This window comes from Persicirhabdus sediminis, assembly GCF_016595495.1.
Lineage (GTDB): Bacteria > Verrucomicrobiota > Verrucomicrobiia > Verrucomicrobiales > Akkermansiaceae > Persicirhabdus > Persicirhabdus sediminis.
In genome coordinates, this window is sequence record NZ_JAENIM010000041.1 from 1 (window position 1) to 57671 (window position 57671).

47 protein-coding genes (1 of these 47 running past the window's edge) are annotated in these 57671 nt (G+C 50.1%); 25 read left to right on the forward strand and 22 right to left on the reverse strand.

Annotated features, from left to right (window positions below):
• The first annotated feature begins 31 nt into the window (after positions 1–31).
• A complete protein-coding gene (locus tag JIN82_RS10795; RefSeq protein ID WP_200311657.1) occupies positions 32–1231 on the forward strand; it encodes a transposase in 1200 nt (399 codons plus the stop codon).
• Between the two features lie 40 nt (positions 1232–1271).
• On the opposite strand, the gene galK is transcribed toward JIN82_RS10795, so the two are convergent.
• Both galK and JIN82_RS10805 read right to left on the reverse strand, forming a co-directional pair.
• The gene (gene galK, locus JIN82_RS10800; protein WP_200311658.1) at positions 1272–2450 is read right to left on the reverse strand and encodes a galactokinase; all 1179 of its coding nucleotides are present in this window, start codon (positions 2448–2450) and stop codon (positions 1272–1274) included.
• A gap of 75 nt (positions 2451–2525) precedes the next feature.
• On the reverse strand, positions 2526–4265 hold the full coding sequence (locus tag JIN82_RS10805) for an ABC transporter ATP-binding protein (protein WP_200311659.1): 1740 nt from the start codon (positions 4263–4265) through the stop codon (positions 2526–2528).
• A 154-nt stretch (positions 4266–4419) separates the two neighbouring features.
• Here JIN82_RS10805 and JIN82_RS10810 point away from each other — a divergent pair, with 154 nt between their 5' ends.
• Both JIN82_RS10810 and JIN82_RS10815 read left to right on the forward strand, forming a co-directional pair.
• Positions 4420–5220: a hypothetical protein gene (locus JIN82_RS10810; protein WP_200311660.1), complete on the forward strand. Its 801-nt coding sequence runs from the start codon at positions 4420–4422 to the stop codon at positions 5218–5220.
• Between the two features lie 35 nt (positions 5221–5255).
• Positions 5256–6059, forward strand: a complete 804-nt coding sequence (locus tag JIN82_RS10815) for a hypothetical protein (protein WP_200311661.1) — start codon at positions 5256–5258, stop codon at positions 6057–6059.
• A gap of 141 nt (positions 6060–6200) precedes the next feature.
• Here JIN82_RS10815 and dnaG read toward each other — a convergent pair whose 3' ends face one another.
• Positions 6201–8039, reverse strand: coding sequence for a DNA primase (gene dnaG, locus JIN82_RS10820; protein WP_200311662.1), 1839 nt, complete (start codon positions 8037–8039; stop codon positions 6201–6203).
• 100 nt (positions 8040–8139) lie between these two features.
• Between dnaG and JIN82_RS10825 the strand changes: the two genes are divergently transcribed.
• Positions 8140–9156 (forward strand): chorismate-binding protein, encoded by a 1017-nt coding sequence (locus JIN82_RS10825; RefSeq protein ID WP_234041939.1) that lies wholly within the window; start codon positions 8140–8142, stop codon positions 9154–9156.
• 48 nt (positions 9157–9204) lie between these two features.
• Here JIN82_RS10825 and JIN82_RS10830 read toward each other — a convergent pair whose 3' ends face one another.
• Complete coding sequence (locus JIN82_RS10830; RefSeq protein WP_200311664.1) at positions 9205–10158, reverse strand: MBL fold metallo-hydrolase; 954 nt, start codon at positions 10156–10158, stop codon at positions 9205–9207.
• Between the two features lie 43 nt (positions 10159–10201).
• Between JIN82_RS10830 and JIN82_RS10835 the strand changes: the two genes are divergently transcribed.
• Together JIN82_RS10835 and JIN82_RS10840 are read left to right on the forward strand one after the other, a co-directional pair.
• A complete protein-coding gene (locus tag JIN82_RS10835) occupies positions 10202–10858 on the forward strand; it encodes a hypothetical protein (RefSeq protein ID WP_200311665.1) in 657 nt (218 codons plus the stop codon).
• Positions 10859–11246: 388 nt separating this feature from the next.
• Complete coding sequence (locus tag JIN82_RS10840; RefSeq protein WP_234041940.1) at positions 11247–11639, forward strand: hypothetical protein; 393 nt, start codon at positions 11247–11249, stop codon at positions 11637–11639.
• Here the strand turns inward: JIN82_RS10840 and JIN82_RS10845 are convergent.
• Positions 11636–12265: an arylesterase gene (locus JIN82_RS10845; protein ID WP_200311667.1), complete on the reverse strand. Its 630-nt coding sequence runs from the start codon at positions 12263–12265 to the stop codon at positions 11636–11638. The two genes, JIN82_RS10840 and JIN82_RS10845, sit on opposite strands and share 4 nt — an antisense overlap.
• Positions 12266–12375: 110 nt before the next feature.
• Here JIN82_RS10845 and JIN82_RS10850 point away from each other — a divergent pair, with 110 nt between their 5' ends.
• Both JIN82_RS10850 and JIN82_RS10855 read left to right on the forward strand, forming a co-directional pair.
• A complete protein-coding gene (locus tag JIN82_RS10850) occupies positions 12376–13071 on the forward strand; it encodes an ABC transporter ATP-binding protein (protein ID WP_234041941.1) in 696 nt (231 codons plus the stop codon).
• Positions 13068–15674, forward strand: coding sequence for an ABC transporter permease (locus JIN82_RS10855; protein ID WP_200311669.1), 2607 nt, complete (start codon positions 13068–13070; stop codon positions 15672–15674). Before JIN82_RS10850 ends, JIN82_RS10855 begins: the two co-directional genes overlap by 4 nt.
• 69 nt (positions 15675–15743) lie before the next feature.
• On the opposite strand, the gene JIN82_RS10860 is transcribed toward JIN82_RS10855, so the two are convergent.
• From JIN82_RS10860 to JIN82_RS10910, 11 genes are all read right to left on the reverse strand, one after another.
• Entirely contained in the window at positions 15744–16007 is a 264-nt protein-coding gene (locus JIN82_RS10860) for a hypothetical protein (protein WP_200311670.1), read from the reverse strand.
• Positions 16008–16173: 166 nt separating this feature from the next.
• On the reverse strand, positions 16174–16686 hold the full coding sequence (locus JIN82_RS10865) for an SRPBCC family protein (RefSeq protein WP_200311671.1): 513 nt from the start codon (positions 16684–16686) through the stop codon (positions 16174–16176).
• A gap of 61 nt (positions 16687–16747) precedes the next feature.
• Positions 16748–17911, reverse strand: coding sequence for an 8-amino-7-oxononanoate synthase (gene bioF, locus JIN82_RS10870; RefSeq protein ID WP_200311672.1), 1164 nt, complete (start codon positions 17909–17911; stop codon positions 16748–16750).
• Positions 17912–17916: 5 nt separating this feature from the next.
• A complete protein-coding gene (locus JIN82_RS10875) occupies positions 17917–18765 on the reverse strand; it encodes a D-alanyl-D-alanine carboxypeptidase family protein (RefSeq protein WP_200311673.1) in 849 nt (282 codons plus the stop codon).
• Between the two features lie 37 nt (positions 18766–18802).
• Positions 18803–19177 carry a hypothetical protein gene (locus JIN82_RS10880; protein WP_200311674.1) on the reverse strand — a complete coding sequence of 125 codons (375 nt, stop codon included), beginning with the start codon at positions 19175–19177 and terminating at the stop codon, positions 18803–18805.
• Positions 19178–19300: 123 nt separating this feature from the next.
• Entirely contained in the window at positions 19301–20881 is a 1581-nt protein-coding gene (locus tag JIN82_RS10885; RefSeq protein ID WP_200311675.1) for an Rne/Rng family ribonuclease, read from the reverse strand.
• Between the two features lie 136 nt (positions 20882–21017).
• Complete coding sequence (gene mrdA, locus JIN82_RS10890; protein WP_200311676.1) at positions 21018–23132, reverse strand: penicillin-binding protein 2; 2115 nt, start codon at positions 23130–23132, stop codon at positions 21018–21020.
• Positions 23129–23728, reverse strand: a complete 600-nt coding sequence (locus tag JIN82_RS10895) for a hypothetical protein (RefSeq protein ID WP_200311677.1) — start codon at positions 23726–23728, stop codon at positions 23129–23131. Before JIN82_RS10895 ends, mrdA begins: the two co-directional genes overlap by 4 nt.
• A 6-nt stretch (positions 23729–23734) precedes the next feature.
• Positions 23735–24538, reverse strand: a complete 804-nt coding sequence (mreC, locus tag JIN82_RS10900; protein ID WP_200311678.1) for a rod shape-determining protein MreC — start codon at positions 24536–24538, stop codon at positions 23735–23737.
• 33 nt (positions 24539–24571) lie between these two features.
• Entirely contained in the window at positions 24572–25597 is a 1026-nt protein-coding gene (locus tag JIN82_RS10905) for a rod shape-determining protein (protein ID WP_200311679.1), read from the reverse strand.
• Between the two features lie 227 nt (positions 25598–25824).
• Complete coding sequence (locus JIN82_RS10910; RefSeq protein ID WP_200311680.1) at positions 25825–26331, reverse strand: hypothetical protein; 507 nt, start codon at positions 26329–26331, stop codon at positions 25825–25827.
• Between the two features lie 346 nt (positions 26332–26677).
• Here JIN82_RS10910 and JIN82_RS10915 point away from each other — a divergent pair, with 346 nt between their 5' ends.
• The 3 genes from JIN82_RS10915 to JIN82_RS10925 all read left to right on the forward strand — a co-directional run bounded on the left by JIN82_RS10915 (position 26678) and on the right by JIN82_RS10925 (position 30424).
• The gene (locus tag JIN82_RS10915; RefSeq protein ID WP_200311681.1) at positions 26678–27427 is read left to right on the forward strand and encodes a hypothetical protein; all 750 of its coding nucleotides are present in this window, start codon (positions 26678–26680) and stop codon (positions 27425–27427) included.
• A gap of 271 nt (positions 27428–27698) precedes the next feature.
• Positions 27699–28622: a serine/threonine protein kinase gene (locus tag JIN82_RS10920; protein ID WP_200311682.1), complete on the forward strand. Its 924-nt coding sequence runs from the start codon at positions 27699–27701 to the stop codon at positions 28620–28622.
• 50 nt (positions 28623–28672) lie between these two features.
• The gene (locus tag JIN82_RS10925; protein WP_200311683.1) at positions 28673–30424 is read left to right on the forward strand and encodes a LamG-like jellyroll fold domain-containing protein; all 1752 of its coding nucleotides are present in this window, start codon (positions 28673–28675) and stop codon (positions 30422–30424) included.
• A gap of 15 nt (positions 30425–30439) precedes the next feature.
• Here the strand turns inward: JIN82_RS10925 and JIN82_RS10930 are convergent, their stop codons facing one another.
• Complete coding sequence (locus JIN82_RS10930; protein ID WP_234041942.1) at positions 30440–33118, reverse strand: tetratricopeptide repeat protein; 2679 nt, start codon at positions 33116–33118, stop codon at positions 30440–30442.
• An 87-nt stretch (positions 33119–33205) separates the two neighbouring features.
• On the opposite strand from JIN82_RS10930, the gene thiL reads away from it, so the two are divergent.
• On the forward strand, positions 33206–34102 hold the full coding sequence (gene thiL, locus JIN82_RS10935) for a thiamine-phosphate kinase (protein WP_200311685.1): 897 nt from the start codon (positions 33206–33208) through the stop codon (positions 34100–34102).
• A gap of 123 nt (positions 34103–34225) precedes the next feature.
• Positions 34226–35749 (forward strand): glycoside hydrolase family 75 protein, encoded by a 1524-nt coding sequence (locus JIN82_RS10940; protein ID WP_200311686.1) that lies wholly within the window; start codon positions 34226–34228, stop codon positions 35747–35749.
• A 116-nt stretch (positions 35750–35865) separates the two neighbouring features.
• On the opposite strand, the gene JIN82_RS10945 is transcribed toward JIN82_RS10940, so the two are convergent.
• Complete coding sequence (locus tag JIN82_RS10945) at positions 35866–38742, reverse strand: hypothetical protein (RefSeq protein ID WP_200311687.1); 2877 nt, start codon at positions 38740–38742, stop codon at positions 35866–35868.
• A 132-nt stretch (positions 38743–38874) separates the two neighbouring features.
• Here JIN82_RS10945 and JIN82_RS10950 point away from each other — a divergent pair, with 132 nt between their 5' ends.
• The 6 genes from JIN82_RS10950 (at position 38875) to ilvD (ending at position 45640) form a co-directional block, all read left to right on the forward strand.
• Complete coding sequence (locus JIN82_RS10950) at positions 38875–39696, forward strand: PPK2 family polyphosphate kinase (RefSeq protein WP_200311688.1); 822 nt, start codon at positions 38875–38877, stop codon at positions 39694–39696.
• Positions 39697–39774: 78 nt separating this feature from the next.
• The gene (locus JIN82_RS10955) at positions 39775–40245 is read left to right on the forward strand and encodes a hypothetical protein (RefSeq protein ID WP_234041943.1); all 471 of its coding nucleotides are present in this window, start codon (positions 39775–39777) and stop codon (positions 40243–40245) included.
• Positions 40246–40390: 145 nt separating this feature from the next.
• A complete protein-coding gene (locus JIN82_RS10960; protein ID WP_200311690.1) occupies positions 40391–40810 on the forward strand; it encodes a secondary thiamine-phosphate synthase enzyme YjbQ in 420 nt (139 codons plus the stop codon).
• 463 nt (positions 40811–41273) lie between these two features.
• Complete coding sequence (gene tnpA, locus JIN82_RS10965; protein ID WP_200311691.1) at positions 41274–41726, forward strand: IS200/IS605 family transposase; 453 nt, start codon at positions 41274–41276, stop codon at positions 41724–41726.
• A 1130-nt stretch (positions 41727–42856) separates the two neighbouring features.
• Positions 42857–43738, forward strand: coding sequence for a carboxylating nicotinate-nucleotide diphosphorylase (gene nadC, locus JIN82_RS10970; protein ID WP_234041944.1), 882 nt, complete (start codon positions 42857–42859; stop codon positions 43736–43738).
• Positions 43739–43936: 198 nt separating this feature from the next.
• Positions 43937–45640, forward strand: coding sequence for a dihydroxy-acid dehydratase (ilvD, locus tag JIN82_RS10975; protein ID WP_200311693.1), 1704 nt, complete (start codon positions 43937–43939; stop codon positions 45638–45640).
• Here ilvD and JIN82_RS17495 read toward each other — a convergent pair.
• Positions 45637–45762: a hypothetical protein gene (locus JIN82_RS17495; protein WP_267906530.1), complete on the reverse strand. Its 126-nt coding sequence runs from the start codon at positions 45760–45762 to the stop codon at positions 45637–45639. The two genes, ilvD and JIN82_RS17495, sit on opposite strands and share 4 nt — an antisense overlap.
• Positions 45763–45858: 96 nt before the next feature.
• Here JIN82_RS17495 and JIN82_RS10980 point away from each other — a divergent pair, with 96 nt between their 5' ends.
• Positions 45859–46773, forward strand: coding sequence for a cation diffusion facilitator family transporter (locus JIN82_RS10980; RefSeq protein WP_200311694.1), 915 nt, complete (start codon positions 45859–45861; stop codon positions 46771–46773).
• Between the two features lie 95 nt (positions 46774–46868).
• On the forward strand, positions 46869–49415 hold the full coding sequence (locus JIN82_RS10985; protein ID WP_200311695.1) for a DEAD/DEAH box helicase: 2547 nt from the start codon (positions 46869–46871) through the stop codon (positions 49413–49415).
• Between the two features lie 536 nt (positions 49416–49951).
• Here JIN82_RS10985 and mntR read toward each other — a convergent pair.
• Positions 49952–50395, reverse strand: coding sequence for a transcriptional regulator MntR (mntR, locus tag JIN82_RS10995; protein ID WP_200311697.1), 444 nt, complete (start codon positions 50393–50395; stop codon positions 49952–49954).
• Positions 50396–50661: 266 nt separating this feature from the next.
• On the opposite strand from mntR, the gene clpB reads away from it, so the two are divergent.
• A complete protein-coding gene (gene clpB, locus JIN82_RS11000) occupies positions 50662–53238 on the forward strand; it encodes an ATP-dependent chaperone ClpB (protein WP_200311698.1) in 2577 nt (858 codons plus the stop codon).
• 113 nt (positions 53239–53351) lie between these two features.
• Entirely contained in the window at positions 53352–54236 is an 885-nt protein-coding gene (locus JIN82_RS11005; protein ID WP_200311699.1) for a PIN domain-containing protein, read from the forward strand.
• Positions 54237–54240: 4 nt separating this feature from the next.
• Here JIN82_RS11005 and JIN82_RS11010 read toward each other — a convergent pair whose 3' ends face one another.
• The gene (locus JIN82_RS11010) at positions 54241–54441 is read right to left on the reverse strand and encodes a four helix bundle suffix domain-containing protein (RefSeq protein WP_234041945.1); all 201 of its coding nucleotides are present in this window, start codon (positions 54439–54441) and stop codon (positions 54241–54243) included.
• Complete coding sequence (locus JIN82_RS11015; RefSeq protein ID WP_200311701.1) at positions 54392–54799, reverse strand: four helix bundle protein; 408 nt, start codon at positions 54797–54799, stop codon at positions 54392–54394. The genes JIN82_RS11010 and JIN82_RS11015 overlap by 50 nt, the downstream gene beginning before the upstream one ends.
• A 134-nt stretch (positions 54800–54933) precedes the next feature.
• Here JIN82_RS11015 and JIN82_RS11020 point away from each other — a divergent pair, with 134 nt between their 5' ends.
• Together JIN82_RS11020 and hrpA are read left to right on the forward strand one after the other, a co-directional pair.
• Positions 54934–55713, forward strand: a complete 780-nt coding sequence (locus JIN82_RS11020) for an SIMPL domain-containing protein (protein ID WP_200311702.1) — start codon at positions 54934–54936, stop codon at positions 55711–55713.
• Positions 55714–55789: 76 nt separating this feature from the next.
• On the forward strand, positions 55790–57671 hold the start of the coding sequence (gene hrpA / locus JIN82_RS11025; RefSeq protein ID WP_200311703.1) for an ATP-dependent RNA helicase HrpA. It continues 1895 nt past the right edge of the window; only the first 1882 of its 3777 coding nucleotides appear in the window; the start codon lies at positions 55790–55792; the stop codon falls past the right edge of the window.

The window sequence follows — 57671 nt, forward strand, 5'->3', positions numbered from 1 at the left end:
AAGCCACTGATTCTGTGCGATATTGGTGATTATGAAATCTCCAGAACCATTGCAGAATCAACAAAAACCAGTGGCAAGTAAGCCGCTTACGCCGCTGCAGTTGGCGGATTGTAAAACGGGTTTTTCTGGTGGCGCGGCGGGCATGATTTGTGCGCCGCCATCGGGTGGGCATGTGCGCATTGTTGGCGATGATCGGCACTCGTATTGTTACCACGTGATGAGTCGCACGGCGGGTGGAGATTACCTGTTTGGCGACCAGGAAAAAGAAGCATTTTTGCGCATCATGTGGCGCATGGCGCGCTTCTCAGGCATAAAAATCCTGACTTATTGTTTGATGGATAACCATTTTCACTTGCTCATTCGCGTGCCTAGCAGGGTGAAATTTAACGCCAAGTTTGAAGCCTACGAGTCACAAGGTAGGCCAGACGAAAGACCGACGCAAACCAAGCAGCAAGGAGAAGAGCGGCTGATCGACCACCTGCGAACGCTGTATAGCAAAGCGTACATCAGCCAGCTGCGAGCCGAGTTGGCGCACATGCGCGCCAATGGCATGGAGCGCTATGCTGATGAGCAACTAACTAAATACAAAGAGCGTTTTTGTAACTTAGAAAAATTCGTTAAAGAACTTAAAGAGCGCTACAGCCGGTGGTATAACAAAACTCACGGAAGGCGCGGAGCGTTGTGGATGGGCCGCTACAAAAGCGTGTTGGTAGAATCTACTAACAAACCAGCCGAGCACGAAACCGGTGAAGATTTCACCGCGCTTCATGCGATCGCCGCCTACATCGATCTTAATCCAGTTAGGGCTGATCTCGTTAGCGATCCCAAAGACTACCGATGGTGTGGTTACGCCGCCGCGCTGGCTGGCAGCAAACGCTGTCGCTACGGGCTCTGCGAGGTGATGCGCGTAGCGCAAACTAGCTGGAAGAAAAACGCCCATCGATACCGACTCTGGCTGATAGAAGACGCTGCCATCACTAATGAAAATGCCAAATCCCAGCTGGAAAATGAACGTGCTAGAGAGGGCAAAATCTCACCCGCCGAGCTACTGCGGCACAAAATAAAATACTTCACCGACGGCGTGGCCATCGGCGGCAAAGCCTTCATCAACAATCAATTCAGAACTCACCGCAAAAAATTTGGCAAGAAACGCAAGCAAGGCGCCAAGGCAATTTCGCCAGCTGGAGAAATGACTATCTCTATCTACTCGCTCAGGCATTTTCACCAATAAACATCGCTACGTAAGTTCTCTAGGGTAGAAAGTTTTGAGATTAGACTTCAGCAGCAGGTGTCGTTAGTGAACCAGCTACGATACTTGGGCAAAAAATCATAGGCGTTTGGTGAGTGGCAATACGGTATTTGTCGTAGATCTCTTCCATGACATGTCTAACGCTATCTTTCTGCACTAAGGTGATTGTGGAGCCGCCAAACCCACCTCCTGTCATTTTGCTGCCAAGCACACCGCCCTCGTGACCGATTGTTTGGGCTATGTTAGCCATGACGTCTAACTCATAGCAGGTAGCTTCATAATCATGCTGCAACGATTGGTGGCTGGCATTCATGAGTTGGCCAACGTGGTCGTAGTCGCGTTCAGTCCATGCCGCTAGAGCAATTTTAGATCGCTCGATTTCAGCGATCACGTGGCGGCTACGTTTGTAGGCGAGATGGGAAATATCATCTTGGCGTGCTTCTAACTCAGTCATGGTGACATCACGCCACGATTCTTTTTCTAGCAAGCTAAGTGTATCGTCGACTTGGCGCCTGCGAGATGCATACGAGCCGTCGTTGAGGTGGTGGTATTTTTTTGTATTGGCTACAATCAAGGCCAACTCGTCGGTCGGAAATGGTACGTAGCTAGAGCTGATGTCACGGCAGTCTAGCGAAATTAAGTGATCCTGTTTGGAAAAAATGGTGACGTAAGGGTTCATGATGCCACAAGGCACGCCTGCAAAACTGTGCTCGGCTCGCTGGCACAATATCGCTTTGAGCGTTTTATCTAGCTGGACACCTATCAGTTGCTCAACCATGTGAGCGGTACAGCATTCAAGTGCAGAGGTACTTGATAGACCAGAGCTACGCGGCAGGTTGCTATGAATGTAGGCCTGAAAGCCAGGGATGTCGTGATAGCCGATATTATGAAATCCATCGATGATGCCGCGCACATAGTTAGCCCATTCAGGTTCGGATGTGATGAGCTCTACATCTAGCGGAATCTCAGTCATGTTTCCAGCTGAGTGCATGCAGATTTCACCTTTCAGCGAATCAGTTTTACGAAAGGCAATGACGATGTAGCGGTCGATTGCTGCTGGTAGAACAAGTCCGTCGCAGTAGTCGATATGCTCGCCTATCAGGTTAACGCGGCCAGGCGCCGAGCTGTAATAGTCCGGCTGGTGTCCGAAAATCTTGGTGAATGTCTCACCAGCTTCTTGCATGAGTTTGGCTAATGCCATGACAACTCAACTTAACTCAGGTGATAGAAAAATAAAAGTCTTTAGGTGAAGATGACGGGGGAATTCTTCACAATCTTAGTTGTCGGCTTGTTGTTGCTCAGTGAGAAGCGACTGGCGGCAGAGCTTAGCATAATGGCCGTCCAGCTGGATGAGCTCGTCATGTTTGCCTGTCTCTATGATGCATCCGCGCTCGAGGTAGTGGATTTGGTCGGCATTGCGAATGGTTGAGAGCCTGTGGGCAATCACAAAGGCGGTGCGGTTTTCCATTAGGTTTTCCAGCGCCTGTTGGATGAGCCGCTCGGTGTGGCTATCCACTGCTGCTGTCGCTTCGTCTAATAACAAAATTGGTGGGTTTTTAATCAACGCTCTAGCAATGGATAATCGTTGGCGCTCGCCACCTGAGAGTTTCACACCTCGTTCACCAACGATGGTATCCAGCCCGTTGCTGAGTTCGCGGACAAATCCAGCAGCATTGGCTGCTTCAAGCGCATTCCACATTTGTTCGTCACTTGCGGATCGATCAGCTAACAACAAGTTGTGACGCACGGTATCATTAAATAAAAATGCATCTTGGGTGACATAACCAATTTGTGAGCGCAGTGATTGTTTATCCATTTTGTTGAGCTCAATGCCGTCCACAGTGATAGATCCTTCATTGTACTCGTAGAAACGCGTGAGCAAGTTGACGATGGTAGATTTACCAGCGCCAGTAGAACCAACTAGAGCAACCATCTGACCAGGCTTTGCTTCTAGCTGGATATTTTTCAGCGTAGGGATATCTCCATAGGAAAAGCTAACATCGTTAAAGACAACATGGCCATTAGCTGGGCTCGGCAGCTTGGTGCCGCTATGCGCTTGTACTTCATCATCGGTATCAAGAATGAGAAAGACACGCTCAGCCGCCGCTCTGGATGATAGAGCCATTTGGTTAAGTTGATGGAGTCGGCTGATAGGATCGTAGAGCGCCCAGATCACTGTGAGGAATGCAACTAAAGTACTGATTTCACTCTGACTGTGGATGATTTGATAGGCGCCGACACCTAGAACTAGAATGTACCCTAGCGAGTTTAGAAAACTCATGCTAGATGAATAGATGGCCCATGCGCGCATGACTTTGAGAGTGGCTGATTTGAGCGCGGATGATTTCTCGTTGAAATGCTTCAGTTCAGGTTCTTCAGCGGCGTATGATTTGATTTGTCTAATGCCAGCAATGTTATCGTGCAGCATTGAGTTCATATTATCAGTAGCCTTGCGCACGTGGCGGTGGCGATCCTGTGAGTGGCGGCTGTAAAAGTATGCTGAGATTACTAAAAAGGGCAGAGGAGCGAGGGCGCACAGCGCTAAGGTTGCATTTTTAGTGAATAAAAAGACGCTAACAACGATGACTTGGAGGATGGCAATGAGGCCTTGCTCGATACCGTCGATGAGCAAGCGTTCCATCATCGGCACGTCTTCTGCCACTCTCGTCATAACGTCACCTGAGCGACGGTTATCAAACCAGCGAACTGGCAGCCTCTGAAGTTTTTTGTATAAATCTGAGCGCAGATCGTAGATGACTTTTTGCTCGAGGTGGTTGTTAAGAATAATGCGCAGATAGTTTAATAAGTCGCGTGAAAAGAAGGCAGCTAAAGCAATGGAAATATAGGGAAAAAGCATTTCATGGCGTCCATTTTCCAAAACTTCACTAACAACAAGGCTAGATATTTGCGGAAAAACAATGACCAGCAGAGTCATTGCCACGGCGCAAATTAGAAGTCCACTAGCAAGAGCGGGGGATCGTTTTATGTACGCAAATATGCGGGTTACAGTGTTCATGTTCGTTTGACAAAATTATGATGTGTGGGGGGATAATGTAAAGACATGGCTGGTTCGTTTAAAAAAGTATGAACTTTTGAGTTGCCGCCCCCCCCGTCGGTCTCCTAGTGTCACGACTACACATAAAATACTCAGGAACTCACGCACACAAATCATGTCGAAAATATTTATTAGTCTCGCTGTTGTCTTTTCATTGATGGGCGCTTTTCTCTGGTCGAAAAATGGTACGGCTCTGGAAAAGAACAAACAAGATACAGAAAACGCTGAGCAAAAGTACGCTCAATTACAGAAAACCTTCACGCAAAGTGTTGCGGAGCTTAACGGCCTGAATGATGATATCAAACAAGCTGAAGCTGACATCGAAGAATCTCAGGCCAAACTGGCTGAAGTTTCTAAGCAGCGTGAAGAGATCAAATCTAAAGTTGCTAGCATTGAGAGCAAGCACGATGACCTCGTAGCTGCACTTGAGCGCGCTAAGGAAGATTCAGCAGATCTACCTAAGCCAGACGTTATCATTCCACAAATCAAGGAGCTCAAAGCAAGATCACTGCAGGTGGCTACAGATTTGGCTGATGCCGAATCACAGCTGGCTAACCTCAACCAACAGAAAGCTCGTACTGATGTTGAGCTAGCTAACTTCAATGAAAAATTAGCGGCTACTAGAAGTGGAAAATCATTTCCGAATTTAAAGACACGCGTATCAGCTGTCTACCGCAACTGGGGTTTTGTTCTTCTATCAGCAGGTGACAAACAAGGTGTTGTTACCGGATCAATTCTTGACGTTGTTCGCGACGAGGAAGTTGTAGCGAAACTACAAGTGACTGCAGTAGAAGCAAACAAAGCATCTGCTAACATCGTCAGAGAGTCTGTAGCTGAAGGTGTAAATCTTCACCCTGGAGATGTCGTCATCGCTGAACAAACAATCAGTGCCTCAGAAGTTGCAGTTATCAAGTAATTGCTAGAATCGAAAACCATTACTGATTAAAGATCATGAAAGCTATTATTTATGGAGTTGTAACGGCAGCCGCTCTCGGTGGAGCTTATGTTTCATACCAACAAAAAACTGAGTTTGAAGCTAGCATCGAAGAACTGGCAGGTGTTAACCAAAACATCGAGGTTCAGCTAGGCAATAACCGCAACAAAGAGAAAGAAGTAGAAGCAGCTAAGGCTGACTACGATACTAAAAACAATACGCTGTTGGATGCTAACGGCGATCTCGAAGTTGCAAACAAAGATTTACAAGCTGAAACACGTTCCATGCAGGCTATTGAGCGCAAAGTTGCCTCAGTACAAACAGAACTTGATAAGCAGATTGAGTCAGTGAAGCAGATCAAGGAGCTCTTTGGCGCCGAGAATGTTGAACTCGACGAAGTCGGTGGATTCATCACCGATCTGGAGAACGAAGTAACCAACAACACAGTTAAGCTGGAAGATACTCAGCTGCTTGTTGACGGAGCTCAGAAGGCAGTTGATAGCAATAACGAAGGCATTGCTTCTGTGAAGAAGCGTCTTGCAGATCGCTCAGCGCGCATTGCCTCCAACAGCAAGAGTGGTTTGGTAACAGCGGTGAACAACGACTGGGGATTTGCAGTGGTTAATGTGCCAACTGACATGCCTATCAATACTTCTACCAAGTTGATGGTAAGAAGAGGTAGCGACCTCATCGGCCGCCTCAAGATCTCAGCTATCGAAGGTTCACGTCTCGTTACTGACATCGACTACAAGAGCATGAAGCCAGGTGTTCTGATTCAGCCAGGCGACCAAGTGATTCTTCAGAAGCCAGTTGCTAACTAATAGCTGCTAGCTGAAATATTTTCCAATCACCCCGGTGCGACTGATTCGCATCGGGGTTTTTTGTTGTTTGAAAATGCAATCATTCTAACTGACTAAGAGATGTCAGCTAGGTGAGTTGGGGAAATTTCTCGCTAGCTTAAGTTAGCGAATCGCACGGTTAGTCATATTACCGAGCATCTCTTTGAGATCTTTAGCCTCCTGCATCATCGAGAGCAGCAGTTGGGGATCAGCTTGTACGGCTGGGTCAGCCATGCGAGCGCGCAGTGCCGCTTCCTTTTTCTGCAAGTGTGAGGAAATTAACATGCTAGATGCTTGTTCGGCAGCTAGCACTGGATTTTCAGCTGGAGGATCGCTGAGCATTGGACGCACCGCCATTTGGTCGCCTTCAGCTAGTTTGCTGATGAAGGTTTGTACCGCAGCTGGGTTGTCGCAATTTGGACGTTGCGATAAAATTTTCAACAGAATCGCCCCGCCGTAGCTTTGTTGTAGCGCCTCGTAGAGTGATTCGACTTGCTCGCACATCCATTCTTGAGCTTCGCTATGGCAGAGCGCCAGCTGGCACAGTGTGGCCACACTGCGATCTAGCTGGGTCGCTTGGACTTTCTCTTCCTGAGCTGCTTCTTTTTTCTCTCTAGCTAGCGTATAGGAATGCTCACGTTTGTGCTTTTTCTCCGCTCTAACAACGTCGTTGCGCAGTTCTTCAGCGCCGAGTCCCAGCCGGGTGGCAATTTGTAAAACCAGCGCATCTTTAGTGAGCTTGTCACCAACATGAGCTGCTAGGTCAGCTAGTTTGCGGGCGAGCTCGGCTTTTTCCTGAATAGTATTGAGGCTGGAGTTTTTGAACTCGTGGGCAAACTTGAACTCAAAAAATTCTTTAGCGTCATCTAGCAGCTGGCGGAATGCCTCGATGCCAAATTCTTTGATGTAAGAATCAGGGTCTTGTTTGGGCGGCATGCTAACGACTCGCACGGCAATTTTCTCAGCCGTTAGATGAGCGAATGCACGATCGGCTGCTTTGAATCCAGCTGCGTCTGAGTCGTAGCAGAGCACGACTTCTTTGGTATAGCGGCCGATGAGTTTGGCGTGCTGCGGAGTGAAGGCGGTGCCGAGTGGGGCGATGGCATTTTCGATGCCTTGTTCTGAGCAGCTGATGGCGTCGATTTGTCCTTCGCAGAGGAGGGCAAATTTGGCCTTCATGATGGGTCGTTTGGCTTTATCGAGGCCAAAAACAACACGAGATTTATCAAATACGAGGGTTTGTGATGAGTTGATGTATTTACCTGAGTTAGGGTCTTCTATCAGCTGGCGGCCACTGAAGGCGATGATGTCGCCGTAGTCGTTGTGGATAGGAAACATCAACCGGTTGCGGAAGCGCAGATAGAGCCCAGCATTGGGGTTGCGGTCATTTTTCAGCGCACAGATGCCGGCGTCTACCAGCTCGCGGCCAGAGAATTTTTTCTCTTTGGCCCATTTAAAGATGACCTGAGCATTATCGGGCATCCAGCCCACTAACCATCGCTGAGCCATTTCACCGCCAAATCCACGACCGCGCATGTAGTCGCGCGCGTGTCGGCAGTCCGGTGATTTCATCAGCAGCTCGTTGAGGTAGCGAGCGAGTGCGTTGTGCAGTTCTTTCAGTCTAGCGATGTGTTTGCGTTTGCGCTCTGAGGCGGGATCGTAAACTTCTTCGATCACTGGGATGCCAGCTCTATCAGCGAGCCTTTTCACCGCCTCTGAGTAGGGCAGATTTTCGTAATCGCGGATGAACTTGATAGCGTCACCACTGGCGCCACAGCCGAAGCAGTGGTAGAACTGGCGCACTGGGTTGATATTAAATGAAGGTGTGCGCTCGGAGTGAAATGGGCACAGCGCGACGTAGGCCGAGCCGTTGCGTTTCACCTCGATATAAGATCCAATGAGGTCAGCGATATCAGTAGCGGCTAGCACTTTCTCGCGGGTTTCATCAGGAATCATTGGCATGTCATTTTTCTACTCCACAGCGGCCAAGATTCAAGCCATTTGAGCAGCTGGAAGCATCACGCGCTTGACCACACCGCACAGGCGTGTTCCCTTTGACTTGATGAGCGCATTGCCAGCTGAGTTTGCATTTATTAAAGTGGGTTGTGGAAAATTCCTTATTGGACACGGTCCATTTGAGTTTTGTGCCCAGCAGCCAGCTGGCCAGACGGCTTTTTACATCAATGATTTTTTCCTGCAAAACAAGCAGCCGTGGATAGTGCCAGCGCGCACTGAGTGGGTGGACTCTCTGACCGAGCTACTGCCAGCTGGCGAGAGTGTGAAGATTGCTTGGAGCAAGATGGAGGCGGATGCCTTTGCCGAAGTATTTGCTCAGATTAATGATGCCATTTCGGTGGGATTGATTGAAAAATCAGTGCCTGTAGCGGTGCAGCAGGGGCAGCTAGTTGAAGGCACCGTGCTGGATATTTTGGCGACTATGACCGAGCTGGACGAGCCTTTCATCAGCTACGGATATGTGGCTGGCGGCAAAGGATTTTTTGGCGCCACCCCTGAGCTATTGTTCAACCTTAAAGGTAAAGTTTTGCAAACAATGGCGCTGGCTGGAACCGCCAAAGCCGACGAGCGAGAAGTTTTTGCCGTCGATCCCAAAGAGATCCGCGAACACGCATTTGTCGCCCAAACATTGGTGGCCAAACTCTCTGACATCGGCGAAGTCGAGCAGGGGAAACGTGGCATGATGGACCTTGGCGAAATTGTCCATTTCCTCACACCTATCGAAGTGGAATTGTTTGATTATCGTGCGGTGGAAGATTTGATCCGCCGCCTGCATCCTACACCAGCTCTCGGGCCGCTGCCACGCACGCGCGAGACGATGAAGATGCTGGAAAATTGGCGCAGCAAGCTAGAATGCCCGGTGCATTTTGGCGCTCCATTTGGGCTAGCTCACGACGGTGAATTCACCTGTGCGGTAGCTATCCGTGGCGTGCACTTTTCTGGTGAAAATCTCAGCTTGCCATCTGGCTGTGGCGTGATTGAGGCTTCGCGGCTGATGAATGAGTGGCGCGAACTTAGGCTCAAACGTGAAGCGGTGAAAAAAGTCTTCAGCGCACTTTCATAGCTGGAAAGTAGCTAACAGCCAGCTGAGGGAATAATCTAGCTGGAATCGTTAGAATAACTCAACTTGTTCAGAAAATTCAGATGCTGGCAGCTGAGGCGTACCGCAGAGTAACCAGTCAGTTGGAGTGTCCTGATGCGCCGCGTGTACTTTGGTATGTGGCAGCTTCAATTTTTTCAGGCACTTCAGCATCGTCTTAGTGGCTAGATCTGGGCAGTTGCAGTCGCCGCTGAGGTGAATCAAGGTGACTTGTTTGAGCCGCTCGCTGTGAACTTTTTCTACCAGCTCGCTGGTTTGTTCGTTAGATAGGTGACCGTGGCGCGAGGCAATGCGTTGTTTGGTAGCCCAACTGCGTCTGCTATCAGCTTCTAGCATATCGTAGTCGTAGTTGGCTTCGAGCGCGAGAGCATCACAATCTTTGAGTCGGTTAGCGATGGAATCGGTGATGTAGCCAACGTCACTGAGCGATCCGAGGCGAATGCCGTCGGCTTCGAGCACAAATCCAACAGGATCTGCGGCATCGTGCGGAATGCTGAATGGATCGATAGTGAATGGCCCGAGGCTGAACTTCTGGCCAGACTGAAAAATTCGCCATTGGATTTGGCTTTTCATTTTGTGCATGAGCACCTCGCGTGTCAGCAAGTTGGTATATACGGGGATTTCGCGTTTGCGCAAAAGCACATCCAGCCCGCCAGCATGATCAGAATGCTCGTGGGTGATTAGGATTGCCGAGATAGAATCTGGATCGACGCCCAGTGACTCCATGCGCAGAACCAGTTGTTTGGCGCTGAGCCCAGCATCAATCAACAAGCGAATTTGACCGTATTCGATCAATGTCGCATTGCCTCTGCTGCCGCTTCCCAGTACTGCCATCCGCATCATGCCTGAGGATGTAGCCTGATTTAGCTCAGGGAGAAAATCAAATTTTAGAGAATTTCTATCAATCGCCTGATGAATAAGCGTTTGCGGGTACGGAAAAGTCATTGTCAATTGAAGATCGCTCATTTTCGTATTGTGGTCAGCTGAAATTCCCTGCAAGTTCTTCGCCATGAATGTGACTCAAATGCTATTAGGTGCTACTGCCGCCATGATGCTCGCGGCATTGGTTTTATCTATGAATAATAACCAAACTGGTGATTCTGGCCAAGCTGATCGTAGCCAGAGTGATTTGATTCGCGAAAACCAGCGGCTGGAAGCTGAATTGATGCGTATGCGTATGAGCCAAGCGGCTGCTGTGCCTGTCGCTCCCGCTCCTGTCTACACGCCAACCGTGCCAGTTGTACCAGATGAAGAAGCCCTCGCCGCTGAAATCGAGCGCAACATGCAGCTCGAAGAAGAACTTCGCCTGAAAGAAATCGAAGCCAAGATGGCTCAAGACGAAGCTATGGAAATTGCTCGTCACGACTTAGAAAAACGTAACCGTGATGCTCGTCGCGCTCGCGACATCAACATGGCTATGCTGATGGCTCAGGTGGTAGAATGGACCGATGAAGAAGGAATTCAGTTTGCTATCATCGATGTGAAAATGCCTGACCTTGTCAACGAAGGCATGACGCTAGGCATTCGCCGTAATGGAGGCATTGTCGGTCGCCTGCAAGTTTCACGCATTAGCTTCGAGGGCAACTTTGCTGACCCTCTGCCAGCTAGTTTCCCTGGCGGGGTTGATGTGAAAGTCGGCGATGAACTTATTGTTGTGCCTGACTAATCTACCTGTCAAATTATCAAATTCTCGCGCTGGGTCATATTGGCTCAGCGCATTTTTTTTGTCTAACTTGAGCAGTTAGCCTGTTAGTCACTGCTCTCTCTTAATTCTTAGCGAATCATATGTTTTTATATAATAGGTCATACATGTCATTTACTGCTAAGTAATTAGCTAAAAGTTGCGCACGAATACCAGCGGCGATAAACGTTTGAATACTCTAATGGGTTTGATGATGTGTTAGCTGATCTGTTTTATCCTGATTGTCTGCCTATTTATATGGATAGAGGGCAAATAAAACAGGGTGATGATGAATCAAATACTGATCGTAATAGCAGGATTAGTGGCATGTAGTCCTGCCATGTTAGCCGAGAATTTAATAAAAAACGGCGAAATGAAAACAAACCTCAACTGGAAAGGCGATAAGGCTTTTGTCGTTGAGGATGATCAGCGCTACCTACTTCTGGAAGGTAGTTCTGGGCGTACGGTAAAGGTATCGCAGAAATTTGATACCGAGGGACTCGATGGCGTCTTAGTTAAGTTTGTCTATAAAAGTGCTGATTACAAAGGCTCGGGCTTGCGCCTTAGATGTATTGCCGCTGGAGAAATTGCCAGTAACGAAGAGTTTGAAATTAAAGTAGATGGCAAATGGCACGAGCTCAGCTGGCACTGTAGCGAGTTGCTGAGCAGTTTTGATCACACCCTGTCAATTGAGCTAAAGGCGGGAACTGGCAAAGTCCTTATCGATAAAGTTAGCGTGACAGCTGTGACTAATGAAAAAAATTAGTTCCCCTGAGTCAGAGTCTTGAGTTGTTGATAGACTTGCTGGGCGATGATTTCGTGCCCCTTAGCGTTTGGGTGGATGCCGTCGGGCAAATTGAGTTCTTTTTCCATAGCCACACCATCTAGCAAGAATGGGATGAGGTGAACTTTCTCGGCTTCAGCTACTTGTGGGTAAATCTCGCGAAATGCGGCGGTGTAGTCATCGCCCATATTGTCTGGCATCTGCATGCCAGCGAGCACGATGAGCATGTTGGGCTGTTTCTCCTTGGCCTGTTTGATTATGGTTGTGAGGTTTTTTGCGGTGACTTCTGGCTGGATTCCCCGCAGGCCGTCATTGCCACCTAAGGCGATGAATAGAATATCAACTGGCTGGCGCAGCAATATGGGTGCTCGGCGAGTTCCTCCAGCTGAAGTATCGCCACTGAGACCCGCATTTAGGCAGCTCCAGCTGAAACCGTCGGCTTTGGCTAAGTTTTCTAGCAGCGATGGATAGGCTGCGGATTTATCCAGTCCGTAGCCAGAGGTGATGCTGTCGCCGAGAAAGATAATACGTTTTGTAGCTTGGCTGGATTCGTCAGCAAGCGCCCATGGACTAATGAGCAGAATGATCAAGGTGAGAAGTGATTTCATGGCGATGTTTCTATCATGCGCATGGATTTTGAGATGTCAATTTGCAGAATGCCATAGATTGGCCTATAAGCATATTAGCTGGGTTCGCCAGCTATAGAGATATGCAAAAGATGATCCTAAAAACGAATTCTTTGATCAAAGAATACACTAGCGGAGAACAACGGCTGAGAGTTCTCGATGAAGTTAGCATTGAAGTTCCAGAAGGGGCCACTGCTGCTATTGTCGGTCCCTCAGGGAGTGGAAAGACGACGTTGTTAGGATTGTGCGCTGGGCTGGATCAAGCGACGGGTGGAGATGTTCTGCTAGTTGGCCAAGAGCTTGGATCTCTATCTGAGGATCAACGAGCTGCTCTGCGTGCCGAATCGGTTGGCTTTATTTTTCAAAACTTCCAGCTGATGCCAGCGCTCACAGCCTTAGAAAATGTCATGGTACCCGAGGAGCTACGCGGTGTGAGTGGCAAAGAAACCATAGCTAGAGCAGAGAAGTTATTGGAGCGGGTTGGGTTGGCGAAGCGGGTGAATCATTACCCTAACCAGCTATCAGGTGGTGAGCAGCAACGTGTTGCGATTGCTCGGGCATTCATGCACAAGCCGAAGATTTTGTTTGCCGACGAGCCTACTGGGAACCTCGACGAAGAGGCCAGCGCATTGGTGGAAGACATGCTTTTTGAGCTCAACCAGGAATCGTCTATCGCGCTAGTGGTAGTGACCCACGATCTCGATCTAGCAGCAAAGGCTGATTATGTTTTCCGGTTAAAAAATGGTCAACTGGTTGAGCAGAAATTTCACGGTGAGGTAAGTTCATGATCGATTTTCTAAGACAGTTAGTTTCGCCGTGGGTATGGCGCATGGCTTGGCGAGATAGTCGTCCAGCGCGCTGGCGCTTGTTGTTATTTTCGAGTTCGATTGTCTTTGGCGTAGCCGCGCTAGCGACTATTGGTTCACTGCGTGAAAACCTGAATTCGGCGTTAGGTGGGCAGGCGAAGTCATTGCTAGGAGCTGATCTAATGGTGGCATCGCGCGAGCCGTTTTCCGCGGAGTCTGAAAACTTACTGGCCGATTTTCGGCGACAAAGTAGTGATGAAGTTAGGGAGTTATCCTTCACCAGTATGGTTGGCATCGCTGATGAGGTGGCGCCGAAGTTAGTCACTCTGCGAGGCGTCGAGCCTGCATTTCCATTTTTTGGTAGTGTGGTGACTGAGCCCGCAGCTGCTTGGCAGCAGATGCAAGCTGGTGGCGGCATCATTGTGGAGCCAGCATTTCTAGCAAGTATGAACGCCTCGGTTGGTGATCTGGCCAAGGTGGGATCATTAGAATTACCGGTGTTAGGAGTCGTCAAAGAAGCGCCGCCGTCGGCCTCTGGCTTTAGCGCGCTCTCACCAACGGTATTTATCTCGCTAGAAAAGCTAGAATCTACTGGCCTAGCTGGCATGCGCAGCTTGGCATTTCACCGCGCGTATTTCCAGCTCAACGATGGCGTTAATGCTGAGCAGTTAGTTGAGGCTAATGGCGCAAAAATGACTGAACTCAAACTGACACAAACAACCGCTGAGAGCCGCAGTGAAAATGTAGAACAAGCAATCGACTACCTCTATCTATTTCTCAACCTTGTAGGCATTAGTGCTTTGTTTTTGGGCGGGATAGGTGTGGCTGGCGCGATTCATGTGCATGTATCTGAGCGTCTAGCTAGCGTGGCTACGTTGCGTTGTTTGGGGTGTTCTGCGGCGCGCTCCTTTGCCGTCTATTTTGTTCAATGTGTAGCCTTAGGCTTTATCGGTGTTGGTTTTGGATTGTTGTTAGCTTGGGTAAACTTGCTGGCTCTAGGTGCTGTGTTAGCAAACTACTTTCCAGCTGGTTTGCCATTTGGTGTCCAGCTCTCGATGGATGTTGGAGCCTTCATTCAGGGTGGCTTAATGGGCGTGATCGTTAGTACCGTATTTGCGTTGTTGCCATTGTTAGCTGTGCGGCGTGTGAGCCCACTTGCGGCGATCCGCAAGGGCGAGCAATTTCAATCACAAGGGCGACGCGATCCATTGCGCTGGTTGATATACACACTCATGGTTGCGGTGGTCTTTTTTGTCGCTTGGTTTGACTCGCGCCAGCTGGAGCGAGCATGGATCATTGCGGGCGCCTATATTGGGTTCCTGCTGTTAGCCTTTGGGGTATTTGCTGCTGTTGGTCTATTACTACGCAAAGCCTGCCGCTGGCTGATGCGTCCTAGCTGGCCATTTGTTCTGCGCCAAGGTGTGGCCGCTCTCTACCGACCAAATAACCAGACTGGTTTATTTATGATGTCTATCGGTATGGGAGTATTTTTCATGCTCACTTTGATCTGCATGCAAAACATCCTCAACCAGTGGCTCGATCCTGAGCGCATGGCTGAAAAACCGAACCTCTTTTTTGTAGATGTACCTCCGGGTGAAATGTCTGGTGTTTCTACGATGGTGGCGGAACAAGGAGCGACGCCTCTTGGCAATGCCCCTATCGTATCGATGCGCATTACCGATGTGAAAGGCGTGGGGGTACGTCAGCTCGCTAGCCAAGGCGATGCCAGCGGGCACAAAATTCCAGCTTGGGTAGTTAGGCGTGAATTCCGCTCAACCTATCGTGACCAGCTGGGCGACAGTGAAGAAATGATTGCTGGAGAATGGATATCTAGCTGGAGTGCTAGCCAGAAAAATGAAGCGATTCCAGTTAGTCTAGAGCAAAAAATGGCAGACGACCTAGGAGTGGTGATAGGTGACGAGCTATCTATCAGCATTGAAGGCTTTGGCGTTTCGCTACCAATTCGTGTTGCCAATTTACGCGAAGTCGACTGGCGCAGTTTGAACCTGAATTTCTTCATGATCTTTCCTCCTGGAGTTCTCGATGACTACGTTTCCTATGATGTGATGACGGCGCATTCAGCGGGGCCAGAAATCACAGCGGACGTGCAGAAGGCTCTGTTTGAGAAATTCCCCTACGTAAATACTATTGATGTTAGTCTGATTCTTAGCGCCGTTCAGCAAGTGCTAGCTGGCGCGAGCCGAGCGGTGCAGGCGATGGCGATGCTAACGGTACTAACGGGAGCCTTAGTTTTGGTTGCTTTGGTGCTAGCTGGCCGCCGCGTAAGAATTCGCGAAAGTGTTTTGTTGCGCACTATGGGCGCTAGCCGCAGGCAAATCACACAGGTTTTGGCCAGTGAGTACATCTTGTTATCAAGCATGGCTGTCACCGCTGGAGCAGGACTCTCGGTGATTGCTTGTTATTTGCTAGGGATGCAGGTGTTCCAAGGTGAGGCGTTTGTTTTCCCATGGCTATTGATGTTAGCCACAAGTGTGGGATTTGTGATCGTGATCGTTAGCCTAGGCATGTTGCTTAGCCGCGGCATCGCCAAACGTCCACCCTTAGAGGTATTGAGGTCAGCCTAGCTGATGACCCTAGCTAGCCAGCTGGCTGAAAATCTCAGTCAGCTGGATGCTAGGGAATTTGGCGCAAACTTATTTAGGCAGTTTGTATTTCAGGCTGCCGCCGCGAATTTTTCTAAAGAGGAGTAAGATTAGCCATGATCCTGCTAGGCTGATGACGGTGACGGATTTTACCATATCGTAGTTGCTATCATTGATACGGTTTTGGCTCCATTGTTGGACTAAGCTGAGCTCTTGCTGAATATAGGCGTCGCCGTGCGTGATGTGCATCAGTTGGGAAACTGGATACAGCAAAACGATTAGAACCACGAGGATCACAGAGCTACTTATCTTCATAATGATGATGGTAAAATGGGAGCCTTTTGGGTAATTACCATTCATTATCTAAATCGAATTTAGCCTGTCAAATTTAAGAATGTCGCCGTGCTGAGTGGGTGTATAAAACGCTCCTTTGCTTGTGGTTGCTTAGTCGTTGGCTTTTAGGGGGATTTGTTAGCCTCGGCTATTCAGGGAACATTTCTTTAAGAACGCTCACGCGGTGGTCAAAAATCCGCTGAAGTTTCTTACGCACATAGAGCTTGTGGACGAGGTCACCGAGTAATCCAAATGGCAGCGCGTAATGAATTTGGTCTATCATCAAGACGCCGTTTTCGTTAGCCTCGAGTGAGTGTTTGTGGTGCCAGAGTTTGTATGGACCGGCTCTTTGCTCATCGACAAAACTTTCTAGCGGGTGGACATTTTTGATCTCGGTGAGCCATTGGTTCCAGATTCCGGGGGCAATTTGGATATTGTAGTGGATGATTTGTCCCTCGTGCATCCGCTGGTTGGCGCCAGAGAGGATTTGGAACTTCATGTCTGGCGGGGTGATTTTGTCGAGGTTGTTGGGATCACAGAAAAACTCCCACGCTTGTTCTAGGGAAATCGGCAGTTGCTGTTCTTGTTTGAGTTGATAGATCATTGGGTGTGCTAGGGTGATTACTTCTAGCACTAGTACGCGCGCGTCATCAGAGCGCAAGTGAATGATGACAATTTCGGCCAGCTGAAAATCGTCTGCTGTTGGAGGTGGATTTTCCTAACTAGCTGGAACTTGCAAGTGCCTGAGCTAGCTGGCTGAGCTGAGCTGGAGTGTGGCTAGCGCTGATGGTAATGCGCAGGCGAGCGGTATTTTTAGGCACTGTTGGGTAACGGATTGCGGGAACTAGCAGCCCGTTTTGTTGAAGGTTTTCAGAGAGCTGGATGGCGCTGTCTGTATCGCCAATCATCCAAGGGATGATGGCGCTTGTTGGCGTGATTGAGTGATCTAGCTGGCTGGCTAACTGGTGAATGTTTGACCATAGTTTTTCTCTCATCTCGCGGCCCTCGTTAGATGAGATCAACCGTAGGGCGGCGGCGGCGGCGTAGGCTTGTGCTGGTGGTGGGGCCGTTGAGTAGATGAATGAGCGCGCGCGGTTGATTAGCAGTTGGCGGTAGCTGGCTGAGCAGGCGATGTAGCCACCAGCTATGCCAGCGGCTTTGCCGAGTGTGCCCATGTGGAAGTCTATCTGTGATGTTAGGTCTAGCTGTTCAGCTAGACCCATGCCAGTGGAGCCAAATACTCCGAGACCGTGAGCTTCGTCGACTAACAGTAAGGCGCCGTATTTCTCTTTGAGGGCACATATTTCAGCTAGTGGCGCAATGTCACCATCCATGCTGAAGACCGACTCGGTGACGATGAGTACGCGCGCTTCAGCTGGCTGGCTGGAAGCGTTTGAGGTGACGCTTTGCAGCAATTTTTCCAGCTTTGCTAGATGGTTGTGCGGGAAAACTCTGACGGTGGCGCCGCTCATGCGCGCGCCATCTATCAGGCTAGCGTGGCTGAGTTTGTCGAGGATGACGGTATCGCCTTTTTGCAGCAGAGCGGTCAGCGTGCCAACTGAGCAGTTGTAGCCGTTAGCAAAGCTTATGGCGGCCTCGGTATTTTTCAGCTCGGCGATGGTTTCTTCCAGCTGGCGGTGAGCGGGTAGATTTCCCGTCACTAGCCGCGAGGCTCCTGAGCCGGTGCCAAATTTCTCAATTCCCTGGATGAAGGCAGCCTTCAGCGCTGGGTGCTGGGCGAGCCCGAGGTAGTCGTTAGATGCAAAATTAACCAGCTGCTCACCATGCCATGACATAGTGGTGTCTTGCGGGCCATCTAGCTGACGTAATGAACGCAGCAGTGATTGCTCGCGCAGGGCGTCGAGTTCCTGCTCTGGCTGGCGCATGATGCTTAGCTGTTAGCAGCTGGGCGGTCGAGTGCCCAGCGCAGCAGGCTTTCAGATTCTTTCCAAATGGTAGATGAGGTGGCGCCGAGGACGACGACGATGACGGCGCGACCATTTTTCTCACCGGAGGAAACGAGGCAGCGGCCTGATGCATTGGTGGTGCCTGTTTTCATGCCGTTGCAGTAGGAGATGCTTTTCAGCAGTCGGTTGGTATTGGTGAGGTAGCGGCGGCTGCCGTTGGAGAAATTGAAGTAGTAGGCTTTGGTGCCAACGATGCGACGGATGGTTGGGTTGCGGTAGCATTCGCGCCCTAGGATAGCCATGTCACGCGCGGTGGAGTATTGGCCAGTGGCGGTGAGGCCATGTGGGTTGAGGAAATTGGAGCTCATCATGCCGATGCTGCGCGCTTTGCGGTTCATCACATCGGCAAAGGCATTTTCGCTGCCGGCGACGTCACGAGCGAGTGCGCGGGCGACGTCGTTGCCGCTCTTGACGAGCAGGGCGCCAACGAGGTGGCGGCGGGTGTATTTTTGTCCTGGCTGGATGCCGAGTTTGGTAGGCACTACCCAGGTATCACTTTTCTGGATGGTAAATGTGCGCTGCAGGTCACCGGCGTCGAGCACGCAGAGAGCGGTGAGGAGTTTTTGGGTACTGGCGACGTGGCGTTTGGTGGTGGAGTTTTTCTCGTAGAGCACGCGTCCGGTTTGGTAGTCGACGACGATGGCGGCAGGAGCTGAGATTCTCGGCGCGGCTTTTTGCGGCAGCGCGGCGATGCGGATGGGCTTATTAGATTGCGCACTAGCCATCATGATGGAGCTAGCGAGTAGGCAGCAGAGCAGGCGGAGAATAGTCATGAATGTGAAATTGGGTGGGATTGAGAAAGGGTGAAAGTTAGCGGCGGAACATGTTAGCGTAGGACATGACAATGCTCCGCAGAATGAGATAGGCAAATAAAATAACAAGTAGCGGCAGCAGCAAGACTAAAAACAGCACAACTCCAACAAAGATAATGAGGCCGCTGAATTTTGATTTTTTAATTTTGAGGAATTGCTCAAAACATTTCAGCCAGAAGTTGGATTTCCAGGTGATCCCTGGGATAGATTGGCTGCTTTGTTTGGATTTGCGACGGCTGGCGCCTGCGCTGGCGTCGTTGAGGTTGTCATCGAACTGAGAGGTCGACGCATCGGCGCTCTTTTCTGCAGGATCATCCGCTGGGCTAGGTGGGATGATCTCGTCGATTTCAATGGTCTTGCTTTCCGGCATCACGTGGGCAGTTTACGATTCTTCAGCTGAGGTGCAATTGAGCAGGTACAGGTATTTTTAAAACGGGGGTATGGGGTAGAAAATGGCCTGTGAGAAGGGATTCCCACAGGCCATGGATGAAGTGGTTTACGCTTGCACGAGAGTTTTTTCGGTCTCGGCGTCGATGATGGCGTAGCGCTCGCGGTGGAGAGCTGGATCTGAGCGGAAGATCAGGCGGCCTTTGTGCTGGCGCTCGATTTCCATGAGCAGAGGAGCATCTTCTTTTTTGAAGCGGTTGAGGACCTCGCCATTGACGACGATGATGATGTCGCCGGTGAGGTTTTCGTTGCGCTGGATCACGGTATTGAGAGCACGCTGGATTTCCACACTCATGGTGAATGGAGTCTTCACGCGGCCGCGGCCTTGGCAATATGGACATGGCTCGAGCATGGAGTCGCGCAGGCTTTCGTTGAGGCGCTGGCGAGTCATTTCCATCAGGCCAATGGAGGAAATCTGCAGGACTTGAGTTTTTGCTTTGTCACGCTTGAGGCGCTCACGCATGGCGCGGTAAACGGCTTGCTGGTCGCGGCGGTGGCGCATGTCGATGAAGTCGACGACAACGAGTCCGCCGATGTTGCGCAGGCGCAGCTGGCGAGCCACTTCTTCAGCGGCTTCAAGGTTGGTCTGCAGGAGCATTTTGTCGACGTCTTTAGAGCCGCGGTTGCGGCCAGTGTTGACGTCTACGGCGATGAGCGCTTCGGTTTCATCAATCACCAAGTAGCCGCCACATGGCAGCCACACTTGGCGGTGGAAGGCGTCGTCGATTTGCTTCTGGATGCCAATTTTCTCAAAGATAGACCGGCGAGCTGGGTAGTGGTGGATGCGGCGTTTGGCGCGGCGTGAGATACGCCCAGCGATGTCGCGCATTTTTTCTGTGGTTTCAGGATCATCACAGAAGATGTTGTCGACGTTGTCGGTGAGGAAATCACGCGCGGTGCGCTCGATCAGCCCGGGCTCGCGGAAACAACATACTGGAGCTGGCTTGCTGTCGCGGTTGGTGGCTACTTCTTCCCACTGCTCGAGCAGCATGGCGAGGTCGCGCACAAAGTGGCGGGCGCGCTGGCCCTGGGCCACGGTGCGCATGATGATGCCCATGCCTTCTGGTACTTGCAGCTTCTGCATGATGCGGCGCAGGCGCTGGCGTTCTTTTGGGTCGTCAACTTTACGTGAGATACCAAATTGCTCAGAAAATGGCATGAGCACGAGGTAGCGGCCAGCGAGTGAGACGTTGGTGGTGACGCGTGGGCCTTTGTTGCCAATGGCACCTTTGGACACCTGGATCATGATTTCTGATCCTTCTGGGTAGATATTTGGAATATCCTTAGAGGTGATGCGCTTTTGTTGTTTTTTCTGGCCGCGCTCGATCTCTTCGAGGTCGCCGTCTAGAGCTGCAGGAATGGCATCCCAGAAGTGAAGGAAGGCGTTTTTGTCTAGGCCGATGTCAACGAACATGGCTTTGAGGCCGGGCTCGATGTTTTTCACGGTGCCTTTGAAGATGCCGCCAACGATGTTTTCGTCACCTTCGCGTTCGACGTTATATTCTTCTACGGAACCGTCTTCGACTAATGCGATACGACGTTCCAGCTTCTCAGCATTGACAACAATGCTTACACCTTTGTCGGGGCTGGGTGTGCCGACCCCTAAGGCTTTTTTAATGCGTTGAATCATAGTATTGGGTAAAAAATTGGGTAATAAAAATGGGTAGGTTTGAGATAAATAATACAGTTGTGTTTAGAAAGTTTTGGCGGGATTGATTATGGATAAATGGTTCATAGGGAGGGTGAGTCTAGTTTATAATGAGAAATTATTCATCGATGGTGATGGCGCGAGGTGGTCTTGACCCCTCTTGATCGGCCTCGATGGTGATAGTGGGGCTAGGTACTTGGGGTAGCTCGGCTTCTGGAAGCGGTGAGAATGCGAGCTCGTTGATTTCGTCGCCAGTTTCACCTTCTACAGGGATGCCGGCTTTGTTGTATTCTTCTGGAAGTTCAATTTCTGGGATCACCTCGTAGTGGCCGTAGTATTCAGCCATCTCTGTGAGCGGCAGCTTGTAGCCTTCTTCCATGGCAAATAATCCACGGTAGATGAGGTGGACGAGTGGGCCAGCTACGGCGCCACCAGCTGAGCCGCGCTGCACGGCGACAACGACGACGTAGCGTGGGTTTTCAAATGGTGCGTATGAGGCTGTCCAGGCAACGTGGTGGCCGGTTTCGCCGAGGTCAGATGTTTGTGCGGTGCCGGTTTTGGCAGCGGCTTCGATGCCGATGTCTTTGAGGGAAACGCGGCGAGCTGTGCCGCCGACTTTGTTGACGGCTGCCCACATGCCATCTTGGATGGTTTTGAGTTCTTCTTGGCTGACGCCTTTAGCCAGCAGGCTGTATTTGAGTTTGGGCTCGTCGGCGATGATCTTTTCACCTGCTTGGTTGGTGACTTCTTTGACGATGCGCGGCTGGTAGAATCTGCCACCATTGGCGATGGCGGAGATGATTTGGGCTACTTGTAGTGGCGTGGATGAGCTATCGGTCTGGCCGATGGAGAGCATGCCTGTGAGCGCGGGTGTCATGGAGGCGCCGCGGCGGATTTGTCTTCTCCATGTGCGGTTGCCCGGCAGGATGCCTGTGTCTTCGTTGGGCAGTTCGATGCCGGTTTTTTTACCTAGCCCGAGGTCTTCAAACCCTTGCACCATTTTGGCGGTGCCTAGGTAGTTGGCCACGTTCATGAAAAAGACGTTGCACGAGCGCTGGATGGATTCTTCCAGCCCGAGGCTGCCGTGGCCCCAGGTTTTCCAGCAGCGGATTTTGACGCGACCGTATTGCACGTATCCGGGGCAGTTTTCGTGTGTATGGGCGATGTCGTGCTGGGCGGCGACAAGCGCGGTAGGCAGCTTCCAGGTAGATCCTGGGGTGAGTCCAGAGATGGCGCGGTTGGCAAAGGGAGCTGATTTATTGAGCCGGTAGAGGTCGAAGGTATCTTGATCGATACTGGGAATGAAATGTGATGGCGTGTAGTCTGGTACGGATGCCATGGCGAGCACTTCGCCGGTATTTGGATCCATGACCACAGCGGCGGCGCGGCCAGCGCGGCGCAGAGTTTTTTCCACTAGCTGCTGGATGTGGCTATCGATGGCTAGGGTGACTTCGGCTCCCAGCCCAGGGCGCTGGTAATCTTCGAGTTTGAGAATGTGACCTTTTTCGTTTTTCAGCAGGGTTTTGATGCCGGGTGCGCCTTGCAGGTATTCGTCCATGCTGGCTTCGATGCCAGCGACACCGTGGCTATCGCCAGTGTAGTGCTGGTATTCGCGCTGATCAGCTGGGCTGATGTCTCCTTTTTCCCACTGCTTGGTGTACCCCAAGACGTGTGAGGCGGTGGCGCCGTACGGGTAGTGGCGGCGCGGGCTGACACGTACCGAGACGCCGGGAAACTCGAGGTTGTGCTCGGCGAAGTAGGCAAATTCGTCGTAGCTGAGGTCGTTGCGGAAAACAAAAGGAACCAGCCCGGCGTGGGTGATGTAGTGGGTATTGAGTGCGCGGGCGTTGTAGTTGCCGTCCAAATTATGGCTGGCAAGTTTTGGTCGCACCCACTCGTTGATGATGGTGCTCATCAATGGCAGCTCGCTCGCTTCGTCTTTGCGATCATTTTCCAGCAAGTAATCGCGGTAGTCGTCGCGAATGGCCTTGAGGTCAAAAACCACTTCGTAGTTGCGCAGGTTGTCGATGAGTACTTTGCCGTGGCGATCAGTGATCAGTCCGCGGATGCCTGGCTCACGTACTTTGATGGTGAAGTTGGTAGGTACTTGCTCGACAAACTCGACGCGGCGGTCGATCTGGAACTCGTAGAGACGCAGCAACAAGGTAGCGCAACCGACCAAAATGAGGGCGGTGAAGGCATAGAGTCGCAGTCTGTAGCGAGGTTGCTTCATAGGTGCTTAGGCGTGATGTAGCGGCTGGTCCAAACGTACCCTTGGTACTTGATCTGGTGGCCAAAGCGTTTGGCTAGCGCGAGTAGAAGAAGGAAAATGAGTGGCGAAATGAGCATGCAAAGTATCGCCGAATAGGAGATCTTTTTCAGCACCTCAATAGGGAAGATGAGCTCGCCACGGATGAAGGTGAGTAGTAGGTATTCTGCCCACAGATAGAGGAAAATAGCGATGCCGCTGAGCAGCGTGGAGACTTGCCATTTGCCCATGCGGAAGAGCGGCTGAATACCGTGCATCAACATGCCCATGGCGCCGTACAGAAAGATGCTGTAGCCAAAGCGCAAAACTTCAGCTGGCTGGGTGTATACACTTTCGTCGCCGCCAGCTGAGGCGAGCGCGTTCTGCGCGTCCCAGATGAAACCGCAGAAGAAGGCTAAGGCTAACATTGGTGCAATGTCCAAGGTCACTGCCGCACAGAGGAAAACCAGCGGCAAAATCATGATGCGCGCGTCACTCCAGCTGGCAAACTCTGGGCTAAAGAGCTGCAGCACGCTGGCGATGAGTGTCAGTATGAATATGCTGATGAGGTAGCGGATCACGGCGGTTTAGCCGTCCTGAGTCAGGACGAAGACGGTTTTTAGATTAGTAAAATCCACCGCAGGTCTGACTAGTGCTTCAGCATCGACTTCTCCTGATTCAAAAGATTCGACGGTGCCTAGAAGAATGTCTGCGGGGAAGAGTCCGCCTCGGCCGGTAGTGTAAACTTTCATACCTGGCTCAATGGCGGCGTTCTTTGATAGGTAGCGTAGCCGGAGAGCGGTTCGCTCTCTCGATTGGCCTCGCTGCCCGCTGAGGATTCCTGCTTCCGGAGTGCCATCCACCTTAGCGGATACGTGGCAACTCTCGTCTGTTAGCAAAATGATGGTTGAGGTATCTTCAGAGAGGCGATTGACTTTGCCAATCAGGCCTGCTGCATCGAGAACGGCTTGTTGTTTGGTGAGGCCGTTCAGAGATCCTCTATCGATGACAGCTTCTTGCCACCATGTCGCCGGGTTGCGGCGGATGATATTGGCAGCCATCACGTGAAAGGGGCTATTTTCTTGGAAATCTAGTGCCCTGTGGAGATCCACATTTTGTTCTTCAAGTTTACGCAGGTGGGCAATTTCCACACGTAACTTGGCCAATTCATCATTGGCTAGCTGAAGTTGCACATTGGTTTCTTCCGAGTGCTTTACTTCATCTAAAAAGTTTCGAGCTTTTGCGCTGGCGGCTGAACTTTGCGTAAGCAGCGGGCCAGCGAGCTCGTAATAACTAGCCTGAATCCTTTGCACAGAATGCTCCGAGCGGGTGATGGCCCAAATGGCCCCCGCTAAAAACAATAACAGAGCAATAAGATTGTGAGGCTTCATAGCTGGGTGAGAGCAGTAGTCGTGCAAACTACTCTATTCGCTATCGGCAATGCGATGCAAAAGTTCCATTTCCTGCAATGCTATACCGGTGCCTTCAGCCACGGCACTGAGTGGATCTTCAGCCACATTGATTGGCAGGCCAGTCTCCTGGTGAAGAAGTTTGTCTAAGCCGCGGAGAAGCGCGCCGCCACCTGCGAGCGTGATGCCGCGGTCAACGAGGTCACTTGCCAGCTCCGGCGGGCAATGTTCCAGCGTGGTGCGCACGCCGTCGACGATAGCAGAAAGTGTATCAGACATGGCAGCACGGATTTCTTCAGAGGTGATGCTGATGGTTTTTGGCAGTCCGGCGACGAGGTCGCGTCCGCTAACGTCCATGACGATTTCTTTTGGCAGAGGAGCAGCAGATCCGAGACGGATTTTGATGCTCTCAGCGGTGCGCTCACCAATCATCAAGTTGTAGCTGCGCTTCATGTGGTTGATGATGGCTTCGTCGAGTTCATCACCAGCGGTACGCACGCTGCGTGAGTAAACGATACCAGCGAGGGAAATCAGCGCCACTTCTGTGGTACCACCACCAATATCAACAATCATGCTACCAGCGGCATCGAGGACAGGAAGTCCCACACCGATGGCGGCTGCCATTGGTTCTTCGATGAGGTGTACTTCGCCAGCGCCAGCTTGCAGGGCAGATTCGCGCACAGCACGTTTTTCTACCTCAGTGATGCCGGATGGGATGGCAATGAGAACGCGTGAGTTTGCACCGCGGCGACCTTTGCTAGCCTTTTTGATGAAGTAGCGAAGCATGGCTGCTGTCACTTCGAAATCAGCAATGACACCATCGCGCAGCGGGCGGATGGCTACAATGTTGCCAGGCGTACGTCCGAGCATGCGCTTGGCTTCGTCACCGACGGCGAGTACTTCGTTAGTACCCGATTTCACCGCTACTACCGACGGCTCACGTAGTACGATGCCTTGGTCTTTGACGTTGACGAGTGTATTGGCGGTACCGAGGTCGATACCGATGTCATTGGACCGAAATCCGAAAAGTTTAGAAAACATGATTAGAAAGTCGCTTTGGATATGGAAATCAGGGGCGAGATGAATGGGGGAGACGTAGCGCAAGACGGACGGCTCAGCTGGGCAGGAATGATCCTGTGGGAGAGAGAAATTGAGGTCTCCATTCAACGCCTGAGCAGATTGCCCCTTAATCCATTACTGGTCAAGCGGCAACAATTACCTGCGGCGGGGAAATTTTCAGCTAGCTGAGAACGTGCGTTTACCACGGATTAGGCATTGCCCAGAGCCAAGCGCTCGTCGCTTTCTAAGATGTCAGCCAAGTTGCTCCAACCGTCTTGGGTCTGAGCATTGAAAATGTGTAGGTAAGTGGCTACTGTAGCGCCGTCGTTTTTCTCGAGCAATTTGTCTACAGCAGTTTTGAGTTTGTCGTCATCGAGTGACTCAGGAAGTTCACCGTCCACAGCGCCTTCGCCGTTGTGCTCGATGCCGAGTGAATCGCAGAAGTCGATGAGCATGTCTTGTTTGCCCTTCATGAACCAAACTTGCAGGAGGTGCTCGCCAATCATGTCGCTGGTTTTCAGCTGGAGTGTTTTATGCATCCATGCGAACTGCTCGGCGACTGGTTTTTTCTGCACAAAAGCAGGGCGCAGTTTGCGGTTTGCTGCCAAGCTAGCCACGGCAGATTTGTAGAGCTCTCTGTCTTCGCTGCGCATCCATGTGAATAGATCTGTGGATAGTGAAGCGGGTACGTTCTGGAAAATTTGGTATGCGTTCATAACTAGAAAAATAGTGGTAAATATTAACTACTGATTTGCTGGTGGCAGTGAAGCAATTTACGGCTAACTTGCAAGCTTTTCATCACTTCTAGAGGGAGGAATTTTCCATCAAACGGGCAATCTTTATCCGAACGGGTGTTTCCTGCTGATGTATTTGCTGGCATATTGGCTAAAGGTTTACGCCATGTGCCTTTCCGCTGGTACGGGCACGTCTGCGAATGATTATTTTTGCCAGCAAAGTGAATTTGCAAAATCAAACTATTGTCAGGGGAAGCTTGCAATGCTGCTTTCGTTATTGCTAAATCCTCGTAGATGCGCAGTATTAAAGAAAGAAAAGGATACGTATATGTCTGATGTTACTCCACTCCAACAAGAGATAGAAGATCTCGTAGCCAAAGTTATGGCTGAACCAGATAATTGGCCACAGCGTCGTGAAGCTGCGCTTGGGTTGTCTGAGCTAAAACGATTTGAGGAAGCCGCCGATTTGGTGTGGAGCGCACCAGAAGTACCGTCGACAGATGATGACATTGTATTCACATGTTGCATGCTTGCGCAGGCACCTAGCCGCAACTCTCGCTGCATCCGTCTGATCCAAGCGGTACTCGAGCAAAACAAAGGCAAACCAACCAAGAATATGGCGATTGCCGGAGCCATGATGAAATATGGCATGCTCATGCAAGCTGCCCGATTCTATGGCATCGCTCTGCAAGAAGATGAAGGATTAGTGAATCCTGAACTAGAGAAATTTTTCCTCTGGCTGCGCCCAACTAACCAGCTGAAACGCAAAGGTTCAGTGGCTGATCCTGTGCCGTCAGATCCAAATACACCGCCGCTCATGGGCTCATCTGTGCGTACCTCTACAGGCAAGAGCACGCTCAAGCCATTAGCGCCAAAGCAGACCGCGCCGATTCCTTTGATTCGTCCAGCTACTCCTAAGCCGGCAACGACTCCTCAGCCAATGGCTAGACCGACCACGGCATCAACACCAATTCCAATCGCTCAAAAACCGGCTCCTCCTGCGCAGCCTGCTGTGGCTGAAAAACACAAACCGGTTAAAATTAAGCCACCAGTAAAGTTGGCGCCGCCAACTAAATAAGCCACTCCAAGTGCGTTAATTACTTAGAAATGCGAAATGAAGGCAAACTGCAGAGTTTGCCTTTTTTTTGTACCCATACATATAGGCTCAGCCAGATAGCAGTGCTTATCAATGCTTAGCTTATATCTAGCTGTTGTTTTGTAACTAGTTTATTTTGAGTTGGTTAAAGTCTTCTCTGGTGGTGAATTCTATTGCTCCTGCGGAATCATACATTATATTAAACGAGTGTTTCTGGTGTTTTGTATGATTTTAAGCCGTGGGGATAAGCAATATGAATGATCGATATATAATGCAGCGCGCTGTGGGTGAGGGAGCTACAGGCGGAGTCTATGAAGTTTATGATAGTCAAATGGCCCGGTATGTTGCGCTGCGGCAAATTCAAGAAGATGCCAGCCTCGTTGAGGCCGAGCGCGCGCGTCGGCGTAGTGAGTTCAAAATATTGATCAGCGAGTTGATCAAAGTTCAACACCCCAATTTGCCCTATGTCTTTGATGCCGGAATTGATGGTGAGACGCCATTTATGTGCTGCTCATTTATTAATGGCGCCTGGATGATGGACGAACTTGCTGTTTCGCCAACTCTCTCCACCACAGATGTGGCGCGCATCGCTGAGGATGTGCTGAGCGTGCTAGCTGGCTTGCACGACGTAGGCATTGTGCACGGCATGTTGAGCCCTAAGTCATTGATGTTTCAGCCCTGCCCATCAGGCGGCAATCGCTACTTTGTTGTCGATGCCGGAGTGGCTGAAGTTTATACGCTTTTTCATAGCCCGCAGGCATACAGAAAGAATTTACTCGATCCAGCGCTCGCCGCACCTGAGCTGGCACACGGCTGCGTCGCCACGCCGCTGAGTGATCTCTATGCCTGTGGTCATCTACTTTATTCGCTCTTAGCGGGTGGTCATCCATGCGCTGGGATGTCGCTAGAGCAGGCTGAGCGGTGGAACCATGAAACAGGAATGCTTCCTATTTCACATTACCGACCAGAAGTGCAGCCTTCATTTGCCCATTGGCTGAGCCGCCTGATGGAGCCTAACCTAGCCTTAAGGTTTGAAAGTGCTCAGCTTGCACTCTCCACAATGCCTGCTGTTGAGGCAAATGCGCCAGTAATTGGATTTGAGAAGGTGACCATTAGTGAAACAAGTGTTCGAGGGCGGCTTGGTCAATTGTTGAAAAAGCTGGTTCCCTCATCCTGAATCATATATTCATTTATCCGTCCTTGTTAGTAATTACCCACTATTAAGTTTTGTATCATTGGAATTATGTCGAAGTCCTCGAGAAGGCTTCTTATTGTGATCGCTATGCCGTTGGAGCAGATGCTGGAGTTGCCGATGGGCGCTTAGTCAGGCTGCACCATCAGGGCTTTCATAACCCTGTGCCTCCGGAACTCGCGGATGCCGTCAAAGATCAGTTTAAGGTGGTGCAGCAGATTACTGGCCACCCACACATTGCATCCTGGTTTAGCTGCGAGATTGATTTCTCCGGGCTAGACTTGTTTGGCGAGGTGGAACACTGGCAACTTTTATATTCTGGCTTAGATGAAAGCCAGCTCATGCAGCTGATTGAGGAAGTCCTGATCGCGCTCAAATACATGCACGGTCAAGGAGTATACCAAGGCGTCATGGGCACGAGCTCAGTAGGCATGCAAGCGCTGCCTGGCGGTGGCTATAAATACCTATTGGTAGATGCTGGCCTGCATAGTTTGGCGCGCATTTATTTTGGTCACGAACGCTGGAGCGACCTTTGCTTGTCATCCTCTTGGATGGTTCCAGAGATTGCCAAAGGTGAAGCATTTACCGCACAGAGCGACCTCTACATGCTGGGCAACCTGATTTATTATTACCTAGTGGGCGCTCACCCAATGGCAAGTTTGCCAAAACCTGAGTCACTGCGTTTGCGTCAGGCGGATAAAATGGCTGCCATTTCTAGCTACCGCAGCGATCTCAACCCGCAATTTGTGACTTGGCTCTCAGCCATGCTTGCTGGCCAGCCGAGCGATCGACCAAAGTCAGCCGCTCACGCACTCAATGAATTTGAGCAAATCAAAAAGACTGGCATCATCAAGGTGGCGGGGCAAAATTCTAAACCTGCCAAAAAATCGCGCGGCATCGTATCCTTCTCAGCGATCGCCATGGGCTCAGCTGCCGTGGGCGCGCTTTGCAGTTATTATTATGTTCAAGATTCAGGCGCTTCAGCCAGCCAGCCACAGATAGCCAATTCTATCGAGGCAATCGTCGTAGAAGAGCCCGTGAATACCACCGAAGTAGTGGTTGAGAATGCTCAGCCCGCTGAGACCAATCGCGAAGTCAGTTGGCAACTAGATGCAGCAGCTGCATCTGCCGCTTTAGCTCGCCCATGGACTCTGATTGCTGATGGCGGACTCAGACCTGGCTTGGAAATGGTCGGGCGTATTTCATTAGAAAAATTTCAAGGAGCACCTTCTGTATATCTCAATAATAAACAGTCGGTGGCTGAATATATTATGGTGGCGGATGATCAAATTCCCGCTAACAGCTTTGCTGGTGACTACAGTCTCACCGTTTGGCTGCGTTCAGAAATGAGCGAGGACATCTGGAAAAATGGCATGGCTAATGATCCCGTGATTATTGGCAACAAAAGCTGGTTAGATGGACGAAGTGCCGGCTGGGTGATCGCCCTTGGCGCTGATGGTCGCTGGCAGTGGAATCTAGCTGACGGTGAAACTCGTGTCGATTTTGATAGTAAGCCAAAGCTCATCTCTGATGGCGACTGGCACCACCTCTGTGTGGTCGTTAATAGCAGTAAAGGCATCGGCCAGCTCTACACAGATGGTGAGTTAAGCGAAGTGATAGAGATCGGTGAAATCGATCTATCATCTGGCGAGAATACTCTTTTCATCGGCACAGATGCCGCGCTAGGAAAAGAATACCTCAATGCGTTCACTGGAGCGGTTGGCCAAATTGAACTTTGGCCGCGCTGCCTGAGTGAGGATGAAATCAATACTATGGCGAAGGAATAGTAGCCCAGCTGGCTACTAATCTTCCCAAATCATGCGCTCTTGGGCGATGTAGCTCGCGCGTTTGGCGGCATCCTCAGAGCGTGGGCCGTCAAAGCTAGCTATCTTTCTAGCTAGTGATACTACGGCGAGCCACTGAGATTCATCCTTCAGCGCTTTTTGCTCTAGCAGGGTGAGCGCGGTGAACGCGCACTTATAAAACCAGTACCATTCTTTTTCATTCTCGGCAGCGGCCTTGGGCGCGTCTTCTTGGTTGATCACGCTGTAGTAGCTATCCAGTGCCAACTGAATTTTCTTCATCTGCTGGTATGTCTGGCCTAGCTGATAGTGGATTCTGTGTTTCCAGCTGAGTGTCAAACCATCTTCTTCTAGCATCTGTTTGTAGACGTCTAGAGCCTCCTGATAGAATTTTGCTTCACTACTACCAAGTCGGTGCAGGGTGTCGGCTAGCAAGAGGCCCGCTCCACGGCGCAGTGATGGGCTGATGGCTTCTTGTTGATAGACTTCGCGCAGCGATGCCTCCGCCAGAGCTAGGTAGCCGAGGTCAACTTGCACGCGAGCTTGCTGCAGGCGCGCTTCATTGGTCAGCTTGCTGTCCATATCGATGAGTTGTTGGAAAACGGCAACGCTTTCTTCCAGCGCCTGCGGCGTGGCTTCGCGGCGAGCTGCTAGAGCTGAGTAGTAAAGAGCAAATGGAGTAAACTCGCTATTTGGTGATTTGCGTGGAATCTCTGCTAGAACCTGCCGCGCTTTGTTGAAGTCACCATTGTGGAATAGCGACTCGCCTAACTTTAGCTGAAATTCTGCAGTATTCGAAGCTGTTGGAAACCTCTGTAGATAGCGTGACGCAGACTCTGCACTGGCAAGCCAATCTTCTTTGAGCTCATTGGCGCGAATTTCTAACCTCGTTAGCTGGGCGTGTGAATCTGCATCAGTGAGTGAGCCTAGCAATACACTAATCAGATCTTCCGCTAGAGCGACATCGTAAGGCGCTATATACAACGCTGCCGAGGTAAGCGCCAAGCGCGCTTCGTTTGTTCGTGCGTGCTCAGGGTGCTCGTTGATGAAGGTTAGTAATTGGCTGCGTCCTTCTAGCTGATGGGCCGCGCATAACCATAGTGCCCGCTCAAGTTGTAGCGAGGTGATAGCTGCGGTGGATTGTGCTTTGCCTAGTTCGTCTTCAAATGCCGCCAGTTGGCCAGCTTTCAATGCTGAGATACCAGCATTAATTTCAGCCGCTTCACTAACATTATCAAAGCCGGATTGGCTCGCCGCGGAGAATGCTGCTAGAGCTTCGGCGAAATGCTCATCTTGATCGAGAATCAATCCGTGCAGGAAGTTCGCTTGATCTTTGAGTTTTGGCGTGATGGCAATGTCATTGACGATGCTGAGGTCAAAGCGCGCAGCGTCGAAGTCGTCATTGCGGATTTCAATCCAAGCGGACTCTAACATTGACCAGCGGGACAGCGGGTGGTTTGGGTAAAGCAATCTGAGCTTGGAAAATAATGCTGAGGCCATCGCTCTTTCCGCAGCTGATTTGCTAGAGGAGAGCAAGTAGGCACGGTAAAATAACGCGTAGCTAGCTAGATCTTCGTTTTTCTGCTTTTTAGGTGCACGCAGCGAGGTTTCAGCGACTGAACTCCACGGTGAACTTTGAATGTTAGCATTCCAGTACGAGTAGTTGTTGAGCTGCGAACTCGCACTCCAAGTGAGTAATTTTTGCCTCAATGGATGGTCGGCTGGAGCATTGTCAGGGAAGCGAGCGCCCAGTCTGCGGAAGGCTGAATCAATCAGAGGTGAGTTAGGGTTTTCATCGATGAACTTGATCAAGGTTGAAATTGAGTCTTCGATTTTTCCTGCGCCAGTTTCAGCGTCGGATTTCCCCATAAAACATGCCTGAAAGATGGCTCGGCTGAGGTATTCTTTGCTAGAAATCAGCCGCTTGAATTGTTGCTCGGCGAGCGCAAAGTCAGTTTGAGCTAAGGCGATTTTTGCCTCGAGAAATTCACGCAGCTTACTCGCAGATGGTGAGGAATCTTCGATGTCTTCCAGCGCTAGATTGGCTTCCTCGTAATCTTCTAGATCGATGAAGATTTCAGCTAACAATAAGCTAGCTTGGTTGTGTAAAGTACCTTTGTTATCCAACTCGAGGATCTCTCTGAGAGTCGCAATCGCTTCACCTGTTCGCGGGATTGACCGCAGCAGTGATGCTTGCGCGAGCTTCGCTTGACCGTAGTTAGGGTGCTTGCTGCCGATTTCCCCAAAGGCCTCGGCGGCTTTGGCAAAGTGTCCCATCGAGGCTATTGCCTCAGCGCGCCAGTACTGAGCAGCGGCGACATCGTCGTACGCCTTGTCTGCTAGTATTTGGCTGGCTTCGTAGCCAATGCCTGTGCGAATCAACGACTCCGCCAGCTTGAGTTTGGTCGCCAGCTGAGCATCTTCGCTGAGTTCGGTATTCTCCAGTGTCTCGCGGAACCTCATGGTGGCCAACTGTGGCAGCTTATCTTCCATTGCCTGCAGGCCATTTTGGAAGGTCTCGATACTTGCCAGTTCTTGCTTAGCGGCGTCAGTATCTAGCGCCGAGCAGAGCGGGGCTGCGGCGAGTGATAGGCAAATCAATATGGTCGAGCGATTGAGCACGTGCTGAGTTTGGACGAAAATTTGACGAAATGACAGCAATTTGCACCATAAATCCATTCGTCCGTTTTTCTAGCTGGAGAGGGAGAAATGGATTCGTCGCAGAATTGTTTTGGGAATGAGGCTGAAATGGTTTCCAATAGGCTCATGCAAGAAGTCAATGAGCTAGGCGAGGACGCGCTGATTGGAAAACTAACCGAGAACTGGACGACAGGGTCAGGGGTAGTTGTTGGTGTTGGCGATGATTGCGCGGTGGTGGAATCTGCCGATCCGCATACTTATACTTTGCTCAAGACGGACGCGGTCATCGAAGGGGTGCATTTTCTAGCAGATGAAAATTACCAACGTGTTGGCTGGAAGGCCTTGGCCAGAGTGGTCAGCGACTTTGCTGCGATGGGTGGCTGGGGAGATTTCTATCTTGTTACCCTAGCATTGCCCGCTGATTTTGCTGTCGATAAGGTGAGCGCTCTCTATCGTGGATTAGAAATATGTGCTCAAAAATTTGGCGGTCAGTTGGTTGGTGGAGAAACCAGCTCAGTGCCAGCTGGTAGCGCGGCGGTGATTTCTATCGCTGGAACCGGGCGCGTCAAACGAGACCAGTTAGTGAAGCGCACTGGAGCCACCGCAGGTGACGTGATCTATGTCACCGGCCAGCTGGGTGGATCTATCCGCGGCAAACATCTTGACTTTGAACCGCGTGTTGAGGCTGCTAGCTGGTTGGCGGAGAATTTTCTGCCGAACTCGATGATGGATCTATCAGACGGGCTAGCTAAGGATCTTCCTAGACTGGCTGATTATAGTTCATGTGGTTACCAGCTAGATTTTGAAAATATTCCACTCAGTGAGGGATGCGAACTCAGCCAAGCGCTCAATGACGGTGAAGATTACGAACTCTTGCTTACTCAGCCAGCTGAGGTGGTCGATGAGCTCGAGCTTGCATGGGATTTAGCATTTCCAGACCTTCAGCTCAGCCGCATTGGAATTTGCACCTCAGAACCTAGCGATCAGCTTGCTGGCGGATGGGGGCATTTTTCCAACAAGTAGTCTATTTTTAGTGAGTTAGGATGTCTAGCTAGCTTCAATTGCGTGAGCTCTATGACAATGGATTGTCTAGATTTTACGTTTGGGGGATTGCTAAATCGTGCCCCCTGCGCATAGTCTGCCCCTATGTCAGATCAGCCTACTGATACTCAAAGCAATGAGTCCGTGCCTGCTAGAAAAAAAGCGAACCCGTGGAAGTGGTTATGTTTTCTAATGATGCTCGGGCTGGCTGCCTCTATCGCCCTCTGCGCAGCACTTTATTCTACTACCTATCGAGCCATTATTCGCAAATGGATGGCGGACGACCCGCAGGTCGAGCAGGTGACTATCGAGCAATTAGAAAATGACCGACTGAAGGAAATTCAGGTGGTTGAGCAGATCGCACGCGAAGAAGAGGAAAAGAAAGAAGCTGAGCCAGCGTTGGTTACACCACAGGCCAGCCAGGAAGAAGCTGAGCAAGAAGTACGCTATCCACAGGTTCATACCGCCAGCTCTGGTGGCGATGTGAAGCGTTTGTCAAAGGGATTCCAGCTGAAGACTGAGGTGTTGCTAGAACAGGGCGACATCGCCTCGCGTGAGCGCATCAAAGACGATAGCTATCAAGCATTCTATCAGCTCAGAGTGAAAACTCCTGCGGCCTCAAAAACCATTACCGAGCTGGAAGAGGTGAACGAGCACTTAGGTAAGATTTTGCCCGACCTCAGCAAGATGCTAGAGACCGCTCAAGTGTCTAGATTTTACTTTGATATCTACGAAAACAAAGTCGAGCGGCTGAAGAAAAATGCCCTGCAGCTCAACGAACTGATCACCAAGCACAACTTCTTCGACTGCGAAACGATTCTTAATCTCAAGCACCCAGTTAGTGGTCAGAAGGTGCTCTTATTGCAAGGAGACATGGATGTTGTCTCCGACGGCTCCGATGGGGACAGGCTGCCAACCATGCCTGATAAGATTGTCACTTCATCTAACTATCAGCCGATGACTAGCTACGGCTGGCGCAAAACTAGCAAAACACCAAACCCATTGATCAAAGGGTGGAAGGGCAGAATTGCTAATGCTAACAAAGAGCTGGCTGATTCTAAAACGACCAAAGCGAGAGCTGACTGGCTGAAGATGCGCATCGAAAAAATCAAGCGCGAGATCGAAGACATGGAAGCGCGCAGCTACTTGATTGCCGAGTACGATCCATTTGTGGTGATGCCTATCAACATGGTGGTCAACCGTGATGACGAATACGCAGCGCGTGTTGGTGACTACTGTGTGGTGATCTATGGTGATACCCTCTATCCAGCTATTGTTGGAGATGCTGGGCCGTCATTCAAAGTCGGCGAAGCTTCCCTCAGAATGGCCAAGCAGCTAGACGAACGCGCTAACCCGTACCGCCGCCCAGTGAGCGATCTTACCGTGACTTATTTGGTTTTCCCACGCAGCGTGGAGAAACCAAATTCAGCACCTAACTACGACCACTGGCGTAACATGTGCCAAGAGTTTATCGACTCTATCGGTGGCTTAGGTGAAGGTTATCAGCTATTTGAATGGCAGAATACGCTACCGCCACTACCTGGCTCAGAACCACCAGCTAGCAGCAGCGAAGCTCCAACTGAAGGATCTGAAACTAGCGCGCCAGCTGAAACTAAGGCTGCTGAGTAATTAGTCACCTAGCTTCGTTCATTACTTCGAAGCATTGATTTACCAAAAAATGGCGCGTCCCAAATTCGGGGCGCGCCATTTTTATTGAGTTAGCTTTTTAAGTTAGCTTTGTGCTACTATTTCACCGACCAGCGAATGAAGGCTTGCGGTGTCTCACCTAACTCAGATTCGACTTCAATGTTTTGCTGGAGTTCAGTGAACTCTCCTTGTTCGTCGCGAGGCAGCACGAGATTACATTGCTGCCAGTTCTCCATGTCTGAACTCACTTCCACGATGTAGTTAGCCAGCTGGGAACTGCGAACTCTAGCCTTACCCATGAATGACTTGTTAGCTGGATCAATCACAAAGGTAGGTAGAATTTCTTCGTCCTTTTCTATCATGCTACCACCAAACAGATACTCAAGTTGGTTGCTGATTCCATCGCCATCAGGATCAGCATCCAGCTGGGTATCTTCCGCCCGCAGCCCCAGAGCCAAGGCATGCTGGACGTCAGCGCGAGCGCTGTCGACGAGTGGGTTGCTTATGCTGAAGCGGCTTTGGGCAGATGCTGTGTAACCAGGACTAACGGTTCTGGATAGTATTAGATCGGCGTCGAAATCACCATCAAAGTCCGCAGCAACGGAGATCGAGTATAATCTGTTTTCTATGGCATCGTTGATTAGCTGCGATGATTCTAGGTGTACAGGGCTGATTGCGGGCCCTTCTGTTGTAGGCGTGAGATATTGATTATATGATGCAATATCTATATTTCCGTCACCGTTATAGTCAACTTTCATCGGCTCCGATTGGAAGTTAACTCTTAGAGCTTCAGGAGTTAACTCTGAATTAACAAATTTACCGGTCGAGTCATTGTATATAACGAAGGTCTCGTACTCAGCGTAAAGCTGCGCCAGCACATCAAGTTTATTTACGGAGTGAATGATGAGGTCTAGATATCCATCCTTATTGATATCTTCTACTTGATACTGAGGTAAGGTTAGCTCAACCCCTAAAACTCCAGATGTTAGTATATTTTGATGATATAGGGTACTACTTTCATAATAACCAGTATTTTGAATATTGAAGAAAATATTGGCATATGAGCATGTCAATTCTACTCCCAGGTTCTCTGTATCTGGGATAGTGTCTGTGAAGTAGTTAGGTATTAAGAAATCTATGTATCCGTCGTTATTGAAGTCAGCAAAGAGGCAATTGTCTTTGAGTGTTTTTGAATTAGTTAGAAGGTAGCTGCCGAGGGGTATTATGATGGAGGGGTCAATCACTTGATGGAAGTACGCATCAAAGGTAGAGTCGAGTTGCTCATGCCAGCCGCCTCTTTGATTGACAGCATCTAGCTTGCCGTCGCCTGTACAATCAATGAAGTCACTGATATAGCCTCCTCGGTGTGTTATAAGACCATTGACGAATTCATCTGGAAGGGGGGCTTCAAGAGTGAAGTTGGCGTTGCCGTCATTGAGAGCGATCATGTTATAAATAGCAATGGGCTCTTCGATGTTTGATTGATATAAGGCAAATGTGATAAATAAATCATCTAGTCCGTCCTCGTTGAGGTCTATATGATTAATGTGATCCACTCTAACTCCTGCAGTTTGTTGAGCTGCGCTGAGTAATGTGACTTCTGACCTAATCCATAATTTGTCATTAAAATTAAAGAGACAGCAGTTTCCATTGATGTCAGGACCTACAAGAATACTGTTGTTATAATCTGAGTGAAATTTGCCTATGCATAGAAATTTTTCTGAAATAGGCGGAGATCCAAGGGCTTTGAACTCGGTGTATCCTGCTTCTGAACCGTGTGAGATGTAGAGCACTGGGAGGTAGGGGGAGCCTGAAAATGCGGTGACTACCGAAATAATAATGTCACCATACCCGTCATTGTTGATATCAGACCCTGAGACCAATTGTATACTGTTGTGGGAAGGTGATGCAGAGGTGGGTACGTCGAGAACCTGCTGGTTAGTGGTGAATAGGTAGGAAATAACTATTTGAGCCGTTTGGTCATATGGGATTTGCGTTGGTTCAAGATGAATGAGGACGGGAAAGGAAAAAGAGGAGGTTGAGCTATAGCTGAAGCCAAGATATTCACGTGTACTTGGTTCTTCGTATGTTCTTTCCCAACCACTGAAATTGGGGTGATCTGTTAATATTTTGAGTGAAGATAAGAACGTGGAGCCTTCATAATTTTGGGTGAACAGAACATCACCAAGGCTTTTGTTATTATTGTCTACGAGTGTCTTTGATCCAAATGCAGGAGCAGTGTGAATAAGTTCAAGAGGGGAAAACTGTCTAGCTGTGCTTTGTGTGAGTTTGTATATATTTTCATCTACATGGCTTCTGATATAAGAAATATTAATATCTTTCAGCTCGTTTGTGGAATGAGTTGTAACGTAATGATTAAAGTCTATTCCATATGTGAGGTCGAAAATAGTGTCAGGAGCGTCGCCTCCCCAACAGATGGTCAGCTTTCTTTCGGTATCATTAGTAAGACCGACAATATCAATTAAAGAATCCCCGTCAAAGTCCTCAACAGCGAAGATCTCTGATAAATTGAGAGCTTTAGAATATGTTGTTTCCAAAGATAAGGAATCAGCGTCCCTGCGGTAGCATACCGCTTTTGTATAGATTCTATCAGATGTTTCGTTTTGAAGGTCATGAAATTCAAGATAAATAAGCCCTTTTTCAGCTGTATCGTGAAGCCTGCCATAGGTACTGATAATGCTAGAGGGTAGGTTCTGTTGAGCTAGGTGGTAGACGTGAGGACCATCAAATGAACCATCTTCCTGTTGTAGCAGGTATGATGTAGTTTCTAGAGGTGTATGGTGTTCAGGGCTAAGTACGATGTCAGGGAGGCCGTCTTCATTGATATCTTGGATGATAGTTTTTGACGCAGATGAAGATAAATTATGATAAATCGTAGATATATCCTCGGCCCAAGTGGAGCTAAGCGAGGAGGCGGCAATCAGCGCGCCTGCAAGAATAGATGAAAATTTCATGGGTGAATCGAATTTCCGCGAAGCTAGCAAGTGTGTGTTTATATGAAAGTGTAAATCTAGCGAATTTGCTGTGTTCTGACATGGTTGTGCTTATGGCTTGTCAGCTGAGTGAGTTAGTGGGATCTTGGGTTTATGTTTACGGATGTGAGTGTGGATAAATACAAGGTTTTGCCAGCTGGTGAGGTGCAGTTAGGTGGTGAGGGGGCTGCGGATAAGGCGATATTTGACGGTGGCAAAAAAGCGGGGTTGGCAGAGATGGGTGTCTTGTTGGAAGAAATCAAAGAGCTGCAGAAAGTTCTCTATGCCGAGCACAAACAACGGATTCTGGTGGTGGTGCAGGCGATGGATACCGGCGGAAAAGACGGCTGCGTGAAAGATGTATTTGCTAGCTGCGACCCGCAGGGGATTCACATTGAGCCATTCAAGTCGCCAACAACCTTGGAGCTCGCGCACGACTTTCTCTGGCGGGTGCATGCAAAGGTGCCTAAGAATGGACACATCGTGGTTTTTAACCGCAGTCACTATGAAGATATCATTGCTGTTAGGGTGAAAAAGTTGATGGAAGATGCAGTGTGGCAACGACGCTATCAGCACGTCATCGACTTTGAAAAAATGCTCGCTGAAGAAGGTACTACCATCATTAAGATTTTTCTCAATATCAGCAAGGACGAGCAGAAAGAGCGCTTGCAGGCGCGGTTAGATAACCCCGCTAAGCATTGGAAATTCAACCCAGATGATCTGGCTGATAGAGCGCGCTGGGGTGATTTTATGCACGCTTACGAAGATCTGATAGAAAAAACATCAACTGAGCTAGCGCCGTGGTATGTGGTGCCAGCTGATAGGAAGTGGTACCGAAACATAGTGGTGGCGCGCATTGTGATAGAGCGACTCAAACAGCTGAATATGCAGTACCCCAGGATAGATTGGAAGGTGGAGGATGTGACGATTGATTAGATCTATCATGTCTAGCAATGAGAAAAAATGATGATTGTTGTAATTTAGCTAACTGAGCGAGTGTATTAAACATGATTTATGGAAGTCAATTGTTTGCCTGTTGGGATATGTTCGTGGAATTATGAGCTGAGTGGGAGTGGGCTAGAGGCCCGTACCTCACTGAGCATGATGGGGGAGAGTGGCGGCGTGTCGGTGAATGGTCGCGCATTTAGCATCAATAAATCCGGTGTATTAGCGCCGAAGTGGCTGATGGAAGAAGGGTCGCAGGTGATTGCTGAGGCTTCTAGCGAAAGTCTGCTCACCCGTGCGATGGTTATTTTTTCTGGAGCTGATAGGTACGTGCTTTCCGCATCTTCAGCTTTTGGTCGTGAGTTCGAACTGGCTGGAAAAAATGCACAAGTTAGATACACGCCGTCGCATATGTTTACTAGGCGAGCGGTGATGTCAGGCCAATGTGAGCGCGCTGAGCTTGCGGTGTTTGGATTCTGGCTAGCGGCGCTATCGTGGAAGCGCAGCCAGAATAACAGCGCGTCGAGTTCGTCTAACTAATGCCACTCTTCCAGTTAGCTAGCCGGCATAGTTTGCTTCAAAGCTAACAAAATGAGCGGCTCAGCCAGCTGAGTATGATTAATGGAGGCTCAAATGATATGAGCGCGTTCTTGACAGAGAAATCGTCAATTATGAGACTGCGGCCATGGCAGCGCATACAGATCAATTTCACCTCAATGCCCGCGGCAAAGGGACCTATGAAATCAGCTCACAAGTGGCTTCTATTGTTGCCGAGTCTGGCATTCAGCACGGTACGGTGACGGTTTTTGTTGAGCATACCAGCGCAAGTTTGGTGATCATGGAAAATGCGGACCCGAGTGCGCGCACTGATCTAGAAGCATTTTTTGATCAACTAGTGCCAGAAGATACCCCGTATTTCATCCACACCTACGAGGGGCCAGATGATATGCCCTCGCACATTCGTATGGCACTAACAAGAACGAGCGAGGTGATTCCAGTGATCAATGGTCGCATGACCTTAGGTACTTGGCAGGGGATTTTCCTCTTCGAGCACAGACGCGCGCCGCACAACAGGCGCATTAGTGTAGCCGTAGTGGGAGAGTAAGTCGTTAGGTTTTATTGATCAGCCTCAGTGACCTTGCTTTTGCTAAGCTTAATTGTTAGGTTTGCTCATGTCGAAGGCATAAATAAATGCTAGCCCAGCGCGATGACGCAGTCATCCCGCTGGGTGTGTGACGGGAAAAAAGGTGTGCCGAAGGTACACGTAATAGGGGAATGATAGAGCGTGGACTTTTCTATGTTCGGTAATGGGCAAGCCTTTCAGCAAGGTGGCTCGTAGCCCGAGGTGGCATCTATTAGGTGTACCTTCGGCACACGGGGCTTTTGCCTATTGTTTTCCCAGCGGGATGACTTCGCCTCCCCGCTGGGTTAGTGATGTGAAATAAAGGTGTGCCGAAGGTACACAGAATAGATGTATTCTCTATGCTGGGAATCCCCTCTATTACCAATTGGGAAGCTTAGGTTTGAACTTGTGTTATTGACTATTAGCGTGATAGATATGGAACGCTATGTCTCAATCTCTAGCAAAAATATTGGTGCATATTGTTTTTTCAACAAAGAATCGTGCCCCTGTTATTGATTCTAACATCCGTCCTCAGCTATATGCGGCAATGGCGGGTATTGTTAATGACCATGATTCACATGCGCTTCGTGTTGGCGGCACGGCGGATCATGTTCATCTAGCGGTTGACCTGGGCCGGACAATCCAGCTAGCGGAGCTTGTGAAAATTCTCAAGCGCTCGTCTAATCGCTGGCTTAGAGCAAAAAGCGGTAGATTTGAAAATTTCCACTGGCAGGCTGGTTATGGCGCTTTTTCTATTGCTAGATCCCAGCTGGATCAACTTATTCATTACATTGATCAGCAAGAGGAGCATCATCGGGTTAGAACTTTTAAGGAAGAATATCTCGACTTGTTGGCTAAATACAAGCTGGAGCCTGATGAGAGATATCTATGGGAATGAGCTTAGCTAATTCTACTATTCTATTGAGTGTGCCTTCGGCACACGGGGCTTTTGTCCATTGTTTTCCCAGCGGGATGACTTCGTCATCGCGCTGGGTGTGTGACGGGAAAAAAGGTGTGCCGAAGGTACACGTAATAGGGGAATGATAGAGCGTGGACTTTTCTATGTTCGGTAATGGGCAAGCCTTTCAGCAAGGTGGCTAGTAGCCGGAGGTGGCATCTATTAGGTGTACCTTCGGCACTCGGGGCTTTTGCCTATTGTTTTCCCAGCGGGATGACTTCGCCTCCCCGCTGGGTTCGTGATGTGAAATAAAGGTGTGCCGAAGGTACACGTAATAGGGGAATGATAGAGCGTGGACTTTTCTATGTTCGGTAATGGGCAAGCTTTTCAGCAAGGTGGCTAGTAGCCCGAGGTGGCATCTATTAGGTGTACCTTCGGCACACGGGGCTTTTGCCCATTGTTTTCCCAGCGGGATGACTTCGCCATCGCGCTGGGTGTGTGACGGGAATAAAGGTGTGCCGAAGGTACACGTAATAGGGGAATGATAGAGCGTGGATTCTTCTATGTTCGGTAATGGGCAAGCTTTTCAGCAAGGTGGCTAGTAGCCCGAGGTGGCATCTATTAGGTGTGCCTTCGGCACACGGGGCCTTTGTCCATTGTTTTCCCAGCGGGATGACTTCGTCATCTCGCTGGGTGTGTGACGGGAAAAAAGGTGTGCCGAAGGTACACAGAATAGGTGGATGATAGAGCTTGGATTTTTCTATGTTCGGTAATGGGCAAGCTTTTCAGCAAGGTGGCTAGTAGCCGGAGGTGGCATCTATTAGGTGTGCCTTCGGCACACGGGGCCTTTGTCCATAGTTTTCCCAGCGGGATGACTTCGTCATCGCGCTGGGCTGGCATTTAATCATGCCTTCGGCATGTAGGGGAGGGGCTTCGGTTTGTGTGGGGAGGGGCTTCGGTTTGTGTGGGGAGGGGCTTCGGTTTATGCGGGCTGCATTTAAGATGTTAGGGTTGTTTGTGTTTGTTAGTGTGACAGCTGGTGGTTTTGTTTGGTGAGGGAGCAAGTTATGCGTGCATTTATGACAAGATGTGCGAAGGATTTTCGTTATTGGGTGTTGTTTTTGTGGGGTTTGTATTTCATTTTTCGCGGCATGGACGTCACTTCTAAATTGATTGATCTGGCCTTGGTCGAAGACATTGGCACAGGCGATGTAACGACTGAGTATTTTGTGCCTGAGGGCAAGGAGGTCACGGCATATGTGATGTCCAAAGGTGAAGGCATTGTGGCTGGTGTGGCTGTCGCCATGGAAGTATTCGAGCGTGTGGACCGCAACCTGAAAGTGGAAGCACTTCTAACTGACGGTGCTGAGATTTCATACGGTGAATACATCATCAAGATCACTGGTAGCGCACGTTCAATTCTAACGGCTGAGCGTACGGTGCTCAATTTCCTCCAGCAGCTCTCTGGTGAGGCGACTAAGACGTCGACATTCGTCAAGCTAACTGAAGGCACTAAGGCGAAAATTCTCGATACGCGCAAGACGACTCCAGGCTGGCGTTATCTGGAAAAAATGGCGGTGCGTGCAGGTGGTGGAACTAACCACCGCATGGGCCTCTACGATCGCGCGATGGTGAAAGATAACCACTTGGTGGCTGAAGGTGGCCTGCCCGCGATCCAAGACGCTATCAACAAGCTGGCTGAAGAAAAGCCGCATGTGCAGATTGAGCTGGAGGCGGATACACTGGAGCAAGTTGAAAGTTTCCTCAAGCTAGACGGGGTGGATTACATCCTGCTAGATAATATGACTAACGAGCAAATGCGCCAAGCATTAGAAATGCGCGGTGATGCGGAAAAACCTCTGATGGAGGCAAGCGGCGGTGTAACTTTGGAAACCGTTCGCGGCATCGCCAAAACTGGTGTCGACTTCATTTCCGTAGGTGCTTTGACGCACTCAGCGATTGCGCTAGATATCTCGATGGAGTTCTACGAAAAAGAGTCATCAAAGAGCTAAGCGGCTCCTAAAAAGCAATTTTCTAAACTCCCCAGCTGGATCATTCAGCTGGGGAGTTTTTTGTTAAAACTACCTACGGGCCTTGATTTTCTCGCTGGATGAGTTGTTTAGATGATAAAAGACATCTAATTCGCAGAATCTCCTATTGACGGTAAGGCTGACAGGGTAGATGCTGCCGACCCAAAATTTTTTTAAGACATGAGCGAGAAGAACAATACACGCGAATATTCATCACAAGTAGTTGATGGAGCCGACCGCGCCCCAAGCCGTGCGATGCTGCACGCCGTTGGGTTTGAACGCGAAGATTTTCAAAAGCCACAGGTGGCGATTGCTTCTACATGGAGCCAAGTCACCCCATGCAACATCCACATTGACCGCCTAGCGTTAGAGTCACAGAAGGGTGCTGATGCGGCTGGTGGTAAGTCTATCATTTTCAATACAATTACCGTTTCTGATGGTATTTCTATGGGAACTGAAGGCATGAAGTACTCACTCACATCACGTGAGGTGATTGCTGATTCTATCGAGACCGTTGTTGGCTGTGAAGGCATGGACGGGCTAGTTGCCATTGGTGGTTGTGATAAAAACATGCCAGGCTGCATGATTGGTATCGCACGTCTGAATCGTCCAGCTGTATTTGTATACGGCGGCACGATCCTTCCAGGTTGCGCGAAGATCAAAGGCGAAGAAAAAGACCTCGATGTGGTTTCTGTTTTCGAAGCTGTAGGCAAACACGCTAACGGTGAGTACTCTGACGAAGAGCTGCAGACTGTGGAAGAATGCGCGATTCCAGGTGAAGGATCATGTGGTGGTATGTACACAGCTAACACCATGGCATCTGCCATTGAAGCACTTGGCATGAGTCTGCCAAACAGCTCAGCGCAAGCTGCTGTTAGCGACGACAAAATGAGAGATTGCTTCGACGCTGGTGTGGCTGTGATGAACATGGTGGAAAAGGGCATCCGTCCTAGCGACATCATGACTCGCAAGGCATTTGAAAATGCTATCACTGTGGTGATTGCTCTCGGTGGTTCTACCAATGCGGTGCTTCACCTGCTAGCCATGGCTCACGCAGCTAACGTTGAGCTAACAATCGAAGACTTTACTGAAATTGGTAAGCGTGTGCCACTCGTGGCAGACCTCAAGCCAAGTGGTAAGTACGTGATGAACGACCTCGTTGTGATCGGTGGAACGACTCCGCTGATGAAGATGTTGCTAGACGCAGGTCTGCTGCACGGCGACTGCATGACCGTAACTGGCTGCACCATGCGTGAGAACCTTGAGAAGCTGAACCCAGTTTACCCAGAAGGTCAGGAAATCATCAAACCGCTAGACAAACCTATCAAAAAGGACAGCCACCTGCGCATCCTTTACGGTAACCTAGCAGCTGACGGTGCGGTTGCTAAAATCACAGGCAAAGAAGGTGAGTCATTCACTGGTACTGCTCGTGTATTCGACTGCGAAGAAGACGCTATGGAAGCGATTCTTAACCAGAAGATCGTCGCAGGAAACGTGATCGTTATTCGCCGCGAAGGACCAAAAGGTGGTCCTGGTATGCGCGAAATGCTTGGGCCAACATCCGCTGTGATGGGCCTTGGTCTTGGTGACTCCGTAGCCCTCATCACTGACGGTCGCTTCTCTGGTGGCTCTCACGGATTTGTGGTTGGACACATCACTCCTGAAGCTGAAGTCGGTGGCAACATCGCCCTTCTGCAAGACGGCGACGTGATCACCATCGACGCGGTAAACAATACGCTCGACGTTGATCTCAGCGAAGAAGAGCTAGAAGCGCGCCGCACTCAGTGGCTGCCATACGAGCCGCGCTACAAACGTGGTGTGCTCGCCAAATATGCATCTACCGTGCGCTCCGCCTCTGAGGGGGCAGTGACCGATAAATTCTAATCTATCACTCTAGCTAGCTGGTTCTGCCAGCTAGCTAGATGATAATTTTCATTTCCGCTGAGTGAACCAATGCCGGTTTCATTCAGCGGTTTTTTTTGTTTGAGCTTAGCGAAGGTAATCATTTGAGGTGATCGGGGGAATAGCTGGGAATTAGTCTAGCTGAAGGTGATAGGCGGCATTCGCTTGTCATTCTAGCTAGCTTTGTGTTTGTTGGAAGCATGCCATCAGAAACTGCTGTGGAAGCTAAAGCCATCAAGATCACCATCATTGCCAATGCTTTGATGGCGGGCTGGGGGATTTTGTTTGCGGTGATTGCTCGCGCTGAGGCGATCTTGCTAGATGGCATTTTTTCCGGCATTAGCTTTTGCATTGGTTTTCTCAGTTTGTGGGTTTCCAGCTTGGTCTCGCGGCCAGGCAATGACCGCTATCCATTTGGTTATGCCGTTTACGAGCCGCTGCTGAACCTGTGCAAAGGGGTGATGAGCTTTAGCGTGATTGTACTGGCCCTTCTATCAGCTGGCTATGCTCTGCTCACTGGTGGGCGCGAGGTTTCAGCTGGTTTGGCTGTCATTTATGCGCTGGTCGCTACCGCTGGTTGTTTTCTCTTGGCGTGGCGCATCCGCATTCTAGCAGACCAGAGTGGTTCTAGCATTGTTGCTACTGATGCCAAGACATGGATGGTAGATGGGGCGATTAGCGCCGCAGTAGCTGTGGCCTTCATTGCTGCCTTCGTTCTGCAGCAGTTAGGTTTTCATTCGCTGTCCAACTACGTCGACCCATTAGCGGTAGTTATACTAGCGCTGATGATGATCAAAGTGCCGTTAGGTGTAGTGGCTGGTGCGTGGAAACAAGTGGTGGCGCAAAGTGCTGATGTCGAGGTGATCGATGAAGTTGAGCAAGTTTGCCAGCTGGTCATGCCTGAGCATGGTCAATTAGAATGGCGCGCTAGAGTGCTCGAGACTGGTCGGCAATTCTACGTGCATATTGGAGTCTTGTTAGCTGACGGTGATTCGGTGTCGGTGGCGGAACAAGATCAACTGCGCGAGCAAGTGCATGCACAGCTATCCGCCAAGACTGATCACCTCCAGCTCGAGCTATTTTTCACCCACGACAAACGTTGGCTGGAGTTTTAGCCAGCTGGCTGAAACCTGCATGCTCGTTCGCTTTCACTTGCCATCTCCAGCTGGCGGGGTGACACTGCGGCGCACTGATGGTGCATTGATTTCTCATGCCGACACTACAGAAACCTGCCAATGCTGAGTCTCTATCAGCCGATGATATTCTCAACCTCTTCCTTGAGTATTTGCTCGAGATAGGAGTGGAACTCTATGACCACCAAGAAGAGGCGATTTTAGAGATCTTTGAGGGGAAAAATGTGATCCTCAATACGCCAACGGGATCGGGCAAATCGATGGTGGCATTGGCGATGCATTTCAAAGGATTATGCCAAGGTCGCAAGTCGTATTATACCGTGCCGATCAAGGCGCTGGCCAATGAGAAATTCCTTTCCTTGTGTAAAGTGTTTGGCCCCGACAATGTCGGCATGATCACAGGTGATGCAACGGTCAATCCAAAGGCGCCCGTGATCTGTTGTACCGCTGAGATTCTAGCTAACGTGGCGCTGCGCGAAGGCGGCAAAGCGCATGTGGATGATGTCATCATGGATGAATTTCACTACTATTCAGATCTCGATCGTGGCTGGGCGTGGCAGGCGCCATTGCTTACGCTGCCTCAGTCGCGCTTCCTTTTGATGTCAGCTACTATCGGTGATACTCAGTTTTTCCAAGACGAAATCGAACAACTCACTCAAGCTGAAGTGGCGCTGGTGCAGTCCGACCAACGTCCGGTTCCGCTAGAGTTTGATTACTCCGAGACCGTGCTGCAAGAGAAAGTAGTTGAGCTGGTGGAGGCAAATAAAGCACCTGTCTATTTGGTGCATTTCACTCAGCGTTCGTGTGCCGAGAGCGCGCAGAATTTGATGTCCTCTAACGTCTGCACCAAGGAAGAGAAAAAAGAGATCGCTGAGGCGCTGAAAGATGCCAACTTCCGCAGCCCATACGGCAAAGAAGTGAGCAAGCTGCTGCGCCATGGCATTGGTATCCACCACGCTGGCTTGCTGCCAAAATATCGTATTCTGGTAGAAAAACTAACGCAGCGTGGATTGCTGAAGGTGATCTGTGGAACCGATACGCTGGGCGTTGGTGTCAACGTGCCTATCCGTTCGGTTTTGTTTACCCAGCTGTGCAAATTTGATGGATCGGGCACCAAGATTCTAACGGTGCGTGATTTCAAACAAATCGCTGGCCGCGCTGGCCGTCGTGGATTTGATGATGTCGGCTACGTGGTGGCGCAAGCTCCCGAGCACGTGATCGAAAATATTCGCGCTGAAGAAAAGGCCGCAGCGAGCACCAAAAAACGCAAAGTGGTGAAGAAAAAGCCACCTGAGCGTGGGTTTGTTAGCTGGAATGAAGCCACATTCCGTAAGCTCATTGACGCGGCTCCAGAGCCGCTTGTATCACGATTTATCACCCGTCATAACATCTTGCTCAACGTACTCAGCCGGGAAGGTGAGGACGGCTGCGGCGAGCTCAAGCGCATCATTGAGAGCTGCCACGAAAATGATAACCGCAAGGCGAAGCTGAAGAAGCAGTCATTTGCCTTGTTCCGTGGATTGGTCCAGGGTGGGGTATTAGAAATCATTCCTCCTGCTGAGCGGACGTCTCTAACGAAGGTGAAACTGCACGTCGACATGCAGGAAGATTTCACCATGAACCAAGCATTAGGATTGTATCTCATCGATTCCATTCCGCTGCTAGATCGCGAAGCGCCGGATTATTCACTCAATGTGCTCTCACTGGTTGAGGCCATATTGGAGAACCCTAACATGGTTCTGATGGCGCAGGAAAATAAACTCAAACGCGAGCTGATCAACGAGCTGAAAGAAGATGGGGTGAGTTACGACGACCGCATGGAGCAGCTGGAAGAAGTTGAGTGGCCAAAACCGGGCAAAGATTTCATCTACAATACCTTCAATGATTTCATCGCCAAACATCCATGGGTGGATGCCGAAAATATTCGACCAAAATCCATTGCCCGTGAGATGTATGAAAACTATCAGAACTTTGAAGACTACATCAAAGAGTACGGGCTAGAGCGCAGCGAGGCTGTGCTGCTTCGCCATCTATCAGAGGTGTATAAGGTGCTAGATCAAACCGTGCCTCCAGCTAGCTTTACCGAGGAGTTAGACGAAGCCAAAGAATTTCTCGAAGAGATCCTGCGTGGGGTGGATTCCAGCTTGCTAGATGAATGGGAGCTGCTGAAGAACCCAGAGCGTGTGGTGGAAGAAAGTGCCGCCAGCCATCCAGCGAAAAAGCAGCCGTATACTCGCCGCAAGAAGGAATTCCAGCGCGCCCTTAGGCATTCTGCTTTCTCACTTGTGAAAGAGCTAGCTCACGACAGACTTAGCCAGCTGATTGAGATGATAGAGCCAGCTGACGAAGATGGTGAGCTGTGGACGGTAGCTAGATTGGACCCGTTGATGGATGAATATTTTGACCAACACGACATGATGCGTCTCGATCCCGAGGCGCGAAATGCCAAACATTTCTACCTCGATACGGAGAGCCAGCCTGGTAAATACTTGGTCGAGCAAGTCATCGTCGACGGCCAAGGTAATAATGATTGGTTGATTAAATTGTCTGTCGATTTGGCGAAGAGCGATGCTGAAGAACGACCAGTGGTCCAGCTGAGAAGCTTTGGCCCGATTGTTGGTTAATGAGGTTACTAGAGAATCGAGTGATGTGTCTCGTTTAGTGGATGCCAAAGAGCATAACCCAGCATTTCTGTGTTGGGTTTTTGTTTAAGCCCGTTGATAGATTGCTAAGAGTAGTCTGTCTCTCGCTGGTAATTTTCAGCTTAGCTGTGCATCTTCTCAAACGAGAGGCGTTCATTGACCATATAGTCATGAGCTAGCTGTTTTGTAGCTGATAGGCCGTCAATCGTTTTGGATATGTTGCTACTTTTAAAGAGTCTTGTGAAAAATGAACCATTCTGGGCTATGCGCTCAAATTGCACGAGGTAGACATTTTCTCCAACAAGATCTACCGAGATATAATCAGCATCCGATCTTGATAAAACTAGGCTAACGCTGGCGTCTTTGTGCTGAGTTGTAAGTTCGTGAAGCAGCCCATCCAGATCACTAATTGAAATGCTATCAATCTCTCTGTGATAAGTATTTTCTATAAAATCAGTAAACTCAGCTTTCATTGAAGACAATTGTTACGCGTAGTTGATGTAGGGGCAATGCTCATTCTAACTCTCCGGCAGTGACATCTGAGAGACAATCTCTTTCAGCGTCGCTGGATTAGTTTCCAGATGTTGGGTTAGGGCGCGGATGGCTTCTAGGGTAGCGCGTGAGACGTGGTGCTCCATGCCTTCGACGTCGGCGTAGATAGTTTCCTCAGCGATGCCAAACAGGCGCAGGAAGCGTGTTAGCATTTCATGGCGCGCGATGATAGCTTTGGCAATCTCGGTGCCTTGCTCGGTGAGGGTGATGCCACGGTAGCGCTCGTAGTTGAGCAGGCCTTCGGCGTCGAGTTTCTGCAGCATATTGGTCACGCTGGATTGCGAGATGCCGAGGTTGCGAGAAATGTCCACAGCGCGGGCGTACCCCTTTTGTTCCATCAGGTGATAGATTTGCTCGAGGTAGTCGTCGCGGGCTACGGATCCGCTTGTGCGCTGTGGTGTGGCTGCCATAGTTTGTGGGATGATGTGGCCAGCTGTGGCGGCTGGCGCAGCTATTGTGTACGTAGATTTCGCCAAAGTGCAAAAGAATCTCGCGAAATCAGCTCATTTTCCTTATCATGAACAGTGGATTTTTTCATTCAGCCGAGATCGTTGGGAAAATCATAGCAAAAAAATAATACAAAATTGGTGAACAAATAGTTGCTATGATGACGCCTTAGTAGTAATAAGTAAGCAAATAAATGTTTATCACAAAGACTAGAAAGGAAATTTAAAAAATGAGACAGGACAAATTAACAGTAAAACTACAAGAGGCGCTGCAGTCGGCCCAACAGCTGGCGATGAAGTCAGCGCATGCAGAGCTGAAGAGCGCACATGTGCTCTTTGAGCTGCTGCAGCAAGACGGCGGAATCATTGCTCCTATATTAGAAAAAGCAGGGGTGAATGTGACCCAACTGAAGGCCGCTACGGCCAGCCAGCTACAAAAAGAACCAAGCGTGAGTGGTGCCAGCTCGCAGCCGCAGCTTAGCTACGGCCTGCGCATGGCGATGCAGGAAGCGGACGACCAGCGAGAGAAGTTAGGCGATGAATACCTGAGTGTGGAGCACTTTGTGCTCGGCGCGCTGAAGAGTGATAGCCCCGCTGGGAAGCTGCTCAAAGATGCAGGGCTGGATGAGAAAAAACTCATGCAGGCGCTCAAGGATGTGCGCGGCAGCCAGAAGGTGACCGACCAAGACCCCGAAGGAAAATATCAGGCATTAGAAAAATACGGTCAGGATCTAACTGCGTTAGCTAGAGAGGGGAAAATCGACCCGGTGATTGGTCGCGACGAAGAGATTCGCCGCGTCATGCAGGTGCTTTCGCGCCGCCGCAAAAACAACCCCGTGCTCATTGGTGAGCCAGGAACGGGTAAAACTGCCATCGTCGAAGGACTAGCTAGACGTATTGTTAGCGGTGATGTGCCGGATGCCATGCGCAACAAGCGGGTGGTCACACTCGATCTCGGCGGCATGATTGCTGGTGCTAAATACCGCGGTGAGTTCGAAGACCGACTCAAAGCATTTCTTAAAGAAGTGACGGAGTCTAACGGTCAAATCATTTTGTTCATCGACGAGTTGCACACCATCGTTGGCGCAGGCGCGAGCGAGGGGGCGGTGGATGCTTCTAACTTGCTGAAACCTCAGCTAGCGCGCGGCGAGCTACATACTATTGGCGCTACCACGCTGGACGAGTACCGCAAGTACGTGGAAAAAGATGCGGCGCTAGAGCGTCGTTTCCAGCCAGTCATGTGTGCCGAGCCATCGGTGGAGAGCTCGATTGCGATTCTGCGTGGATTGCGTGAGCGCTACGAAGTTCACCATGGTGTTAGGATCAAAGATGGTGCGCTGATCGCAGCGGCTACGCTGAGTGATCGCTACATCACCGATCGATTTTTGCCCGACAAGGCAATTGATTTGGTCGATGAAGCCGCGTCTCGCTTGAAGATCGAGTTAGACTCAATGCCTACGGAGATTGACCAGATCGAGCGGCAGGTGATGCAGCTGGAAATGGAACGTCAGGCGCTGGAAAAAGAAGATGATGAAGGTAGTAAAACTCGGCTGGAAAAAGTCTCCGAAGAGCTGGCTAACTTGAAAGAGAAATCATCTGGCTTGATGGCTCAGTGGCGCAACGAAAAAGACGTTATTGATGTTGTTAGGAATGCTCAAGAACGCATTGAAGAACTGAAAAATCAAGCGGAACAAGCCAAGCGGCTGGGTGACCTGAACCGTGCGTCTGAGCTGACCTACGGGGAAATTCCAGCTGCCGAGGAGGAATTCGAAAAAGCCCAGCTGAAGCTCGAGCAGATGCAGGGCGGCGAGCGCATCCTCAAAGAGGAAGTGACCGAAGAAGACATCGCCCGCGTGGTGGCTAACTGGACAGGTATTCCCGTCAGCCGACTGCAAGAAGGTGAGCGTCAGAAGTTAGTCAAAATGGAACAACGACTCGGTGAGCGTGTGATTGGCCAGAAAGTGGCGGTGAAAGCCGTCTCTAACGCCGTGCGTCGTGCGCGAGCTGGCATGCAGGATGAGAATCGACCTATCGGCTCGTTCCTCTTCCTTGGGCCGACTGGTGTGGGGAAAACTGAGTTGTCTAAGGCGCTAGCTGAGTTCTTGTTTGACGACGAGGGCGCCATGGTGCGCATCGACATGTCTGAGTACATGGAGAAGCACTCGGTTTCGCGGCTGGTCGGAGCGCCTCCAGGATACGTTGGTTACGAAGAAGGCGGCCAGCTATCAGAACACGTTAGGCGTCAGCCGTACTCGGTGGTTTTGTTTGACGAGATTGAAAAAGCCCACCCAGATGTATTTAACATTCTGCTGCAAGTGTTGGATGATGGACGCATCACTGACGGTCAAGGTCGTACGGTAGACTTCAGGAATACCGTGCTGGTGATGACTTCTAACATTGGTAGCCAGTTCATCGTCGACGAACCTAACGCCGAGCAACGCGAAAGCAAAGTGATGGGGGCGCTGAAAGCTCATTTCAGACCTGAGTTCCTCAATCGCATCGACGAGATTGTCACCTTTGATCAGCTCAAACGCGAGGAGATCACCGAGATCGCCGAGCTCCAGCTGGACCGTGTGCGCAAGCGCCTAGCCAAACAAGGGCTCGGACTCGCGCTGAGCAGTGATGCCAAGGAGCTGATTGCTAACGAAGGTTACGATCCGGTGTACGGTGCGCGTCCGCTCAAGCGGGCAATCCAACACCACTTGCTAGATCCGCTCAGCTTAGAAGTGCTAGAAGGCAACTTTGTCGACGGCGACGTGATCAAAGCCGATGTCGTTGGAGATGCGCTGAGCTTTGGCAAAGAATAATTCCAGCTAGCTGGAGAAGAGCAAAAGGTCGGGGAGAAATCCTCGACCTTTTTTTGTTTATATCGAATTAGTCATCGTCATTCATTCCTGCTTAGGCTAATCAACTATTTGTTATGTTATGGGCCTTTGTTGATTTTGAGAATGTCGGGACACTAGAAAACCTTGAGCTAGGTAAATACCAGAAGGTGATTATTTTTTGCGGACCACGGCATAAGAAAATCAACTTTGGTGATATTCCTACCGATTCGTTTACTCAGTTAGAGCTTTTGAGGATGGCGTCGACTGGAAATAACAATTTGGATTTTCATCTAGCCATGTACCTAGGTGTTCATCATATGCAGGCGGCGAAAGTGACGGAGTTTCATGTGATTTCCAAAGATAAAGGTTTTGATGGCATTGTGGCGCATTTGAATTCGATTGGTCGCCAATGCAAGCGGGTGAGCATCAATGAGGCTACGAAATCTACGGCGAAGAAAGCAACTGCGAAGAAAGCCACAGCGAAGAAAGCCACGGCGAAGAAAGCCACAGCGAAGAAAGTCACAGCGAAAAAAGTCACAGCGAAAAAAGCCACAGCGAAGAAAGCCACAGCGAAAAAAGCCACGGCGAAAAAAGCCACGGCGAAAAAAGCCACAGCGAAAAAAGCCACAGCGAAAAAAGCCACGGCAAAAAAAGCCACGGCAAAAAAAGCCACAGCAAAGAAAGCCACTGCAAAGAAAGCCACTGCAAAGAAAGAAACTGCGAAGAAGGCCACGGATGAAATACCTACTGATTACGAGTTAGGGTTTTTAAAAGCAGCTGGCCAGCTGCAAAAATGTAAAGCTGACTCGCGACCTAGCAGCAGGGGGAAGCTGATCAACTGGCTGAAGAATAAATTGAATAATGACCAAATTGATCCAGCTAGAGTGTATGCAGATTTAGTAGATAGGAGCTACATTTCGCTCGTAGATAATAAGCTACAATACGGTGTCTTATTACAAGAGCCTCAAAAGACTAACTAATACATCATCTAGCTGAGCGGTGCTGTGACCTAGCGCGGTACATTTGTTCTTTGATACCGCCTTTGGTGACAGTGTCGTTTTCTAGTTTTTTGATTTTCCTGTCTAGCAAGTAGTTAGCTTGGTGGGTTAGGCACACACCAATGTTAGCGACGACATCAGCTGGGCGCTTCGGCAAATTCTTGGTAGCAGCTGGCGTAGTTTTCATCGTCGCGTTGGGCTAGCTGGCGGACATAAAGTGCCTGTTGGCTATTTTTTTCCCAAATGGTGAATTTGCGTATGCGCAGGAAGTCTAGGTAGTCGACGAGTAATTCTTCTAAGCTCGCTCTGGCGACGTTGGTGAGATTGAGTTCCATTTCGGTGGAAGTTTTGGCGGCTTTGGATCCCTCCGCGATGTTTTGTTTGCCTGAGCGAGCGGCTTGGATCATTTGATCAATCGTGCGGTCACCGCGGCGTAAAAACCGCTGACAAAAAGTATAGGTGAGGTCGTAAACGATTTCCGCATTCTGGTATGAGAGCAGCTTTTGGTAGTTTGCAGTTTTTGGGAGAAATGAATGATCGGCCATGGGATGGGGAGCTGGTTTGGTTATTTGCAGGCTGGTGATAAGACCTAGGAAAAACGCCACAGGCTAACACTTTTAGGGTAGCTGGTCTAGCTGGCCCACTTGAGAATTATCATATTGGCGGTAAGTTGCTATTTATGAAGTGGTGGTTGCATATTTTAGCCAGCTGGAGCATCAGCTCATTGGCTATCGCAGAGGTGATGGAGCCGCCGCACGTGAGCGTGGTGGGATCGGCAAAATTGGAATTATTTCCCGACTACATGGAGTGGGTATTTGTTGTGAATACCGAGGGCGCGGATCCTGAAATCGTGGTATCCGAGCAGAAGGAGAAGATGAAGTATGTGAAAACATTCCTTAGCGGCAATGGGATCTCGATTGAAAACATGCGCATTTCCCGTGTGCGTCTTAACGAGCTGGCTGGCAGCAATGGAGGCAAAGGGAAAGAGAGCTATCGGGCGATCAATACCGTAGTTTTTACCAGCACAGAGTTTGGCAAATATGAGGTAATCTGGGTGGGCCTGGCGAAGATGCCTAGCGTGAATATTCAGACGGTGGATTTTGAACTCAATGACGAAAAAGAGCAACAAGCCAAGGCGCGCGTAAAGGCGATAGACGCTGCCAAGCTGAAGGCGCGGGCGATGGCGGGCTCGCTGGGCATGGCGTTAGGTGAGCCGATTTTGATAGAAGATCACACTGGCGCGGACCGCTACATTCACGGGGTCTTGCCAGCACTAGATACAGAGACTGATGGCACGGGCGTATCGCCCACCCGCGGCACCATTCCTATTCGCTCACTAGTGCAGGTGAAGTTTGCTATTTACCCACAAACATCTGATGACGAAGAGCCATCTGCGCCTGCCACAGGAGCGGCAGCCAAACCGACACCAGCCCGCGGCATCCAGTGGAAACGTAAATAGTCGCCAGCTGGAAGACGAGTGATGGGGAAATATCCTTGAATCTTGTGGGCGATTGCGTACCTCTCTGGCTACCGCGATGCCTATTGATCCAGCCACCATTGCCTATCCTGAGTTACCCGTCAGCAGACGCCGGGAAGATATTTTGCATGCCTTGGCTCGGCATCAAGTGGTTGTTGTGATTGGCGATACCGGTTCGGGTAAAACTACTCAGCTGCCAAAAATGGCGCTCGAATGGGCAGCCTCCGTGGGCGCTAAAGGGCGTGTCGGTTGTACCCAGCCGCGACGAATTGCGGCGGTGAGTGTGGCCAAACGTGTCGCCGAAGAACTTAAAGTCCAGCTGGGAAATGAAGTCGGCTATCAGGTGCGCTTTGATGAATCATTCAACAAAGAGACTGAGGCGAAGTTCATGACTGACGGTATCTTGTTAGCTGAAACTCTCAGCGACAAAGATCTGCGTCAGTACAGCTGCATCATGATCGATGAAGCGCACGAGCGTAGCTTGAATATCGATTTCTTGCTCGGGTATTTGAAGCAGCTGTTAGTGCGGCGCAAAGACCTCAAGCTGATCATTAGCTCGGCAACGCTGGATGCTGGTGGATTTGCTGAGTTTTTCAATGACGCACCAGTACTGGAAGTGGAGGGGAGAACTTTCCCAGTGGATTTGCAGTACCTGCCGCAGCTGGATCGTGAAGATCTAGCTAGCCACGTGGCGCGTGCAGTGGACGATCTATCGAAAAAGGACAAGCTTGGTGATGTGTTAGTCTTCTTGCCAGGTGAGCGAGAAATCCGCGAGGTGGCTGATACGCTAGAAGGGCGTCAGTATCCGCGCACGGATATTTTGCCATTGTTTGCTAGATTGGGAATTGGCGACCAACAGCGTGTATTTACGCCAATGAAAAGTAGGCGGCGAATTGTGCTGGCTACTAACGTGGCCGAAACATCACTGACGATTCCGGGCATGGTTTATGTCATTGATAGTGGTATTGCTAGAGTGAGCCGCTACAGCCCGCAGAGACAAATCCAGCGCTTACAGATTGAGCCAGTTTCCCAGGCCAGTGCGCGTCAGCGACAAGGCCGATGCGGTCGTGTTTGTCCGGGTGTTTGTGTGCGCCTTTACGATGAAGAAGATTTCCTCGAGCGCAGTGAGTTTACCGATCCTGAGATCAGGCGGTCCGCTCTATCAGGTGTGATTCTGCGCATGATGGCGCTGAAGTTGCCTGAAATCACCGAGTTCCCATTCATTGACCCACCAACGGCCAAACACGTTAGTGAGGGGTATCGAACCTTGCGCGAAGTGGGCGCTATTGGTGAAACGCATCAGCTAACACCGCTGGGTAGAGATCTCAGCCGACTACCTGTGGACCCTCGTCTTGGGCGCATGTTGCTAGAAGGTTATCGCGAAGATTGTCTCGCTGAGATGTTAGTCATTGTGTCTGGACTCAGCATCATGGATCCACGCGAGCGGCCAGCTGAAAAAGCGCAAGAAGCCGATGCCGCGCACGCAAAGTGGAAAGATGTAGATAGTGATTTCATGTCGCTGCTGCACCTGTGGCGGGATATCCTAACTTTCCGTGAAGGCAAAAAGTGGAAACGCAACCAGCTGAGAAAATTCTGTAAGCAAAGGTACCTGAATTTCCGTCGCGTGCTCGAGTGGGATAACCTGCAACGCGAGCTCACACGAATCTGCATTCAGACATTTAGGCCGCAGCGCCGTCGCCGAGGCAAACGTGAAAACCAGCCAGCTGAGAATCCTCAGCCAGAGCTCAAGGTCGAGCTGGCGGCTGAGTCTAACGGACTGGCTGCTTACGAAAATATTCACCGCAGTATTCTAGCTGGGGTGCCGCGGCAGTTTGGTATTTTTGAAAAAGAACGCCGTGGCTACAAAGCCGCTGGTGGGCGTGAGTTTGCTGTTTTCCCTGGTTCAGGCTTGTTCTCACTGAAGAAGAGCCCTGAGTGGT

Coding starts and splice junctions, on each gene's coding strand:
- mntR (WP_200311697.1), bottom strand. CDS start 50,395: ATGGCAGCCACACCACAGCGCACAAGCGGATCCGTAGCCCGCGACGAC.
- JIN82_RS10920 (WP_200311682.1), top strand. CDS start 27,699: ATGAATGATCGATATATAATGCAGCGCGCTGTGGGTGAGGGAGCTACA.
- JIN82_RS10980 (WP_200311694.1), top strand. CDS start 45,859: ATGCCATCAGAAACTGCTGTGGAAGCTAAAGCCATCAAGATCACCATC.
- JIN82_RS10855 (WP_200311669.1), top strand. CDS start 13,068: ATGATCGATTTTCTAAGACAGTTAGTTTCGCCGTGGGTATGGCGCATG.
- JIN82_RS10955 (WP_234041943.1), top strand. CDS start 39,775: ATGGAAGTCAATTGTTTGCCTGTTGGGATATGTTCGTGGAATTATGAG.
- JIN82_RS10795 (WP_200311657.1), top strand. CDS start 32: ATGAAATCTCCAGAACCATTGCAGAATCAACAAAAACCAGTGGCAAGT.
- JIN82_RS10960 (WP_200311690.1), top strand. CDS start 40,391: ATGGCAGCGCATACAGATCAATTTCACCTCAATGCCCGCGGCAAAGGG.
- JIN82_RS10940 (WP_200311686.1), top strand. CDS start 34,226: ATGTCAGATCAGCCTACTGATACTCAAAGCAATGAGTCCGTGCCTGCT.
- JIN82_RS10810 (WP_200311660.1), top strand. CDS start 4,420: ATGTCGAAAATATTTATTAGTCTCGCTGTTGTCTTTTCATTGATGGGC.
- JIN82_RS10945 (WP_200311687.1), bottom strand. CDS start 38,742: ATGAAATTTTCATCTATTCTTGCAGGCGCGCTGATTGCCGCCTCCTCG.
- JIN82_RS10885 (WP_200311675.1), bottom strand. CDS start 20,881: ATGATTCAACGCATTAAAAAAGCCTTAGGGGTCGGCACACCCAGCCCC.
- mrdA (WP_200311676.1), bottom strand. CDS start 23,132: ATGAAGCAACCTCGCTACAGACTGCGACTCTATGCCTTCACCGCCCTC.
- tnpA (WP_200311691.1), top strand. CDS start 41,274: ATGTCTCAATCTCTAGCAAAAATATTGGTGCATATTGTTTTTTCAACA.
- JIN82_RS10850 (WP_234041941.1), top strand. CDS start 12,376: ATGATCCTAAAAACGAATTCTTTGATCAAAGAATACACTAGCGGAGAA.
- JIN82_RS10840 (WP_234041940.1), top strand. CDS start 11,247: ATGAAAACAAACCTCAACTGGAAAGGCGATAAGGCTTTTGTCGTTGAG.
- mreC (WP_200311678.1), bottom strand. CDS start 24,538: ATGAAGCCTCACAATCTTATTGCTCTGTTATTGTTTTTAGCGGGGGCC.
- JIN82_RS10930 (WP_234041942.1), bottom strand. CDS start 33,118: ATGGATTTATGGTGCAAATTGCTGTCATTTCGTCAAATTTTCGTCCAA.
- JIN82_RS10915 (WP_200311681.1), top strand. CDS start 26,678: ATGTCTGATGTTACTCCACTCCAACAAGAGATAGAAGATCTCGTAGCC.
- JIN82_RS10905 (WP_200311679.1), bottom strand. CDS start 25,597: ATGTTTTCTAAACTTTTCGGATTTCGGTCCAATGACATCGGTATCGAC.
- thiL (WP_200311685.1), top strand. CDS start 33,206: ATGCAAGAAGTCAATGAGCTAGGCGAGGACGCGCTGATTGGAAAACTA.
- JIN82_RS10845 (WP_200311667.1), bottom strand. CDS start 12,265: ATGAAATCACTTCTCACCTTGATCATTCTGCTCATTAGTCCATGGGCG.
- bioF (WP_200311672.1), bottom strand. CDS start 17,911: ATGCGCCAGCCAGAGCAGGAACTCGACGCCCTGCGCGAGCAATCACTG.
- JIN82_RS10875 (WP_200311673.1), bottom strand. CDS start 18,765: ATGACTATTCTCCGCCTGCTCTGCTGCCTACTCGCTAGCTCCATCATG.
- JIN82_RS10985 (WP_200311695.1), top strand. CDS start 46,869: ATGCCGACACTACAGAAACCTGCCAATGCTGAGTCTCTATCAGCCGAT.
- JIN82_RS10950 (WP_200311688.1), top strand. CDS start 38,875: ATGTTTACGGATGTGAGTGTGGATAAATACAAGGTTTTGCCAGCTGGT.
- dnaG (WP_200311662.1), bottom strand. CDS start 8,039: ATGCCAATGATTCCTGATGAAACCCGCGAGAAAGTGCTAGCCGCTACT.
- JIN82_RS10835 (WP_200311665.1), top strand. CDS start 10,202: ATGAATGTGACTCAAATGCTATTAGGTGCTACTGCCGCCATGATGCTC.
- JIN82_RS10815 (WP_200311661.1), top strand. CDS start 5,256: ATGAAAGCTATTATTTATGGAGTTGTAACGGCAGCCGCTCTCGGTGGA.
- JIN82_RS11020 (WP_200311702.1), top strand. CDS start 54,934: ATGAAGTGGTGGTTGCATATTTTAGCCAGCTGGAGCATCAGCTCATTG.
- JIN82_RS11005 (WP_200311699.1), top strand. CDS start 53,352: ATGTTATGGGCCTTTGTTGATTTTGAGAATGTCGGGACACTAGAAAAC.
- JIN82_RS10805 (WP_200311659.1), bottom strand. CDS start 4,265: ATGAACACTGTAACCCGCATATTTGCGTACATAAAACGATCCCCCGCT.
- JIN82_RS10825 (WP_234041939.1), top strand. CDS start 8,140: ATGAGCGCATTGCCAGCTGAGTTTGCATTTATTAAAGTGGGTTGTGGA.
- JIN82_RS10910 (WP_200311680.1), bottom strand. CDS start 26,331: ATGAACGCATACCAAATTTTCCAGAACGTACCCGCTTCACTATCCACA.
- clpB (WP_200311698.1), top strand. CDS start 50,662: ATGAGACAGGACAAATTAACAGTAAAACTACAAGAGGCGCTGCAGTCG.
- JIN82_RS11015 (WP_200311701.1), bottom strand. CDS start 54,799: ATGGCCGATCATTCATTTCTCCCAAAAACTGCAAACTACCAAAAGCTG.
- JIN82_RS10860 (WP_200311670.1), bottom strand. CDS start 16,007: ATGAAGATAAGTAGCTCTGTGATCCTCGTGGTTCTAATCGTTTTGCTG.
- JIN82_RS17495 (WP_267906530.1), bottom strand. CDS start 45,762: ATGATTACCTTCGCTAAGCTCAAACAAAAAAAACCGCTGAATGAAACC.
- JIN82_RS11010 (WP_234041945.1), bottom strand. CDS start 54,441: ATGAAAACTACGCCAGCTGCTACCAAGAATTTGCCGAAGCGCCCAGCT.
- ilvD (WP_200311693.1), top strand. CDS start 43,937: ATGAGCGAGAAGAACAATACACGCGAATATTCATCACAAGTAGTTGAT.
- JIN82_RS10830 (WP_200311664.1), bottom strand. CDS start 10,158: ATGAGCGATCTTCAATTGACAATGACTTTTCCGTACCCGCAAACGCTT.
- galK (WP_200311658.1), bottom strand. CDS start 2,450: ATGGCATTAGCCAAACTCATGCAAGAAGCTGGTGAGACATTCACCAAG.